We start from the raw sequence: 41,008 nt of genomic DNA, 5'->3' as shown, positions 1-41,008 counted from the left end.
CGGACCATGCGTGGGCCACCCGTGGCAAGATGCGCCAGACCACGGCCGGAAAGAGACCGATGACCATGCACCCGGCGGCTAGCAGGAGCATGCCCGCGCGCATGGTCCGGGCACATTCGTGAACCGTTGTGGCGCGGTTCGATCTGGGTGCGCCCAAAAAGATCACGCCACAGACTTTGATGAAGCAAGCCAGGGCCAGGGCCCCGGTCACGGCCAGGAGCACGACGGCTGGAATAGCGGCCACGGCCGTGTCGTTTTTGGCGATGCCCGCCTGAAAGAGGCCGGAATAGATCAGCCATTCGCTGACAAAACCGTTCAGGGGCGGCAGGCCGCAAATGGCCACGGAACCCAGGGTGAAGAGGGTCGCGGTCCAGGGCATGGCGCGCCATAGTCCTCCCAGGCGGCTCATTTCGCGCGTGCCCGTGGCGTGCAGGACCGAGCCCGCGCCCAGAAAGAGAAGGGATTTGAACAGCCCGTGGTTCCAGATATGCAGCAGCCCTCCGGCCAGGGCCAGGGCGCCCCAGGCGGGCATGCTTCGTTCGCGGGCCAGGAGCGCGAAGCCCAGACCCATGAGGATGATGCCGATGTTTTCCACGCTGTGGTAGGCGAGAAGACGTTTCAGGTCATGCTGGCCCAGGGCGAAGGCCACGCCAAGCACGGCGCTGGCGCAGCCAAGGCCGGCGATGAGCCAGTCCGCGCCCGGAGGCAGGGGCATCCAGCCGCTGAAGCGGACGAGGCCGTACACGCCAATCTTGATGGCCATGCCGGACATGAGGGCCGAGACATGGCTGGGGGCATTGGCGTGGGCCGAGGGCAGCCAGATGTGCAGGGGGAAGACGCCGGCCTTGATGCCGAATCCGACGAGGGCCAACCAGAACAGGGGGGCAAGATCCGGCCGGTGGGACAGGGAGCCCAGCTCCCAGGAGCCGGTTTGCGCGGCCAGGGCCGAGAAAAAGGCGAACAGGGCCAGGGTGCCGACGTGGGAGGCGGCCAGATAGAGCCAGCCAGCGCTCCGTGCTGTATTGTTGTTTCGCTCCAGGCTGACCAGGAAATAGGCGCTGACGGCGAAAAGCTCCCAGGCCAGGAGAAAATGCAGTCCATTTCCCGCCAGCAGAACGCCGCCCATGCCCAGGAGCATGGCGTTCCACCAGCAACGTCCGCGAGGCGCGCTTTGGGGGTGGGCTGATTGGTGCCAATAACCAAGGGAGTAAACGGACGCGGCCGAGGCCACGACGGACAAAAGAATGAGAAAAAAGGCACCCAGCGCGTCAAGATTCAGGGATATCGTCTGTCCTCCCAGGGCCACGCCGTTGGTCCAGGACCAGGAGGGTTGCCCAAGGAGTATCGAAATGCCAGCGAGCAAGGCGCACAACGCACCAGTCAGCGTGCATGCGATCCAGACTCGTGCTTTGGACGTAAACATCATGCCAGTGAGCATTCCAAGCAGGGTGCAGAGAAGCAAAAAAGAAATATTCATGGCAATGATCCGCGAAATATAACGTCTTATGAATGCGTTTTGAAAAAAAAATGTTTCTGCTGTGAACGCAGACGCTGTTTAGCAAGGCGAAAACTTGTGATCCTGTGTTCGCGTTATGCGTGTCCGAGCTCGGTATTTGTCTTTTTTGTTGTTAAAATTTAACGAATTACATTAAAAGTAAAGTCGATTTTCGTAGGTTATCGAATCCAGTCCAGTGGATATTCCTCTCGAAATAGAGTGTCAAGAATTTGAGAGAGCAAGTCGGTGCGAAGTGCCACGTCGTGGTTTTGGTCGGTTCCTGACGGATGTTGTGAAATTGTATCTGCCTGAATTATCGGTTTTTCACGCTTGGTTTTGTCGGTGGCCGGCGACGCCGGCTTGACGGGCGCGCGGCGCGGTGGGTATGGGGTGGTAAAAAGTGGTAAATAGTGGGAAAAACGTGAGGGAATATGTTTAGAGGGCATGCGCAACGAACCCAGGATCCCAAGGGACGGCTGATGCTGCCCCCGGAATTCCGTGACGAGGTTTTGGCGCAGTCCCCGGACGGCTCGCTCATGTTGACCAATTTTGACGATTGTATCGCCGCGTATCCCATGCCGGAGTGGCTGGTCATCGAGCAGAGCTTTTCCAAGCTGAACATGGCCAATCGTCGTTTCCGTGATTTTCATCGCTTTTTTATCGCCGGAGCCGTGGAGGTGATCCTGGACAAGCAGGGGCGGGTGCTCATCCCACCTCATTTGCGCAAGTACGCGGGGTTGCAAAAAGATATCATCCTGGCGGGGGTGGGGCGCAAATTCGAGATCTGGGACCGGGAGCGGTTCGAGGCCCAGCAGCAGGCCATGCAGGACAATTTTGACGAGGTCATGGACGACCTGGCCGCCAACGGTTTTGAATTGCGATTCTGATCTGGAGCCGTATGAATGAGATAGTGCAGCATGTCCCGGTCATGCGCGACGAAGTCATGGACTGGATCGCGCCCAAGCCGGGAGGACGATATCTGGACGCCACCCTGGGGTTGGGCGGCCATACCGCCCGGATCATGGAATTGACCGGCGGGCGGGCCCGCGTGCTTGGCCTGGATCGCGACGAACATGCCCTGGCTCGGGCCAAGGCCCGGTTGGCGCCATTTGGAGATGCCGTGACCTGCGTGCATTCCGCGTTTCGGTATTTCGAGGACGCCTTGGAGGAGGTGGGCTGGTCACGGGTGGATGGCGTCATCGCCGACCTGGGCGTGTCCTCCGTGCAATTGGACAGCCCGGAGCGTGGATTTTCCTTTCTTCACGACGGCCCTCTTGACATGCGCATGGATCCTGGTTCAGGCGGTGCTCCCGCCGCGAACATCGTCAACAGCGCCTCGTACGACCGGCTTCGGAAAATCATCTGGGAATATGGCGAGGAACCCATGGCTGGGCGCATCGCGCGGGCCATTGTCGCCGCCAGGGAAGAGAGTCCCATCCGGACCACCCTGGAACTGGCCCGAATCGTGGCCGCCGCCTATCCCGCCAAGCGTCGGGCCCTGGCCCGGAACCATCCGGCGACCAAGACGTTTCAAGCCCTGCGGATCGAGGTCAACGGCGAGCTGGAGGAAATCGGGCTTTTTTTGGACCGCGTCATCGACGTGCTCGCTCCGGGTGCCCGCATCGCGGTCATCTCATTTCATTCCCTGGAAGACCGCATCGTCAAGCATGCGTTTCGCCGTGAAAGCTCGGGTTGCCTGTGTCCGCCGGAATACCCCGTCTGCCAGTGCGGCCATGAAAAAAAGGTGCGTCTGCCGTTTCGCAAGCCACTGCTGCCCACCGCCGAGGAAATGCGCGTCAACAGCCGGAGTCGGAGCGCCAAGTTGCGCGTGGCCGAACGGCTTGGAGACGAGGCGTGAGCGCTGGTCGTGTCGGTTTCGTGGGCCTTGGCGCCATGTTTCTGGTGACCATCGTGCTTGGTTTGACGCTGGTGTGGGTCAATATCGAGCGGGTGGATCACGCCTACAAGCTGAAGGCCCTGGAGCGTGAGTATCAGGAGATGCTGGAACAGCATTCCAAGCTTCAGGTGGAGTTGCACTATTTGCTCGCGCCGCCAACCCTGCGCGACAGGGCGGAAAAGGCCGGACTGCGGCCTCCGGCGCGAGATCAGATCCGCATGGTGGAATAAAAAGGCATGGCCAAAAAAGAAAGCAACCTCGCCAGGGAGCGCAAGCCGCCCAAGGATCGCAGCCGGGGCAAGATTATTTTTGCCGGCGTGATTTTTGGCGTGGTGCTGATGGGGTTGTGGGCGCGTGCCTATTATGTGCAGGTGGTCAAGGGACCGGAATACGCCAAGATGGCGAACCGGCAGTACTGGGCCTCCGAGACCGTTTCCGGGAAGCGCGGCGAGATCGTGGACCGAAACGGTTTGCTTTTGGCCAAGACCATCATCACCCAGTCCGTGTACGCCCGGCCCAAGGAAATCGTCGACCGCTGGCTCACGTCCCGGGCTCTTGGAAAAATCCTTGGGACCAGCTCCAAGGATATCGGAACGGTTCTCGATCCCAAGAAGCGCTTTGTCTGGGTCGCCCGCAAGATCAGCGACGCCCAGGCCCAGGCCATCCGCGAAGAGCGCCTGCCCGGTGTTTATCTGGATGCCGAAAACTCGCGCCAGTATCCACAAGGCTACATGGCCGGCCAGCTGCTTGGTTTTGTCAATGTGGACGGTCGTGGCATCGAGGGCGTGGAACGCAGCTTCAATGATCTGCTGGCGCCTTCGTCGGCCAAGTACACGGTCCAGAAAGATGCCGCCGGGAAACGGCTTTTCAACCTCGATCGTGACGACCGCGCCTCGTTCAACGGCGAGACCCTGCGTTTGACCATCGATTCCCAGGTTCAGCTGGCCACGGAAGAGGCGCTGGAGCGTTCGGTGCTGCGCGCCCGGGGGAAATACGGCATGGCCCTGGTGGTGGAAGTGGCCACTGGCGAGATTCTGTCCTGGGCGAACTATCCGCTTTTCAATCCCAACGTGGTCAAAAAAACCGACGGGGAATGGAAAAACCGTCTGGCCGTGGACATCTTCGAGCCCGGTTCGACCATGAAGCCCATCGTGGTCGCGGCCGCGCTTCAGGAAAAGATCTGTTCGCCGGACACGAAGTACGATTGTGAACAGGGAAAATGGAAGGTTGGCGGCCGACGGATCAAGGACACGCACAAGTACGAAAAACTGACCGTCAGCGAGATCGTCCGGTATTCGAGCAATATCGGCATGGCCAAGATCGGCCTGGAATTGGGCGCGGCCAAGTATGACCGTTATCTGCAGCGGCTTGGCTTTGCCCGGCCCATGGGTTTGCCCCTGCCGGGCGAGTCCGCCGGCCTGATCCGACCCTTCGCCCAGTGGACCCAGGTGGATCTGGCCAACATGGCCTTCGGACAAGGGCTGGGCGTGACCATGCTCCAAATGGCCGAGGCGTATTTATGCCTAGCCAACGAGGGGATGCGTTTGCCGCTGCGCTTGGTGCACGAGCCTCATCCGACGCCGGAGAGCGTGCGGGTGTTCGATCCCGCCGTGGCCAGGGCCGTCATGACCATGCTGGAAGAGGTGGTGCAGATGGACGGCACCGGCACCAGGGCCCGCATTGACGGCGTGCGCGTGGCCGGCAAGACTGGCACGGCCCAAAAGGCCAGCCCCACGGGCGGGTACGGGAGCGAGTACGTGGCGTCGTTCTTCGCCATCTTTCCGGCGGACAAACCGAAATATCTGGTGTGCATGCTGGTCGACGAGCCCCAGGCCGGTCATTACGGCGGGGTTCTGGTGGCGCCCGAGGTCCGGAATGTCGGCGTGCAGCTTTTGACCTCCTCGGGCATGCTGACCGAACCCATGGAGCGGACGATGGCGCGGCCCCTGGCTCCGAATCGTTTCATGGCGTCCGTGTCGCGGGAGTGCGAGATCAAGGTCGACAACGCGACCATGCCGGACCTGAAGGGCGCCACTGTGCGTCAGGCCCTGGAGATTCTCGTTGGACGGAATATCGTGCCCGTGGTTTCCGGCCAGGGTGTTTTGGTGGAACGGCAAAAACCCGCTCCGGGCGAGAAGTGGCCGGCGGATAAAAAATGCCGGCTGTGGTTGACCCAGGAACCCAGTTAACAAGGCGTGACGATGCAACTCGATCAAATTGTGGACATGCTGGAACATGGCGCCGGGCTGTACTCCCATTCCGGGAAAGTGCGGCCTGGTGGCGTGTTCGTGGCCATGCCCGGCTCGCGGGTGGATGGCGCGCGGTTCATCGACGAGGCCGTGGCCAGGGGGGCGCGGGTCGTGGTGCACGCCCAGGGCGCTCCGGCAAGACCCGTGGAAGGGGTCTGCTTCGTCGCGGTGCCCAATCCGGCACGGACCTTGGGGGTTCTGGCCCGGACCGCCCTTGGCACCAAGGATCGCATGCCCCGGGTCGTTGGGGTGACCGGGACCAACGGCAAGACCACCATCGCCTACCTCCTGGAATATCTTTTGGCCCGCAACGGCGTGCGCGCCGGTCTCATGGGGACGATCGGATGCTCCTGGAACGGACATTTCGAGCCGGCGAGCATGACCACTCCGGATTGCCTGAGCCTGCACGGGACAATCCGGCGCATGGTTGATGACCAGGTGGAATGCGTGGTCATGGAAGTTTCTTCCCACGCCCTGGATCAGGATCGCATTGCCGGGGTTCCGGTGGATGTCGGGGTTTTTTCCAACCTGACCCAGGACCATCTCGATTACCATCGGACGATGGACGCGTATTTCGCGGCCAAGGCGCGGCTTTTTTGGGATTTAGAGCGGCGTTGCGCCAAGGGCGCGGTCAACGTGGACGATCCCCGTGGGCGCGAACTTCTGGCGGGTCGCGACGATCTTCTTGGCTATGGTTTGGACGTGCCGGCCGAGCTGCATGGGACAGTGCTCGATTCGGGCCCCCGGGGCATGCGACTGGCCATGCGGTATGCCGGACAATCCTGGGAGCTGCGGACCGGACTGGTGGGCAGGCACAACGCCTCCAACCTGTTGGCCTGCCAGGGAGCCGGTTTGCTGTTGGGGTTGACGCCCGAACAGATGCTGGTCCTGGCCGATGCGCCCGGAGCGCCAGGACGGCTGGAACGGGTTCCGAATTCCAGGCAGCTTGATATTTTCATCGACTACGCGCACACGCCCGATGCCCTGGAAAAGGTTGCGGCGGCCTTGAAAGCCATGGGCTTTGCGCGCCTGATCACGGTTTTTGGTTGTGGCGGGGATCGCGATGCGACCAAACGTCCGCTCATGGGGCAGGCCGTGGCCCGGCATGCGGACATCGCGATCTTGACCTCGGACAATCCCCGCACCGAGGACCCGGAATCGATTCTGGATCAGGTCGCTCCAGGTTTGACCGAGGCGCCCCAGGTCCTGCGCGAGGTGGACCGGCGGAAGGCCATCGGTCTGGCCATCGAGCGCATGCATCCTGGAGATGCCTTGCTCATCGCGGGCAAGGGTCACGAGGATTATCAGATCATCGGCACGACCAAGACGCATTTTTCCGACTTCGAAGTCGTGCGGGAGTATCTGGCGTGAACATGACCTTGGCCGAAATCGCCCTTGCCCTAGGTTGCTACCTCGATGCGGGTTCGTCGTCCGTCGTGACGCGGGTGCGCACGGACAGTCGCACAGTGGGCGAGGGGGATCTTTTTTTCTGTATTGTCGGCCAGAACATGGACGGTCATCAATTCGCGGCCCAGGCCGTGGCCGCCGGGGCGCGGGCCGTGGTCGCCAGCGCGCCGTTGACCGTGGACGCACCCGTGTTTCTGGTCGAGGACACCACCGTGGCCCTGGGTCGCCTGGCCCGGGCTTGGCGGGAGCGATCCACGGCCAGGGTCATCGGCGTCACCGGCTCGGCCGGCAAGACCACGGTCAAGGAGATGCTGGCCCAGGTTCTGGGCGCCGTTGGCCCGACGGCCAAGAATTTTCGCAATTTGAACAATCAGATCGGCCTGCCCTTGTCGATGCTGGAGATGACCGGGACGGAAGATTTCTGGGTTTTGGAATTGGGCATCAGCCGTCCGGGAGACATGGACGATTTGGGGCGCATCCTGGCCCCGGACGCGGCCATGGTGGTCAATATCGGTCCCTGCCATCTGGAGGGACTGGGCGATCTGGCCGGGGTGGCCCGTGAAAAATCCAGCCTGTTCGATTTTGTCCGTCCTGGGGGCTTTTGTTGCGTGAACGCCGACTATCCGCTGTTGGTTACGGAAAGCGACGGCCGCTGCCCGCGCCGGGTCCTTTTTTCCGGTGGCGGTCGGGACGTGGCCTATTCCTGTCGTCAACGCGCGGTGCATGGCGATCGGGCCGAATTTGGTCTTTGTGCCCGGGGGCGCGTCGTGAACCTGACGGTTTCGGCCAATGTCCACGTCGAGGAGAACATGGCCGCGGTGGTCGCCATGGCCATGGAACTGGGGCTGTCGCCCGAAACCATCGCCCAGGCGTTGGGTACCTACGCGCCGGTGCCCCAGCGTTTCGCCATTGCCCAGGCGGGAGCCTGGACCCTGATCGACGATACCTACAACGCCAATCCCGTGTCCATGGCCCGTTCCATCCACGAGGCGGAGCGTCTGGCCCAGGGCCGGCGGCTGGTTTTGGTGTTGGCGGACATGCGCGAGCTGGGGCCGGAGAGCGCGGCCGCGCATCGTGATCTGGGGCGGCTCATCGGACGCACGGCCTGCTCGCATTGTTTTTTTCACGGCGCGCATGCCCGCGATGTTCAGGATGGATTGGGAACCTTTTCCGGGCTGTTTCGACGGGTGGAGGATCCATCCGATGTCACGGGGGCCCTGGCCGACGTGCGCGACGCTGGCGGGGTGATGCTTTTCAAGGGGTCGCGGAGCTGCGCGATGGAACATTTTTATCAGGCCGTCGAGAGGAACTGGGCGTGATTTATCATCTGTTGTACCCCATGAGTGAGCAATTGGGGCTCTTGAACGTCTTCCGGTATATCACCTTCCGGTCGATCTATGCCATGCTCACCGCCCTGATCCTGGCCATCATCATTGGTCCGACCTTCATTGGCTGGTTGCGCAAGTTGAAATGCGGTCAGTACATCAAGGAGTGTGGCCCGGATCATCAGGGCAAGAGCGGCACCCCGACCATGGGTGGCCTGCTCTTTGGGTTTTGCATGCTGGCCAGCGTCTTTTTGTGGGGCGATTTAACAAACAAATACGTCTGGCTGACCATCATGGTTTTTGTCGGTTTCGGCGCCGTGGGCTTTGCCGATGACTATATCAAGGTGGTCCGGCGTCATAACGATGGACTGTCTCCCCGCGCCAAGCTGGCCGGGCAGTTGATCATCGCTGTCGGCGCGGCCTCGTTGCTGGTTTATTTTCCGGAGTACTCGACCCAGCTCATGGCGCCTTTTTTCAAAAATTTTCGGCCTGATTTGTCCTGGATGTATGTGCCTTTCGCCGTGTTCGTCATGATCGGCGCGTCCAACGGCGTCAATCTGACCGACGGACTGGACGGGTTGGCCATCGGACCGGCCGTGGTTTCGGCCGGTTGCTTTGCCCTGTTCATTTATGTGGCCGGCCACGTGAATCTGGCCAACTATCTGCAAGTGGCCTACGTCCCCGGGGTGGGGGAGGTGACGGTTATCTGTGGCGCCATGATCGGCGCGGGCCTTGGTTTTTTGTGGTTCAATGCGTATCCGGCCCAGGTTTTCATGGGCGATGTCGGCAGCCTGAGTATTGGCGGCACGTTGGGATTCATTGCCATCCTTTGCAAACAGGAACTCCTGTTGGTGGTCGTGGGCGGGTTGTTCGTGGTCGAGACGCTTTCGGTCATCCTGCAGGTTGGATATTTCAAGGTCAGTGGCGGCAAGCGGATTTTCCGCATGGCTCCCCTGCATCATCATTTCGAAAAGAAAGGTGTGCATGAGTCCAAGATCATTATCCGGTTCTGGATCCTGTCGCTGCTCTTGGCGGTCATGGCCCTTGGAACCTTGAAATTGCGGTAGGTTGCACATGCGCGAATTTATCCACGCGGATCAACTTCGAGGACATCGGGCCGTGGTTGTCGGCGCCGGTCGTTCGGGGCTGGCCGCCGGCCGCCTGTTGTCCCGGCTTGGCGCCTCGGTCCGCCTTTTGGAAAAAGACCCCGCCCGCGTCGCCGATCTGCCCGAGTCCGCGCAATGGGACGTGGTGACCGGCGAACATGACGCGGCGCATTTCGCGGACGCGCAGATCGTGGTCCTGAGTCCCGGCATTCCCCGGACGCGGATCGCGCCGTTGTTGTCCGCCGGCGTGCAGCTTGTCTCCGAATTGGAACTGGCCAGTTGGTTCGTGACCGAGCCCGTCGTGGCCATCACCGGCACCAACGGCAAGACCACGACCACGACGCTGATCAGCCGCATTCTGGAACGCAACGGCAAGACTGTGTTCACTGGCGGCAACATTGGCACGCCATTGTCCGAATACCTTCTGGACCACGATCAGGCCGATGTCGTGGTGCTGGAAGTGTCCAGTTTCCAGCTTCAAAATTCGCCTTCCTTTCGGCCACGGGTCGCCCTGCTGCTCAATTTTTCGTCCAATCATCTCGATTACCACGCGACCATGGACGAATATCTAGACGCCAAATTGAGCATGTTCGCCCACATGGGACCCGACGATCTGGCCATCGTGCCGCTGTCCATGAAGGAGGAATTGGAGGGCCGGGCCTTTACCCCGGCGCGGCGGGTCTATTTCGTGGCCAGCGAGCGTTTCGACTGCCCCGGCCTGCCTGGGGCGCACAACCGGGAAAACATGGAAGCGGCCTATCTGGCGTGCCGTTTTTTTGGCTTGTCCCAGGACGAGGTCCAGCACGGGATCGATGGTTTTTCTTCCCTGCCGCATCGTCTGGAAGCCGTGGCCGAGCACGCCGGAATCGTGTTTGTCGATGATTCCAAGTCCACGACCATCGATTCCCTGGGCGCGGCCCTGCGCAGTCAGGACCGCCCGGTGCGGCTGCTGGCGGGAGGCGTGTTCAAGGGGGGGGATTTGGGCGCGATTTTGCCGTTGGTCCGGGAACGGGTGCGGGGGGTGTATCTCTTTGGCCGGTCCAGGGAGGTTTTCGAGGCCGCCTGGGCCGGGGCCGGCGTGGACATGACCTGGGACGCGACCCTGGAAGACGCCGTGTTTCGGGCCGCCGACGAGGCCAAGGCCGGAGAATGCCTGCTGTTGTCCCCGGCCACGGCCAGCTTTGATTTGTTCGCCAACTACAAGGAGCGGGGCAAGGCGTTTCAACGCGCCGTGCGCGAATGGGTGGATGGACAGGCATGAAGATCACGCAGCGTGAAACCGCGCTTCCTCCCATGCACTTTGATTATGTGCTGCTGGGGGCGATAGTCGCCTTTTCGGCCTTGGGGCTGATCATGGTCATGAGCGCCAGCGGAATCATGGCCGAGAAGGTGTATGGCGACAAATACGCGCTGTTTTGGAAACAGGCGGCGTACATGCTGGTTGGATTTTTGGTGCTGATCGGGGCCATGCGGATGTCCATGAACTTTTTTTACCGCCGCCCCTATTTTTGGATCATTCTCGCCGCGGTGCTGCTTGTCCTGACCCTTGTTTCGCCCTTGGCCACCACGGCCGGCGGCGCCAGCCGGTGGCTGCGCCTCGGCCCCCTGTCCATCCAGCCCCTGGAAGTGGCCAAGGTCGCCCTGGTATTCTATTTGTCCTATTTTTTCGCCAACAAGCAGGACATGGTGCAGACCTTCAGCGTGGGATTTTTGCCCCCTATTCTGATGACGGGCGCGTTGTGTCTGCTTTTGCTCTTGCAGCCGGATTTCGGCGGTGCCATGGTCATGGCTGGGCTTTTGTTCTTGATGTGCCTGGCGGGTGGAACACGGATTATTTTTTTGGGATCGGCCGGAATGCTGGCCGCGGTCTCGGCGGTGCTCCTGGTGGTCAATTCTCCGTATCGTTTCCGGCGGTTTTTTGCATTTCTCGATCCCTTCAAGGATGCCCAGAATTCCGGCTATCAGCTTGTCCAGTCCCTCTATGGGCTGGGTTCGGGCGGCTGGCTGGGACTGGGGCTGGGGGAAGGGCGGCAGAAGCTTTTTTTCCTGCCGGAAGCCCACAATGACTTTATCGTTTCCGTATTGGGCGAGGAAATGGGTTTTGTCGGTCTGTCGCTGATTTTTGTGTTGCTTGGCGTCGTGCTGTGGCGGGCGGTGCTCATCAGTATCCGCCAGCAGGATATCCGCGACCGGATCACGGCTTTTGGCATGGGCGCGATCATCCTCATGGGCGGAGTGCTGAACGCGGGCGTGGTGCTGGGCGCCTTGCCGCCAAAGGGCGTGCCCATGCCGTTCTTGAGTTATGGTGGCAGTCATTTGCTGGCGGAATATTTTTGTGTTGGAATGTTGTTGAACCTCTCCCGGAAGGCTCGACCATGAAGCGTCTTGTTGTGACCACTGGCGGCACCGGAGGCCATATTTTCCCGGCTTTGGCCGTGGCCGAGGCCGTGCGTCAGGCCGAGCCCCAGTGCGAGATTCTGTTTGTCGGTGGCGAGCATGGGCCCGAGGGGCGGTGGGCCGCGCGGAGCGGTCTGGAGTTTGTCGCGTTGCCGGCCAGGGGTGTCTTGGGGCGGGGGTTCAGAAGCGTGGGCAGTGTCGTCTGGCTTGGCCGGAGTCTGTTCAAGGCCTGGCGGCTGATGCGGCGCTTTCGGCCGGACGTGGTCCTGGGCCTGGGCGGCTACGCGGGTTTTTCCTGCGTGCTGGCCGCGAGTTTCATGGGCATCCCCACGGCCATCCACGAACAAAACAGCGTGCCGGGCGTGACCAACCGGGTTCTGGCCCGCCGGGTTGATCGGGTCCTGGTCAGCTTCGAGGGGATGGACGCGCCGGCCTTTACCGGTCGCAATGTGGTCGTCACCGGTAATCCCATCCGGGGCAATATCCGCGTCTTGCGCGACCGCGAGCCAACCCATGGCCGTAACGTGCTCGTGGTCGGCGGCAGCCAGGGCGCGGCGGCCCTGAACCGGATCATGCTGCGCGAAATGGACAGCTTTCGCGGCCAGGGCATCCAGATTTGGCATCAGACCGGTCGCGACGATTACGAAATGGTTCGCGCCGCATACGCCGAGCACTATCCCGAAGCCCGCGTCGATGCCTTCATCGACACCATGGAAGAGGCCTACGCCTTTGCCGATCTGGTGATTTGCCGGGCCGGCGCCACGACCATCGCCGAGCTGACGGCGGCCGGAAAGCCGAGCATCCTGGTGCCTTTCCCCTATGCCACGCACGACCATCAACTTAAGAACGCCCGGTTTTTGGAAGCCGAGGGCGCGGCCATGGTGATCCAGCAAAGCTATCTGGAAGACAAGAGCCTGGCTGCGGCGGTGGGCGATTTGTTTGGCATGCCTGATCGGCTGGCCAAGATGAGTCGCGCCGCCCGGGACATGGGCAGGCCCGATGCCGGCGAGCGGGTCGTGGCGGAACTACAGTCTTTGGCCGGAACCAGAAACCGGTAATCACGAGATATATTCATGGGCATGAAATCAAAGATCAAACGCATTCATATGGTGGGCATTGGCGGCGCCGGCATGAGCGGGATCGCCGAGGTGCTTCTCAATCTTGGCTACGAGGTTTCGGGATCGGACCTGGTGACTAGCCCTGTGTCCCAACGCCTGGAGACGCTGGGCGCGAAGGTTTTTGTCGGTCACGACGCGGGAAATGTGCGTGACGCGCAGGTTTTGGTGCGGTCCTCGGCCGTGCGCGATTCCAACCCCGAATTGGCGGCGGCTCGCAAAAAGTCCATTCCCATCATTCCCCGGGCCGAGATGCTGGCCGAGCTGATGCGCCTCAAGACGGGCGTGGCCGTGGCCGGGACCCACGGCAAGACCACGACGACATCGCTTTTGGCCACGATATTCAAGGAGGCCGACCTAGACCCGACGGTCATTATCGGTGGTCGTTTGAACGCCTATGGCACCAACGCCATGCTCGGCCAGGGGAAATATCTCATCGCCGAGGCCGATGAGTCCGACGGTTCCTTTTTGTGCCTGCTGCCGCGTGTGACCATCGTGACCAACATCGACGCCGATCATCTCGATTTTTACAAGGATTTGGGTGAGATCCGGGATAGTTTTGTTGAGTTCATGAACAGCGTCCCCTTCTACGGCCTCAACGTCGTTTGCGGGGATGACCCCGGGGTGCGTTCGGTACTGGCGCGGGTGCGCCGCCCGGTGTTGACCTATGGTTTCGACGAGGGCAACGCCTTGCGCGCCGAAATAGTCAGCAGCGAGGCCGGGTCGCGTTTTCGGGTTTTCCGGGACGGCGAATTTTGGGGTGATGTGTCCCTGACCCACCCTGGCCGGCACAATGTGCTCAACGCCTTGGGAGCCATTGGCGTGGCCATCGAGGCGGGTGTGCCCAAGAAGGATATCATCGGCGGTTTGGGCGCCTTTGGCGGCGTGGGACGGCGTTTCGAGCGCAAGGGCGAGAGAGACGGCGTGTTGGTGGTCGATGATTATGGCCATCATCCCACGGAAATAGCGGCCACGTTGCAGACCGCCCGGGCCTGTTACCCGGACAGACGCTTGGTCGTGGCGTTTCAGCCCCACCGGTTCACCCGGACCCAGGCCCTGTTCGGAGAATTTTCGCGGGTTTTTGGTCCGGTGGACCAGCTGCTGTTGACGGAGATCTACCCGGCCAGCGAATCGCCCATCCCCGGGGTCAGCGGGCAGAGTCTGGCCCAGGCCGTGCGGCAGATTTCGGATACGCCGGTACGGTTTTTCGAGACCTTTGACGCCATGCGGGATGCCTTGAAAGAAATCCTGCGGCCCGGGGATTTGTTCGTGACCCTTGGGGCTGGAAGTATTTGGACAGTGGGGCAGAAGTATCTGGATGGCGAGAAATAGGACAAGCGGCGTGAACACAGCGGTCATGGGCAAGAGAATTCGCAGGAACGTTTCCCGAAGAACGGATTTGCGTCGGCCCGTGGCCAAGACCGAAGTTGTCGGAGGGCTGCTCGCCGGGGTTGGCCGGGCAGTGGGCGCGGTTTGTCGCTGGATGCTGGCCGTGATCTTCCTGATCGGGGTCAGTTCCGCGATCCTGCTGACGTACCGCTGGATCACGGAGCATGAATTTTTTTCTCTGGACAAGCTGGAAGTCAGGGGCGCCCAGCGGCTGAGTTCGGACGAAATCGCCGCCATGGGTGGTGTCGCGCCGGGCTGCAATATCCTTGGCTTGAACATCGTCGATATCCAACGACGGGTCGCGGCCTCGGAATGGATCGAAACCGTGTCCGTGACCCGCACCTTGCCGGACCAGCTGATTATCGAAGTCAAGGAAAGGACGCCTTTTTTTCTGGTCCGGCGCGATGATCGTCTTTTTTACGCGGATATCACCGGCCAGCCCATTGTCGGCGTGGGGGTGGACAAGTTCATTTCCCTGCCGCTTTTGGACAAGGAGGAGGGGGTGCCGCTTGGACCGGGATTCATGGCCCTGTTGGGGGAAATCGGCCGCAACGCCCTGCCTTTTGGCATGAGCCAGATCGCCTGGATGCGTCAGGACAGCGCCGAGCAATACAGTCTTTTTCTGGAGAGACCACGGGTTCTCGTTCAATTGGATGGCAAGGATCTGCACGCGGCCGTGACATGCTTGACCAAGCTGTGGGCCGACCTGGAACATCGGGGCGAACTGGAAATGGTCACATCCATGTTTGTCATGCCGGGTCGGGCCTGGGTCCGGCACAAGGCCGCACCGGCAGTCGAAAAAACACTCTAGAATGCGTGCCGGCCGTTTGCCGGTTGATGAGGGGAAAGATGGCCAAATCGGATTTGATCGTTGGTCTGGATATCGGGACCACCAAAATTTGTACCGTCGTGGGTGAAGTCAGCACGGACGGAGTCGATATCGTGGGCATCGGCACCAGCCCCTCCACGGGCCTGCGCAAGGGCGTGGTGGTCAACATCGAGCAGACCGTGCAGTCCATCAAGAAGGCCTTGGAGGAAGCGGAACTCATGGCCGGATGTGAAATCCGGGCGGTATACGCCGGGATCGCCGGCAGCCATATCAAGGGCTTCAACAGCCACGGCGTCATCGCGGTCAAGGGCGGCGAGGTCACGTCCCGCGATATCGAACGGGTTATCGACGCGGCCAAGGCCGTGGCCATTCCCCTGGACCGGGAGGTTATCCATATCCTGCCCCAGGAATACATTGTCGACGACCAGGCCGGCATCGCCGATCCTCTGGGCATGGCCGGGGTGCGCCTGGAAGTGAAGGTGCATATTGTCACCGGAGCGGTGACCAGCGCCCAGAATATCGTCAAATCCTGTCATAAGTCCGGCCTGGACGTCGAGGACATCGTCCTCGAGGCTTTTGCCTCGTCCAAGGCCGTGTTGACGGACGAGGAACGGGAGATTGGGGTCGCCTTGGTCGATATCGGCGGAGGCACTTCGGATTTGGCCATTTTTCATGGCAACTCCATCAAGCATACCGGGGTCATCGCCCTGGGCGGGACCAACCTGACCAACGATATCGCCTTCGGGCTGCGGACACCGACGCAGGCCGCGGAAAAAATCAAGATCAAATATGGTTGCGCCCTGGCCGAACTCGTCAACCCGGACGAGATCATCGAAGTCCCCAGCGTGGGAGGGCGCGAGCCCCGCAAATTGACTCGTCAGGTACTGGCCGAGATTTGCGAGCCGCGCATGGAAGAAATTTTGGCACTGGTGGACCAGGAATTGATCCGCTCCGGCTACAAGAAGCTGATCGGCGCGGGCGTGGTGCTCACGGGCGGCGCGTCGCGCATCGACGGCATTCAGGAACTGGCCGAGCAGGTTTTCAACCTGCCGACCAGAACGGCCTCGCCGACCGGGATTGGCGGGCTCAAGGACGTGGTGGACAGTCCCATGTACGCGACAGCGGTGGGGCTGCTTCTGTATGGCGCGGAAAAGCAGGGGCGCGACAACAAAATCCGTATTCGCGACACCAACGTCTTCCACTCCATACTGGCCCGGATGAAAAAATGGTTCGTGGACATTAGCTGAACAAAGACAGTTGGGGCGGCGAGGCCGGTTTCGATAGTTAGGGAGCAACGCATAAGCGTAGGGGGAACAGTATGGATTTCTTGGAAATCGAACGCGAAGACAACGCATTGATCAAGGTGATCGGATGCGGTGGCGGCGGCGGTAACGCTGTCAACAACATGATCAAGTCCGCCATGCAAGGCGTGACATTCATCACCGCCAACACGGACATGCAGGCCTTGAAGCATTCCAAGGCCGAGTTCAAGATCCAGCTTGGCGACAAGCTGACCAAGGGGCTGGGCGCCGGCGCCAATCCCGACGTCGGCCGTGACGCGGCCCTGGAAAGCCAGGCCCAGATCCGCGACGTGCTGGGGGATTGCGACATGGTGTTTGTCACCGCTGGCATGGGCGGCGGCACGGGTACCGGCGCGGCTCCGGTTATCGCCCAGGTGGCCAAGGACATGGGCGCCTTGACCGTGGCCGTGGTCACCAAGCCGTTCTTTTTCGAGGGCAAGCGTCGGCAGCAGCAGGCCGAGCGCGGCATCAAGGAATTGCGCGAGATCGTGGACAGCATCATCACCATCCCCAATGATCGGCTGTTGACGCTGGCGTCCAAGAAAGCCTCGTTCGTGGATATGTTGGCCAAGGCCGACGAGGTTCTTTTTCACGCCGTGAAGGGTATTTCCGACTTGATCATGGTGCCGGGCCTGATCAATCTGGACTTTGCCGATGTCAAGGCCGTCATGCAGGAGATGGGCCTGGCCATGATGGGCACGGGGATCGCGTCCGGCGACGGTCGCGCCCGCGAGGCCGCCATGAAGGCCATCACCAGCCCGTTGCTGGAAGACGTGACTATCGATGGCGCGCGGGGCGTGCTCATGAACATCACCTGTGGACCGGATTTGACCATCGAGGAAGTCAGCGAGGCGGCCGCCATCGTGCACGACGCCGCGCACGAGGACGCCAAGATTTATTTCGGCACGGTGTTCGACATGGAATGCACCGACGAAATGCGCATCACCGTGATCGCCACGGGTATTCAGGATGGTAACGCGCCAGCCGAAAAAAGCGCCAAGGTGACCACGCTCACCCCGGCCACGCCGGGTGCCAGAGGCATCGAGGATCCAGGTCGCGCGATCATCAACCGGCCGCGGCGGCCCAAGATCAACGTCAGCGAGGCCTCTGATCTGAGCGTGCCGACCTATTTGCGCAATCCGAAGAATTCCATCCAGGAGGATCGCCGTCAGGAACCGCGTCGGCCCGCGACGAGTCCCGATGACGCCGAGTTTCTGTTCGACGAGGAGGAATTCGAAATTCCCTCGTTCATCAGAATGCAGGCAGACTGATTTCGGAGCGGTCCGTCATCGTTTCCACCGTGCCTGCCTCCGACCAAATTCCCGCGTTGTTCCATGGTAGCGGCCCCCCACCCTTGAAGGAGTGGGGAGGCCGTTTGCCCGTGGCCTTGATTTTTCCCGAACGCGCCGAGCACGCCTTGTCGACCCTGGGTTGGCAGGTCGTCTACCGTTTGCTTGCAGGCCGGGACGATTTGGCCGTGGAGCGCTTTTTCTGGGACCCCTCTTCGCAGCGGCCCAAATCCGTCGATTCCGGGCGTGATCTGAGCCTTTATCCCGTTATTCTCTTCAGCCTCAATTTCGAGGGCGATTTTCCGATTGTCCTGAGCATGCTCGATGCGGCCGGGATTCCGGTGCGCGCGACAAATCGTTCCGTCTGGCCGTTGGTATTGGCCGGTGGTCCCGTGGCCTTTCTCAACCCGTTTCCGCTCTTGCCCGCCTTGGACGGAATTTTTTGCGGCGAGGCCGAGGCCGGTTTGGTCGAGGTGCTGACGCGCCTGGCCGGGGCATGGATCCATGGCCGGGACAAGGCCGAGGCCCAGGCCGCCATCGCGGCCATGGATGGCATGCTTATCCCGGGGCAAAGTCCGGAGCCGGTCCGACGTCGGATCGCTCCGGGGGCGCCGGGGGAGCTGCGTGGTCCGGCATATTCTTGCTTTGTCAGTCCAGAATCCCAGTTCCGGGACATGCTCTTGCTGGAAGTCAATCGGGGCTGTCCGTATGGATGCCGTTTTTGCGCGGCCGGAAGCATTTACAAGCCGCCGCGTCAGGCGGCCATGTCCGAGTTGCGGAATATCGTGCGTCAATGCGGACCACGCAAGGTTGGCTTGGTCGGCACGGCCTTGACGGACTGGCCGGACCTGCTCCCGTTTTTGCGCTGGCTTCAGGATGAAGGCGTGAAGTTTTCCCTGTCGTCACTGCGCGCCGATGGCCTGACCGACGAGTTTTTGGAATTTTTGCGCAAGACGGGAACCCGGTCCGTGACCTTGGCGCTGGAAGGCGCCAGCCGTCGCTTGCGCGCCGCCATGAACAAGCATTTTTCCGAGGATGCCTTTCTGGACGCGGTGGCCCGGATCAGTCGATTGCAGTTCAACACCCTCAAGCTTTACATGATCACGGGTTGGCCCGACGAGGACGAGGCGGATTGGGCCGAATTCGAAGAATTTCTGGCCCGGGTCGACGCGGCCCGCAAACAGGGGCAGGGGGGGCGCAAGCACGGCGTGGAGCTGATTTCCCTGTCCGTGAGCTGCCTGATTCCCAAGGCCTGGACTGCCTTGCAGTGGGCCGCCTTTCCCGACGAGGCGTGGTTCAGGGGGGCCATGAAGCGTTTCAAGACCGCCGTTGGACGCTTCAAGGGTATGCGCTTTTCCGGGGAAAACCCAGGGCAGGCCCGGGTGCAGGCTTTTTTGGCCAAGGGCGGCGAAGAGATTTTTCCTTTTTTGGAATTGGCCGCCGATAAGGGCTTTCCAGCGGCAATGCGGGCCCACGCGTCCTTGGTGGACGCGGTGTTGGGGCATCGGCCGGGGCGGGACGAGGTCTTTCCGTGGGAGCGGCTTGATGTGGGTGTCTCCCGCCGTTTTTTATACGGGGAATGGATCAAGTATCGCCACGCGGCCATGACCGCGCCATGTCCTCGCGCCGGATGCGACAGCTGCCGTCTATGCGGGATCGATCGCTTTCTCGCACAGCGGCAGCAGGGCTAGGTTTGCACCCAGTTCCTTGTAGAAAAAGCGGTTCCGACCATCCCGCTTGGCTTGGTAGAGGGCTTGATCCGCAGAGAAAAGCCCGGATTCGATGTGCATGTCCGATTCCGGTCTGAAGGATGAAATGCCCAGGCTGATCGTGATTCGATCGGAAATAGGCGATCCGGGGTAGGCGATATTGGCCTCGGCCATGGCGGTTTGAATTTTTTTGGCGACGCGTTCGGCTCCTTCCCGGCCCGTGTTGGGCAAAATGATCACGAATTCCTCTCCACCGTATCTGGCGACAAAATCTTCCGGCCGGCGCAGGGTGTCGCGCAGGGTGCGGGCAATGGCGCACAATGCCTGGTCTCCGGCCTGATGCCCGAAGCGGTCGTTGAATCCCTTGAAATAATCCACGTCGATCATGATCAGGGCCATGGTGCAGCGGGTGCGTTTGCACCGGCTCTTTTCCATTTCCAGAACTTCGTTGAATTTGCGCCGGTTGGGGATGCCGGTCAGGGGGTCCTGCATGACCAGGGTTTCCAGCATTTCCCGTCGGATGTGTCCGGCCTGGAGCCGGGTCGTGAGCACGAAGGCCGCGCCGATGCTCATCAGGGTCACGACGGCATAGCCAGTTTTGGCCCAAGGTGTCAGCCACCAGGGCGGCGCGATGGTGAAGGGCAGGGCCGCCGGCGGATGCGCTCCGGAAATCTCCCGCACCAGGAACGTGTAGCTCCCCGGATCGAGATGGGCGTAGGTGGCGTAGTCGCGGGACTCGCTCTGGGTCCAATCCGCGTCCACGCCTTCGAGTTTATAGACATAGCGCGGTCGGCGCAGGTGATTGAATCCGGGAGTGCCGAAGCCGAAGGTCAGATAGTTCTGGCGGTAATCAAGGTCCAGCCGCGAGGGGAGGAGGCCCCGGTTGGAGGCTGCCACGGGCTGGTCGAAGATGCGCAGATCGGAAATAATTGTTTGTGGCGTTGACGTGGCCGTCAATTTGGCCGGGTCGACCAGAAGAAGTCCCGAAGTGTGCCCGAAGACAAGGGTGCCGCCGGGAAGGATTGCCATTGGCGAGCTGGTGATGGCCTGGGCCGGGCCTTGGTTTTCGGCGACCATTTCCGTGGCGGTATCGCTGCCGGCGCGGACCACGTAAACCGCGTCCAGATTTTGGAACCAGATGTCGCCGTCGGGGCTTTCCCAAAAGGATTGCACGGAGCATATGGGCGTGTCGGATCCAAGCGTGACCGTGGCCGGCGTCAGCGTGCGGCAATCCAGGCGCAGAAGGCCTTCGACGGTTCCAACCCAAAGGTGGCCCTTCGTGTCCTTGAAAATCGATGTTGTCGGGGCCGTGCCCAAGACCCGGTCCAGGCGTGTCGCGTTGTTTCCGAGGCGGAAGATGCCCTGGGTGGATGTGATCCACGCCGTGCCATCCACGGCCGTGACCCCGGTAAAGGTTTGGCTTTTGGCGTGCAGTGTCACCGCCTCTTCCCCGGGAATCCAGGAGCAAACATGCACCTGCGCGGCCATCCAAAATCGTCCATTCGGAGCCTGGCTGACGCAGCGGAAGGTTGCTGGCAGGTTCCGTGTGTATATGGGTGGGGTTTCCACGCGGGTGATTTCTCCCGTGGGGGCGATATACAGAAAGTATTCCGACATCGAGGCAATCATGCCCTGTTGTGAATCCACGAAAAGGGCCGAGATTCTGGGGGTACGTAGGTATTGGGTCACCTCGATGCGCTCCGCGTATTCCAGGTGGATGTCACGCACCGGTTGGGATCGGTAGAGGCCGCCGGACACCGGGGCGACGTAGATGCGTCCATCCCGAGGATTGTAGGCGCAACGATTGCGTTGCAGCTTTATTCGCAGCCCGTTGTCCTGGGTGACAACGTCCAGAAAGCGCGCTCCGGGACGCAGCGCTCCAAGATAGACTCCGCTGTCCCAGACCCCGATCGCGAAAACACCTGCCTTGAGCTCGCTGATGGACGCGACGTTGGCGGGCATGTCCTGGATCTGGTCGGTCGCCGTTATGTTGTGGCGGATCAGCGTTTGATCCTCGGTGACATGGTAGAGACCGTTCTTGGTCCCGATCCAGATGTCTCCGCGACTATCTCCCAATATATCCCAAACCTGGGTCGCTGAAAATTCCGGGATTATTTTCAGGAAGGTTTCGTTGCCCGTTGTCTCCACCTTGCACAGCCCGCGGCCAAGCGGGTTGGCCCAAATTCCGCCTTTTCCGTCCATGGCCAGTTTGCGCACCGGGAGACGGTCTCCGGATTCCGAGTGGATGATCGTGGCTGCTCCGCGATCCGGCCCCAGGCGCAAAAGGCCGTGGTTGGTGCTCAACCACATGTTGCCGCGTGCGTCCTCGAGGATGTCGAAAACGGATTTGGTCTTGGTTTGATCGTCAACGGCCGGGGGAATCACGTCCAGCAGGGAAAAGGTGTCGAGAATTTCGTTGTACCGATGGAGTCCTCCATCGGCCGTGCCGACCCAGATGGTGCCCATCCTGTCCTCGGTGACGCAAAAAATCATGTCCGAGGACAGTCCCTGCCCGCCTGGACCGGCGCGATGCCATGCGGCCTTGTCCGTGAGCAGGGAATAGCTCAACAGACCGGTCGTGGTCGCGACCCAGAGCGTGTCCCGCCGATCGATGTGGATGTCGCAAATGGTCGCGTTGGCCAGATGCTCGGCCAGGGCCGGGCGGAGCTGCTGCCCATCGTGGATGTAGAGGCCGTGAATGGCGGCCATCCAGATGAAGCCATCCCGGTCCTGGATCGCTTTTATGATGCTGTTTTGGCCTTTTCTGGATTCGGAGACGGTCAGGTGTTGGACATCGAGGCTGACTTCCATGGTGGCTTCAAGCCTTGCTGGAACAAGCAGGAAAAAAACGCATAGCGCCAACACGTGGTGGACTGCTTTTAGGGCTTGAAGCTTGTGAAACATTAGGCCAATCTGCCTTGGGTTTGCCTTGGTTGCAAGACCTGGATGGAGATTTGGAATTTATTTCTTGGTTTTTTGATTATGATGCAACATATTTGAATCATGGAGGGTTCGGTATGACGTGGAGGACTTGCCTGGTGTGGGCCCAGTGCCTGCTTGTGGTGTCTGGCGCGGGCCGCGTCCTGGCCGATAATTCCACCGGCGTGTTCGCGCTGCATCCGGTCGTGGTCACGGACTCAAGCCCGCCGCCCTCGGAAGGGCGGACCGTCATCGATCGCCAGGCCTTGGAGCACCGCCCCGGCTTGCAAGGCGATGCCAACGAAGCCGTGCGGACCGCGCCGGGTGTTCAGTTCAGCGATGTGTACCGGAGCAGTGACCAAGGTGGAGAAATCGCGCCCGCCCGCATGTCCATATCCGGAGGCAGGACCTATGAAAATGTTTTTTTGATAGACGGCATGTCCGCCACGTCGCTTCTGGATCCGGATTCGGAAGCTTCGCCCACCGATACAACCAGATTGTCCGATCATCCACAGCTTTTTTATCTTTCTCCGGAATTGTTGGCCGAAGCGGCCGTGTACAGCTCGAATATTCCGGCCCGCCTGGGCGGCTTCACCGGCGGGGTGATGCAGGGCACTCTCCGGTTCCCGGATTCCTTTCTCTGGGGCACGGCGAAATACTGGACCACCAGGTCGGCCTGGACCTCCTTGCATTCCGATGACGAGGAATTCGATTCCTCGACTTCGCCACGCCTTCAACCCGAATTCGTGCGCCAGAACGGCGACTTCATGATCAACGTCCCCGTGACGGATACTGCCGCCGTGTTGGGAGCCGTGTCCGTGCGCCATTCCTCCATTCCCTTGGAGCGTGAAGCCTGTCCGGACGAGGAAAGCCGACTCGGTCTGAACACCCTGCTCAAATATGGCGCGCTGCTTCCCGACGGGGGGCGGTTCCATTTCGATTTTTTGTACGCCCCCTATCGGAGCGTGCACTACATGAACCAGCAGCGGGACAGCGAGGTCGAACTGACTCGGGATTCGTGGCGCCTGCAGGCCGGGCGCGATTGGACGCTGGGGTTTGGCGATCTGGATTTGCGTCTTGGCTACCAGGACTTCACGTCCTCGCGCGATGCCGGCAACGAGCTCAAAAGCTGGCTGAACACCGCGAGCAAAAGTTGGGGCGACGTGGATGACAAATACAGCATCGAGGGCAGTTACGGCGATTTGGAAATGACCCAGCGGACACTGTCCACGAGTCTGGATGCCCGTTTCCGGGCCATGGAATGGGCCGGCTTTCGCCATGCCCTGGCTGGTGGGCTGGATTTGGAGCATGTCAGGGGAACTTTTGAGCGATCGGAAACAGCGTATGTGTATTATTCGCCCAAGGCGTCCTCTTCGGTTTGGGACCCGACGGGTTCCCAGACGGACAGTGTCGACAAGGAGCAGTATTTTTCCAAGCGCTCCGTCTATGACGCGGACTCCGTGAGCGCGGACATGAATATCCTGGCCGTGTATGTCGAGGACGAGATCGGCATCGACCGTCTCATGCTGCGCCCTGGCGTGCGCCTGTCCTATGATGATTTTTTGGAAAACGTGAATCTATCGCCCCGTCTGGCCGCGGAATACGATCTGTTCGCCGACAAAAGCACGATTTTGATTGGCGGCCTGAATCGCTATCACGGACAAGGCCTGATGACCTATAAACTGCGCGAGGCCAGGAAGGAGTTACGGCGGGAGGAACGGAGCCCCGGGGCCGGCAACGCCGTGTATCCCGAACGTGGAGACGAGGACGGATATTGGCGGGCCAGCGACGCCTCGACGTCCAAATACCGGTTTTCGTCCCTGGACACGCCCTATTCCGACGAGGCGGTTTTGGGGTTTGATCAGAGTCTGGCTTTTGGCGCCAACGATTGGGGCCGGTTGTCCGTGCGCTGGATAAACCGATGGTACGAGGACGAGTTCGCCCGCGAACGGATCGAGGACGCGGATGGCGAATTCCGCTATATTCTGAATAATAACGGGTCATCCCGGTATCAGGGTTTGACCGGCACGTGGTCCAAGGAATGGCGGCGGCATGCCTTGGAATTGAATCTGACCGTGCAGGAAACCATCACCTCGCACGAAAGCTATGATTCCACCCTGGACGACGAGGCCCTGGATGAAAAGGTCTGGTATGATGGAGATCTGGTGGACAAAATTGATTTGCCGCGCACGAACTTCAATCGCCCCTGGGTGGCCAGCCTTGTGTACACGGCCAAGCTGCCCCTGGGTTTTTCGTTTTCCAACGTGACCTGGGCCCGGGCCGGTTATCGGGCCGTCGTCCGTGCTGACGACGACGTCACCGTCGATGGCGAGGACTACGATGTGTACGAGCGGGTCAACCGCGAACCCGTGTATACATTTGATTGGAAATTGACCTGGGACGCGCCGGTCACGGATTCACAGATTCTGACCCTGGGGCTTGAGGTCCTCAATGTGTTCGACGCGCGCATTCCCGTGGCTGATTCCGAGGACAGCTATGAATTGGGGCGGCAGTTCTGGTTGGGGATGGAGTACCGGTTTTAGCGAGCCGTCTTCAGATTGTGTAGGCCCGGCGCAGGCGCTGTTCCAGGCGGGTTGCGGCCAGGGAACAGGAAAAGGTCAGCAGAAAATAGAGCAGGGCCACGCAGGACCAGATTTCAAAGGTGTGGTAGGTGGTGGCCATGATTTGCGTTCCTTGGAAGGTCAGTTCCTGGATGGAGATCGCCGAAACGATGGCCGAGTCCTTGATGGTCGAGATGAGCTGGCCGGCCAGGGGGGGGACCGTGTTTCGCGCGGCCTGGGGCAGGATCACGAGACGGAGGAGCGTGGACTTTGGAAAGCCGAGGGCCCGGCCGGCTTCCCATTGGCCGGCGGGCACGGCCAGGATGCCGCCGCGCACGATTTCGGCGACATAGGCGCCTTCGTACAGGCCCAATGTCAGGGCGGCGCTTAGGAAGGCGTCCATCTGCCCCAGGGGACCCAGAATTGCCTCCAGCGAGGCTTGAAGCCAGGCCGGGGCATGTCGGGCTAAATTTTGGAGCCCGGCGCCGGGGATGAGTTGATCCGCCAGGAAATAGTAACACAAAAAAATCAGGACCAGCGGCGGCGTGTTGCGGCAGAGCTCAACGAAGGTCGCGCTCATGAGCCGGGGGTACGGATTGGTGCTGGTCCGCGCCAAGCCCGCCGCGATGCCGATAATCAGGGCGCATCCCGCCGACCAACAGGTCAGGCGGATGGTGGTGAGGAGTCCTTGAAGAAGCAGCCCTGGCCGTCCGTCTTCGCGGAGCAGGTACGGGCCTAGAATTTCCCAGTTCCAGCCTTGGGCCGGCCCGCGGCCATGGATGATCAGATATCCGGCCACCGCGCCGCCAAGGCAAAGCAAGACCAGGTCAAGTCTGTTCAGCCCACGGCCCGGTCGTCCCGGTCGGGCCGTCCGGGCCATGGGCATGGATGCCGGTTTGGATCTCACTTGATCTTGGTTTCCCAGTCCATGGTTCGGAACCAATAGGCGTGCCGTTCGGCCAGCCATCCCTCGGATTCCGTCACGGCTATCCAATTATCCAGGAAGTTGAGGAAATCGACATCGCCCTTGCGAATGGCGAAGCCGATGGGTTCCTTGGTGAAGGTTTCGCCGTTCAAGGGCAGATACAGGGCGTCGCGATGCCGGATGGCCTGTTGCTCGGGAAAGGGCGCCGAGGCCACCATGGCGTGGGCGCGGCCGTTCAGAACTTCCTGCAAGGCCTGGGCTTCGTCGTCGAACATGCGCAGCGTGGCGCGGGGCATGTGTTTTTTGGCCGCGGCCACCGATGTCGCGCCGGTTTTCACGGCCAGGGTTACTTCTGGCTTGTCGAAGTCGGCCAGCGTGCTCATATCGGGCGCCAGTTTGCGGCTGGCGACCATGGACATGCCAGAATACTCGTAGGGCCGGGAGAAGTTCACTTTCAGATTCCGGCTGGGGAGAATTCCCATGCCGCCAATGATGATGTCGAATTTTCCGGTCAAAAGCGCCGGGATGATGCCGGACCACTTGGTGGGCACGAATTCGACCTGAACGCCCATGTCCTGGGCCAAGCGGCGGGCCACATCGGTCTCGAAACCAATGTATTCGCCATTTTTGTCTTTCATGGCCCAGGGGACAAAGGTGTCGAAGCCCACGCGCAGCACGCCGCGTTGTTGGATGCCGTCCAGAATCCCTGGTCCGGGTTCCGCCATGGCCGTCGCGGGCATGACCATGGATACCAGAAGCAGGGCGAGGAGAAAGCGGAACATGATACCTCCCAGATTGTTGTGGTTAGGCTCGGCGCGCGGTTTCCAGACGCTTGGCCAATCCGGAGAGACTCCAGGTGGCCACCAGGTACATGCCCGCCACGGTGAACCAGATTTCAAAGCTCAGGAATGTTTCAGCCACGATGGCCTGTCCTTGCATGGTCAGATCGAAAATGGCGATGGTTGAAACCAGCGCCGAATCCTTGATGAGCGACACGCCCTGGCTGGTCAGGGGCGGCAGGCCGTGGCGCAGGGCCTGGGGCAGGATGATCCGACCATACACTGTTCCGGGGCTCATGCCCAGGCTCCAGGCTCCTTCCCATTGCCCCTTGGGCACGGCCAGGATGCCGGCGCGGATGATTTCCGAGGCATAGGCCCCCTCGAAGAGGGACAAGGCCAGAACGGCCGCGGCCAGGCGGTCGATGTCGATGATCGGCGCGACCACGAAGTAGATGAAAAAGATTTGCACCAGCAGCGGGGTGTTCCGGATCGATTCCAGATAAACACGGGCCATGGCCCGTCCCACGATGGAGTCCGACAGGCGCAGCAGGGCCGTGATCATCGCCAGTACTCCTGCCCCCACGAAGCCAAGGCTCGAGACCAGCAACGTGATCCCCGCGCCGTGGAGCAGCGGGCCGGGCGAACCGTCGGGGCGGATCAAAAAACGGGGCACCCGGTACCATTGCCAGTGATACCCGGACGCTTCGGCGCCATGGAGCACGGTCCAGACGATGGCGGTCATGGTCAGGACATATGCGAAGATCGCGCACATCGAGGAACATCGGACTCGGAAGGGGAATCGTGGGAATGTCATCGGTCATGCGTGGGCGCGGTCCGCTGGCGACGGACCGCGCCGGGTGGCTACACGGGCCGGATGGTCATGACGGGAATGGGCGAGGTCTTGACCACTTTTTCGGCCACCGAGCCGAAGAGGAGCCTGTTTAGGCCCTGGCGACCGTGGGTGGCCATGATGATGATGTCCGCCTTTTCGGACTGGGCTAGGTTGACGATGGATTCGGCCGCGTCGCCGCTGACCACCTTGCCGCTGGCGTGGATACCGCTGAAATGCGTGGAAATGAATTCGGCCATGGTTTTTTCCGCTCCGCTGACGATATCCCCGACCAATTGCGGCAGGGAAGCCGCGGGCAGGTCGAATATTTCGTATTGGATCATGGATGGCGCGACATAGACGACGAGTACTTCGGCGTCGAATTTCCGGGCGAATTCCAGCGCTGTTTTGGCGATGGCCGGACTTGCGTCCGAAAAATCAACCGGACAAAGAATTTTGGAAAACATGGTCATGGCTGCGTCTCCTTGGCAAGCATGTTTGGTGCGACAAAGATCATGACTGGTTATGTACCAGACTCGGGCGGCTTTGCAAGCAAAGGAAGACATCTGGGTGTCCGCGCCGTCGTCCAAGGGGGGCGTGGATGAACTGGCCGCGAAAAAAAATCGCGTGGCCGAGGAAAGACTATCGTATTTCTTCTGGCGGGATCGGGAAAATGTATTATCAGTGGAACTGTTCCAGATGGTTGGGACGACGGTGCCTTTTTCTTCATCACAAGGAGGATGACATGAAAAAGTTAGGCATTTCGGGATTGATTTTGCTGGTGCTTGGGCTTGCGATGGCTGGCGGTTGCGCCAAAAAGGTCAGTTCGACTCCGGCGGTTTCGCCACCCGTGGCCACCAGTCAGGATTTCGGCGGCGGTATGTCGGCCGAGGAGCTTGAAGCGCGGCGTCAAGCGGAAGCGCAGCTTCGGGCCATCGACACCATTGGCGCGGAACGGATCTATTTTGCCTTCGACAAAAGCGATCTGACGCCCGAGTCCCGGCAGGTTTTGACGGAAAAGGCCGCGCTGATGAAGGAATTTCCCGCGTTGGAGGCCCTGATCGAGGGCCATTGCGACGAGCGGGGGACCAACGAGTACAACATGGCTCTCGGTGCCCGGCGGGCGCAGGCCGCGCATGACTATCTTGTTCAGCTTGGCGTCGCGCCGGCACGGTTGAGCTTGATCAGTTATGGCGAGGAGCGCCCGGCCGTGCCGGAGTCCAACGAAGAGGCCTGGGCCAAGAATCGGCGGGATGAATTCAAGGCCAGCGCCGTCAAATAGCTTCGGCGGGGCCCTGGGTTGGATTTCCTGGATGTTTTGCCGCTGGTGCGCGGAAATGAAAAAGCCGGTCCTAGGACCGGCTTTGTTGTCTGGAGCCCACAAGCAGGATTGAACTGCTGACCTCGTCCTTACCAAGGACGCACTCTACCGACTGAGCTATGTGGGCTTTCGTTGTGGTCGGGATGAGAGGATTTGAACCTCCGGCCCCTTGAACCCCATTCAAGTGCGCTACCAGACTGCGCTACATCCCGACAACGAGAAGTCGCTTTTATGGACGGCCCCCTGCTTTGTCAAACACTTTTTCAATTTATTTCCGAGTCTCGTTTCGTAATCCGGGGGCGGTCAGATTTTGAAGCGCGACACGAGCTCCGCCAGGCGCTCGGCCAGGGTGGACAGCTCCGTGGCGCTTTGCTGCACGGTCTGGCTGCTCATGGTCATCTCCTCGGAAGCGAGGCGGACTTTTTCGATGTCCTGGCTGATGGATCGGGTCATGGACGAACTGGTGGCCACATTGCCATTGATTTCGGAGATGCCCATGGACGCTTGGCCGACGTTTTCGGCGATGTCCCGCGTGGTCACGGATTGTTCCTCCACGGCGGCGGCGATGGTGCCAACGATGTCGTTGACCTCGCTGATGACGTCCGTGATTTCGCTGATTTCATGCACGGTCTGGCCGGTCACGGACTGGATGCCGTTGATTTTTTCCCGGATGTCCTCGGTGGCCTTGGCGGTTTGCAGGGCCAGCTCCTTGATTTCGTTGGCGACAACGGCAAACCCCCGGCCGGCTTCCCCGGCCCGCGCCGCTTCGATGGTCGCGTTCAGGGCCAAGAGATTCGTTTGGGAGGAGATGGCCGTGATGGTGGTCGTGACCGCGTTGATTTCCTTGGCCGCCGAGCCCAGCTCGTGAACGCGTTCCGACGTGGTTCTGGATTTGTCCACCGCGCTGGCGGTGGTGTTTCTGGCCCGCTCGGAATTTTGGGCGATTTCCTGGATCGTGGCCGACATTTCCTCGGCCGCCGTGGCCACGGTGTTCATGTTGATGGCGGCTTCTTCCATGGCCGCGGACACCGAGTTCATGTTGCCGCTGACGTCTTCGGCCGAGCTGTTGACGGTGCCGGCCAGATGGGCGGTCTGGGTCGAATTGCCGGTCATCTGGGTGGAGATGGCCGAGAGCTCCGAGGACGAGGCCGCCAGGGCCTGGGTCGCGGCGGTGATTTCGCCGAGCATTTCCTTGGTCCTTTCGACCATGGTGGTCATGGATTCGGCCAGGTTGCCGATGGCGTCCTTGGCGGGATAGGAGAAGTTCACGGTGTAGTCGCCTTCGGCCATTTTTAGGCTTTGGGCCGCCAGCTGGGCCAGGGGGCGGGAAATGGCCCGGATCAGCAAGATCGAGACCACGATGCCGAGGACGATGGCGATGCCGCCGACGAGAACGCTTTCGAGGATGATTTTTTGGTCCAGGCCGCGCAACATCTGGGTGGTGCTCAGGCCAACGCCCAGATGCCAATCCCAGGGTTCAAAGTACTGGGTGTGGGAGATTGTGGTGTCGCCGTCCCATTCATAGTCGATGAAGCCGCCTTTGTGAGTCCGGTAGAGTTCACCGACTCCGGGCAGTTCAAAGATATTTTGACCTTCAAGCTTGGAGTGGACGAGCAGGGTGCCTTCGGAGTTGTAGACAAAAAAGTCGCCAACGCCGGCTGCCTTGGTGGCGGTCAGGATTTCCCGCAACTGCGGCGTCAGGATGCTGCGTCCAACGAACATGGCGCCAATGATTTTCCCCGTGACATCCTTGAGGGGTTTGTAGGCGGTCAAATACCAATCGTTCACGACAAAGGCGCGTCCCGTGTATGTGTCGCCACGCATGATGGTTTTGTAGACCGGGCTGTCGGAGGGGATGTACGTGCCCACGGCTCGTTTTCCGACCGCGTCCACGACATTGGTGGTGATGCGCAGCAGCTTGCCGTCCACCACTTGGAAAATGGTGGCCACGCCGCCGACCATGCGTTGGAGCGAGTCCACGATCTGGTCGTTGCCGTTGAGGATGACGCCATTGGCGTTTAGCGTCGGAAAGGTGGCCTGTTCCTGGGCCTTGGTCACCTGGTTGGTGATGGTCTGGGAGCGCATGTTCATGGTGTCGAGGGAGATCGCGCCCAGGTCGCTGAGTTCATTTTCCAGGATCAGCATGTCGCCGCTTAGTTTTTCCTGCAGGATGGAATGCTGGGCGACCAGGGAATTGAAAACCGAGTCACTGATGCTTTTCAAGTCCTCGCGGCCGAGCTTGAAGAGATCGGAGCGGACCTGGATGGTGGTGACCGTGTTCACGGTGAAGATGGAAAGGACGAGGATGGTCAGAATGCCGATAAAAAGTTTGGTTGTGAACTTGATGGACCGAAGATTGAACATTGAGCCCTCCCGATGGTGGATATGCGATAGGATACTATTACGGTCTCGGGGGAAATAGATCAATCATAAAAGGCAGGAAGGAGAATGACGACAGCTTTAGAACCGGAGCGTGGCCTTGAGGCGGGCCGGATGCAGGAGCAGGTCCAGGGCGGATTCGATGCCGGGCACGGCGAGCATGGCCGAGGACAGGGCTTTCCAGGCCGTGCCTTCGGGTTGCAGCACGGCCATGGACAGGGCCGCCTCGGACAGCATGGCCGCGTCGTTGTTGCCGTTGCCCAGGCAGGCGCAGGTGCTGGGGCCCAGGGCGCGGACATAGTCCCGCTTGGCGTTGTTCTCATTGCCTTGGGGCAGGATATGGATCGTGAAAGGCGTGCTGGCAAACGTGGTTTTGACTGTGCCGAAGGTGTCCGCGGTCAGGATGTGAATGGACAAGAATGCCTTGAGTTGGCTCAAGCGGGAAAAGACTCCGGGCTGGACGTGTCCGTCCAGGGCCAGGGTTCCGTTGAAATCGAGCACGAGATGTTCCAGTCGCAGGTGGCCGAAGCCGGGAATGTCAAGGTCGAGCATGGTGGTTATGGCGTCCTGGGTGGTTGGGGTTTGGAGGATTTGGCCGCGTACATGAGCCGGTCGGCCTCGCGCAGCAGTTCGTCCAGGGTTTGGCCGGCCTGATGGCGGGCCACGCCCACGGACGCGGAGACCCGCAGCGGCGTGTCGTGGCCGCAAACAGTCTGGACATCGATGTGGTCCAGGGCATTTTCCAGGCGGTCACGGAAGGATTTAGCCTTGGCTTCGTCGGTGTCGGGCAGGAGAACCACGAATTCATCGCCGCCGAGACGGACAAAGATGTCGTAATTGCGGACCATGACCTGGATGGTTTGGGCCACGCTGATCAGGATCTGGTCTCCGGCGTCGTGCCCCAGGGTGTCGTTGACGGCCTTGAACCCGTTCAGGTCGATGAAACACAGATGGACGGGAAAATCCCGGCGCGTGGCGAATTCCAGAATGCGCGGGGCGTGGCGTTCCAGGTAGGCCCGGTTGTTGACCCCGGTCAGGGAGTCACGCACGCTTAATTCCTCGAGCTGGGCGTGTTCCAGGGCGTTGACCAGGGTGCTGGCCAGGATATCGCAGAAATGGCCGAGAAAATCCGTGGCCTTGTCCGGTCCGTATCGGTCCGGGGACGGATCGCAGGCCGCGAAAAAGCCGATGATCGCGCCGGACTGGTATTTATGGCGCAGCGCGAAAATGACGCAGGAGCCGTTGTCGGGCATTTGTCCGGATTCGAGGAAAAAGGCAGGATTCTCGACGCCGTTGATGTCTCCAAGGTAGAGCATGGGCCAGTGGAGAGCCGGGGTGAATTGGATCATGTGCTCGCGCAACTGGTGGGAGGGCGCCCAGCCAAAGCAGTCGGGTCTGTCCGGGCCGAAAAAATTCTGATCCAGAACCATGTGCAGGGCATGCATGCCCCGCAGTTGGCGGACGTGCTCGATGGCCTGGGGCAATTCGTCCAATCGCTTGGCTTGTTGGATGATATCGATGCTGGAACGGAAAATTTCGAAGGTCTCCAAAAGATCCTTGTAGGCGCCGACCGTGGTTTCGAAGGCGGTTTTGGAGGCGTGCAGTTTTTGACGCAGTTCTTCCAGTTCCGTGCGCGGCGCGCCGGGGGCGGACGCTAAAACGTCATGCCCCCAGGCGCGGACGCTGTCCAAAAGCCGCCGACAGCGGACCGAGTCCTTTTTGCGCGCGCATGCGGCCACCTCGTCCAGCAGGGCGCCGAGAACCTGGTGTTGATCGTGGTTCATGGTGCTTTTTAGCGCAGTTGCCGCAGGGTGTTCAGAACCTCGGCCGCGTGGCCGGCCGCCTTCACCTTGGGCCAGACGTGACGGACAATGCCTTGGGGATCGATGAGCACGGTGGATCGGACCACGCCCATGTATTCCTTGCCGTAATTTTTTTTGAGCCGCCAGGCGCCGAATTGTTCCAGTATCGCGTGATCGGGGTCGCTCAGCAGTTCGATACGCAGGTCTTGTTTGGCGATGAAGTTGTGGTGGGTCTTCATGGAATCCGGGCTCACGCCCAGGATGACGCAGCCCAGGGCCGAGAATTCCGGCATCAGGGCCGAGAATTCCCGGGCTTCGGTGGTGCAGCCGGGGGTGTTGTCCTTGGGATAGAAGTACAGCACCACCCATTGGCCCCGAAAATCTTCCAGACGGAGGTCCGCCTCCGAGGTGCCACGGAGACAGAATCCCGGGGCCGGTTCGCCGGGGGCGGGAAGCGCGTGTTCGGTCATGAAATCCTCCTTGCCGGATACGAATTTTCTTTTTTCCTAGCCCATGGTGTCCGGGCGCGCAAGGTCAGGCCCGACGCGCGGCGGAAAGTCCGGCCAGGTACCCGGTGGACAACGCCGCCTGGAGATTGAATCCGCCCGTGTCGGCGTCCATGTCCAGGACTTCGCCGGCCAGAAAGAGTCCGGGCTGGATGCGGGATTCCATGGTTTTGGGGTTGACCTCGGCCAGGGGCACGCCGCCAGCGGTGACAATGGCCTCGCGCAGCGGCCGATGTCCGATGACAGGCAGGGTCAGCGCCTTGAGCCATTGCCGCAGCGTCTTGCGTTCGGCCGCCGAAATCTGGTGCGCGGCCTTGTCCGGAACAAGACCGGTCTGATCCAGGCACACCGGGATGAGCTTGGGTGGCATCAGTCCGCGCAGCAGGTTTTCGACGTGCATCTTGCCGTGTTCGTTCAGATCCCGCAGCAGACGGGCGTCGAGTTTGGCCGGGTCCAGGGCGGGTTTCAGGTCCAGGACCATGGCCACGCCTTGGCCGGCGTTCAGGCCCCGCACGGCGGCCTTGCTCAAGGTCAGGATGATGGGCCCGGACAGGCCGAAATGCGTGAAGAGCATCTCCCCCATTCCCTCGGCCGCTTTTTTGCCGTCCAGGCGCAATTCGGCCCGGACATTTTTGAGGGACAAGCCCTGGAGCCGGGCGGCCGTGTCCCCGGCCGTGACCAGGGGAACAAGGGCCGGAGCGATGGGAACGATGGCGTGCCCCAGACTTTTGGCCAGTTCGTACCCGTCGCCGGTGGAGCCCGTGGCTGGGTAGGAGGCGCCACCAGTAGCCAGGACAACCCGCGCGGCGCGGAAGCCCTGGGCGCCGGCGCGGACCTCGAATTCCGCCTCGACGCGGCGGATGTCGCGGATGCGGGCCCCGGTCTGGATGGTCGCGCCCTGGGTCCTGGCGTGGCGGACATAGGCGTCCACCAGATCCTGGGCGCTGTCGCTTTCCGGGAAAATGCGACCGCCGCGTTCGATTTTGGTCGGCACGCCCAGATGGGTCAAAAGGTCGATGCTGTCCTGGGTGAAGAAGTGGCCACAGGCCGGACGCAGGAAACGGAAGTTCTTGCCGAAATGGCTTAGAAATTCTTCCAGGGGCGCGGTGTTGCCGATGTTGCCCCGGCCCTTGCCGCAGATGCGCAGCTTGCGCCCTGGTCGGTCCATGCGTTCCAAAAGCAGGGTGGACGCGCCGCGCCCGGCGGCCGTGGCCGCGGCCAGAAGACCGGCGGGACCGCCGCCGATGACGATGAGGTCGAAATGTTTCATGAGCATCCTTGGAAAAAGAATGCATTCTGAAGGGTGCCTGGCGGGATGTAAAGGTGTGTCGTCGACGTGTCGCCGGCCATCAGTCCGTCTTGACCCGTATGGAAACGATGCCCGCGCGGCCCGAAACGACGCGGTATCCGAGCTTGAGGCTTTCCACCTGCAGGGCCTGGCCCGGAATGTTGATGAGTCCCGAACCCTCGCCGCTTTTCAGGATGCCCGGCGTTTTGAGGGCGATGGCGGTTCCTTGGCTCGAAATCGCGGTGACCCCGAGGAATTCCACGGTCGCGCCGTCGAGCTGGAAGCGGATGTTGTCGATCTTGCCGAATGTTTCACCGAGTTCGATGCTGGCCGTGCCGCCCGGGGAGACCAGTTCAACCGGGTTCAGGGCGACCCACGGTCCGGCCCAGGCCGGAGTGGACAGCAACAGGCAGATCAGAATGACGCGGATCATGACGGCTCCTTTGTTACAGACGTTGGTACGTGGCCGGGGCCAGTTGCCTGAGGGGTAGCCCCGTGCCGGACAGGCTTTCGGAATGGCCAATGAAGAGGTGCCCTCCTGGTTTCAAATGATCGCAGAATTTTTGGACCAGTTCGTGTTGTGTTTTTTTATCGAAGTAAATCATGACGTTTCGGCAAAAAATAAGGTCCATGCACTCCCGGAACTGAAAATCGTCCATGAAGTTCAACCGCCTGAAGCCGACCGTGTTCCGGACTTCGGGGGCCACGCGGACCAGTCTTTTGTTTCGGTCCTTGCTGCGCAACAGGTATTTGAGTCTGAAATCCAGGGGAATGGTTCCGATTTTTTCTTCCTCGTACACGGCCCGGGCCGCCTTGTGCAGGATGTCCGTGGAGATGTCCGTGGCCAGGATGGAAAAACGCAACGGCCCAACCCGTTCGCCGTAGTCCAGAAGGACCATGGCCGTGGTGTAGGGCTCCTCGCCCGAGGAGCAGCCCGCGTTCCAGATGGAAAAGGCGCGGTCCGGATTGCGCTTGGTCCATTCGGGCAGAATCGTGGTGGTCAGAAATTCAAAATGCTTGGGCTCGCGGAAAAAGCTGGTCGTGTTGGTGGTCACGGCGTCGACCATCCGGGGCAGTTCCACTTCCAGCCCCTTGAGGGTCTGCAGGTATTCCAGATACTGCCCGTAGCTGCGCATGTTCAGGGTGCGCAGCCGGCGCTGGAGGCGGGCCTGAAGCATGGTTTTCTTGGTCTGGGTGATCTTGATGCCCAGTTCGGTGTAGATGAACTCGCTGAACTGCTTCAGCTCGCGGTCGGTCATGAGCGGGGCGTCCGCGTTGGGCGTGGTCATGGCCGGATCAGGCGATGAGGCTCGGGATGTCGAGGATCAGGGCCATGCTGCCGTCGCCCTTGATGGTCGCCCCGGAAATGCCGCGCACGTCCTGGTAGACCTTGCCCAGGCTTTTGATCACGGTCTGGTGCTCGCCGATGACGTGGTCCACGACGATGCCGACGCGCTGGCCCTGGGTGTTGGTGACCACGACCTGCTCGATGCCCGGTGCTTCTCCCGGAATATCGAAGCGTTGGCGCAGGCTGATGTAGGGCACGACCTGGCCACGCAGGTTGATGAAGGCCTTGCGGTCCTCGTCGTTGGCGCGGATCAGTTCGACGCATTCTTCCACGGCCGAGAGCGGCATGACGAAATAGCTGTCGCCGGCCTGGACCTGGAGACCATCGATAATGGCCAGGGTCAGCGGGATGCGCACCGTGACCGTGGTGCCGCGTCCGACCTCGCTTTCGATGCCGACCCGGCCGCGCAGGGCGTCGATATTGCGCTTGACCACGTCCATGCCCACGCCCCGGCCCGAGACATTGGTGACCTTTTCGGCGGTGGAAAAGCCCGGCGCGAAAATGAGCAGCAGGGCGTCCTTGTCCGGGATGATGGCGTCGGCGGCGATCAGCCCTTTTTCCACGGCCTTGGCCCGGACGCGGTCCGGGTCGATGCCCTGGCCGTCGTCGGTGATGCGGATCAGGACCTCGCCACCGGAATGCTCGGCCGAAAGCTCGATGCGTCCCTCGGGGTGCTTGCCTCTGGCCGTGCGGAGGTCCGGGAGTTCTATTCCATGATCGATGCTGTTGCGCAGCAAATGGACCAGGGGATCGCTCAGGCGTTCGATGACGGTTTTGTCCAACTCCGTTTCCGCCCCAAGGGTGTCGAGCACGATGTGCTTGCCCAGTTCCTGGGACAAATCGCGCACCAGACGTTTGAAACGGCTGAACGTGGTGCCGATGGGCAGCATGCGGATACCCAGGGTGCTGTCGCGCAATTCGTCGGACAGACGTTCGATTTCCTCGGAAATGGCCTGCAGGTGCGGGTTGGCGTGCTCGCCGGCGAATTGGGTCAATCTGGCCTGGGCCGTGACCAGCTCCCCGACCAGATCGACCAGATAGTCCAGTTTGTTCGCCGGTACCCGGATGCTGGAGGCCTGGGTTTCGGCCTGCTGGGGCTGGGCTTGCAAGCGGCGCACGGCCTGCTGTTCGGCCAGGGCGGCCTCGACCTGGCTCGGACTGACCAATCCGGCTTCGGACAGAAGCTGGCCGATGGGTTTGCGTTCAAGGAGGATGCGCTCCAGATCGTCCTTGGAAACGTCCTGTTTTTCCAGCAGGATTTGGCCGATGAGTTTGTAGGACTCCTCGTCGATGGTCTGGCAGGAGCCGACTTCCTGGATGGTCAGGTCGCTGTCCTCCTCCACGAAGATGAACACGTCGCGGATGGCGTCCTCGCCATGGACCGTGGTCAGGATCACGTCCCACCAGACGTGGCATTGTTCCGGGTCCAGATCATCCAGGGACGGAATGCTGTCGGTGTGCATGATGACGTGGTACTGACCCAGCTCGCACAGTTCTTCCAGCAGGGCGCCCGGATTGGTCCCGGTCAGGAAAAGATTGGCGGGCGGGATGAAGCGTACCCGCCATGTGCTCGGGCAGGGCGCGTCGGTGTCGGAAGGTTGTTCCCGGTCTTCGGAAGACCGCGCGGGCGCGGTTTCCTCCAGACGCGGGCACAGGATTTTAAGGCCCGTGATGACCCGCTCGGCCTGCTCGCCCAGATGCTCGTCCTGGCCTTCGAGCATGGCCAGGATGTGGTCCCGGGCCAGCAGGGTCAGGTCCAGCAGTTCCTTGGACACGGTCATTTGGCCGTTGCGGACCAGGTCGAACACGGTTTCCACCTCGTGGGTGAAGGTGGCGATGTCCTCGAAACCGAACATGGCCCCGGAGCCCTTGATGGTGTGCATGGCCCGGAAGACCCGGTTGATGATCTCGTCGTCGTGGGGATCGGTTTCCAGTTCCAGCAGGGAAGATTCCAGTTCTCCCAGGAGCTCCAGGGCTTCTTCCTTGAACGCCAGTCGGTTTTGTTCTTCGCGGGACATGGATGATCCTTGGGCTGGAGGTGTTAGCGCAGGAGTTTCTTGGCCACGGCCAGGAGTTGTTCCGGCTTGAAGGGTTTGACGATCCAGCCCGTGGCGCCAGCGGCCTTGCCTTCCTCTTTTTTGTTGGCCTGGGATTCGGTGGTCAGCATGATGATGGGCACGAATTTGTACGGGGCCATGCCCCGGACGGAACGGATCAGCTCGATGCCGTCCATGTTGGGCATGTTCAGGTCGGTCACGATCATATCCACGGGACCGGTCAGCTTGGCGAGGGCGTCCTTGCCGTCGCAGGCCTCGATGATCGTGTAGCCCGCGTCCTTCAGGGTCAGGCAGACCATCTGGCGGACGCTGGCGGAATCATCGACGGTCATGATTATCTTGCTCATTGGGGTTCCTCGATATGGGTGGAGATGTCCTTGATCAGGCCGGACGCCCCGACCGTCGCCGCCAGCGACACCAGATGGTCGGGCAGGGGGGCGATGAGGAGTAGCCGGGTCTGGGTGGCGCCGGCGTGCCGGATCAGGGCATGGAGAAGCTGGAGAAAGGACGCGTCCGATTTCTCCGAGGCCGAAAGGTCGAGACGGAGTTCCCGCGCGGGAAAAGCACGCTTAAGCTCCGCGTGGATTTCCCGGCAATGTTCCAGGGTCAGGTCATTGGCCAGGGTGATGATCGGTGCGGCTTCGGTGCCACCATGGGTGCAGGTGAACATGCGGATCTCCGAATAGGTCAGAATAGTTCCACGTTATCGCCCAGATCTTCCTCGACTTCAACCGCCGCGGTCTGGGCGGGAGTTTCGGTTACGGGCGGAGTTGGCGCTGTCGGCGGCGGGGTTTCGTCAAAAAGCTCCACGCCGTCGAAAAGTTCAATGTTGTCGTCGAAAAGTTCCACGTCGTCAAAGAGTTCCACGTCGTCGCCCTGGACAGCGTCTTCGGTCCCGGATTCATGCCCGATCACGGCCAGATGGACCAGCCGCTCGCTGTCCATGGTGTAGCGGCTTAATTGCTCCTTGAGCTTTTCGGGCTGGCTGGCCGCGTCCAGTTCGTCCTTGAAGGCGGTGAAGTGCTCGCCCATGGCCGCGATTTCGGCCTCCAGGGCATCCAGTTCCTCGCCAACCAGGGTATGCACATGGATGGAACCGGTCGCCTCGCGGATCTGGGTGGTCAGGCTTCCGGTCATTTCCGACAGGCGCAGGACGCCGTTTTTCATGTCCGAGTCCAGCCCGGCCAGGGCATCGAGCAGGCCGGAAAATTTGTCGTTGAGCTCGGCGACCAAATCCCCGACATCGGCCGATTGGGCCAGATCGTTCAAACGGGAGGCGGCGCGGGAAATGGCGGTCAGCTTTTCGGTGACGATGGCCGTGTGCTGACGGGCATCGACGGACAGACGCTGGATGGCCACGGCCAGGACACCCAGGGCCCGTCCCTGGTCGCCGGTGTGGGCCGCCTTGACGCTGGCGTTGATGGCGATGAGTTCGATTTCGGCGCCCACTTCCTCGATGTCGGCCACGAAGGCCGCCACCTGGGACACGGTCCCGGCCACCTCGGCCATGATGGCGCCCGTGCTCGAGGCTTGGTCGCCGGCCTGGCGCATGGCTTCGATGACCTGGGCGATGTTGGCCCGGATGGTGTCCAGAATGCTTTGTCCCTGGTCGTCGGCGCCATAGGCCAGGGCCGTGATCCGATCTTCCAGGGCTTCGATTTTTTGCCCGATGATGGACATGCTGGCCATGAGCCCGGTCACGGCGTTGTGGAACATGTCCCGCGCCTGACGCAGTTGCGGGGCCTGGAGGCGGAGCACGTCGCGGACCCAGGAGGCCAGCCCGCGCGGGTCGGTGGATTCGTCCAGATCCTGGATTTCGCGCACGGCCTGGGCCAGGATTTCCTCGACGTGCTCGACCTGCTGGCGGGTGATGTCGTGGAACTGCATCGAGGCAATGATCTGCCCCATGCTTTCGGCCACTAGGCGCGAGCCCTGGGCCAGTTCGTCCACGAGGTTCGCGGACCGGCCGCGCATGGCTTCGAGCTCGGAGATGCTGGCGAACAGGTTGTCGAACATGGTCCGCACGGTCTGGGCGTGGCCGCGCATGTGCGTCACGGTCTGGGCCTGGGCCGTGCCGACCTGGGTCAGGAGCAGGCGGGAATGGCCACGGATGGTTTCGGCGTAGTGCACGATTTTGGCGGCCAGGCTTTCGACGTCGTCGGCCAGGGTGGTGAATCCCTGACCGGCGGACCCCAGACGCGCGCTTTCGATGCGGGTTGTGATTCCAAGAACCTTGAGCGTTTTGACCAGACGATGGAATTCACCCATGGCCTGGTCCAGTTCCTTGATCAGCACCAGGGCCTGGTCCATGCCTTCCAGGTTTCCATCCATGGTCACCGAGGAAAAGATCTCCCGGGCCTGGGCGGACTCCGCGCCCAATTCGGTCAGTGCCCGCCCGACTCCGCCCGCGCCAACGGACGTGGCCAAGCCCGAGGCCTCGGTGGAAAAGCGTCCGATGGCCGCGTTGATCTGGAAAATACCGGCGCCCAGACCAAGGAAATCCTCTTCCCGGTCCTTGATGACCCTGGCCAGTCGCGGCAGGAGCGGGTCGAGCAGGCCGGCGCAGCGGTTCAGGGCCTGGCGTGGGTCGGAGGGCGTGTCGGTGGCGTGGGGCATGCGGTCGTGAATCCTTGGGCTGGTGGCGCCTTGACGGCGCCCTGAATCAATTGGGCTCGGCCATCTCGGGGTCGTGGATCAATGACAGTTCCTGGGCGGAAAAGACCTTGGCGATATCGAGGATCATGATGAATTCCTCGTTCTGCTTGCCCATGGCCTTGATGAAGTCC

36 protein-coding genes and 2 tRNA genes are annotated in these 41,008 nt (G+C 61.1%); 18 read left to right on the top strand and 20 right to left on the bottom strand.

Annotated elements, in window-relative coordinates; all coding sequences use genetic code 11:
- Positions 1 to 1,477, bottom strand: a 1,477-nt coding sequence (locus EOL86_01605; GenBank protein NCD24277.1) for an NADH-quinone oxidoreductase subunit H, incomplete at its 3' end; no start/stop codon positions are given.
- 449 nt (positions 1,478 to 1,926) lie between these two features.
- Here EOL86_01605 and mraZ point away from each other — a divergent pair.
- The 15 genes from mraZ to EOL86_01530 all read left to right on the top strand — a co-directional run bounded on the left by mraZ (position 1,927) and on the right by EOL86_01530 (position 19,490).
- Complete coding sequence (gene mraZ / locus EOL86_01600; GenBank protein NCD24276.1) at positions 1,927 to 2,382, top strand: division/cell wall cluster transcriptional repressor MraZ; 456 nt, start codon at positions 1,927 to 1,929, stop codon at positions 2,380 to 2,382.
- An 11-nt stretch (positions 2,383 to 2,393) separates the two neighbouring features.
- Positions 2,394 to 3,353: a 16S rRNA (cytosine(1402)-N(4))-methyltransferase RsmH gene (gene rsmH, locus EOL86_01595; protein ID NCD24275.1), complete on the top strand. Its 960-nt coding sequence runs from the start codon at positions 2,394 to 2,396 to the stop codon at positions 3,351 to 3,353.
- 35 nt (positions 3,354 to 3,388) lie between these two features.
- Positions 3,389 to 3,622, top strand: a complete 234-nt coding sequence (locus EOL86_01590) for a hypothetical protein (protein ID NCD24274.1) — start codon at positions 3,389 to 3,391, stop codon at positions 3,620 to 3,622.
- Between the two features lie 6 nt (positions 3,623 to 3,628).
- Positions 3,629 to 5,581, top strand: coding sequence for a PASTA domain-containing protein (locus EOL86_01585; protein NCD24273.1), 1,953 nt, complete (start codon positions 3,629 to 3,631; stop codon positions 5,579 to 5,581).
- Positions 5,582 to 5,593: 12 nt separating this feature from the next.
- Positions 5,594 to 7,012, top strand: coding sequence for a UDP-N-acetylmuramoyl-L-alanyl-D-glutamate--2,6-diaminopimelate ligase (locus EOL86_01580; GenBank protein NCD24272.1), 1,419 nt, complete (start codon positions 5,594 to 5,596; stop codon positions 7,010 to 7,012).
- Positions 7,009 to 8,367: a UDP-N-acetylmuramoyl-tripeptide--D-alanyl-D-alanine ligase gene (locus EOL86_01575; GenBank protein ID NCD24271.1), complete on the top strand. Its 1,359-nt coding sequence runs from the start codon at positions 7,009 to 7,011 to the stop codon at positions 8,365 to 8,367. Before EOL86_01580 ends, EOL86_01575 begins: the two co-directional genes overlap by 4 nt.
- Positions 8,364 to 9,440 (top strand): phospho-N-acetylmuramoyl-pentapeptide-transferase, encoded by a 1,077-nt coding sequence (locus EOL86_01570; GenBank protein ID NCD24270.1) that lies wholly within the window; start codon positions 8,364 to 8,366, stop codon positions 9,438 to 9,440. Before EOL86_01575 ends, EOL86_01570 begins: the two co-directional genes overlap by 4 nt.
- Before the next feature lie 7 nt (positions 9,441 to 9,447).
- On the top strand, positions 9,448 to 10,740 hold the full coding sequence (murD, locus tag EOL86_01565) for a UDP-N-acetylmuramoyl-L-alanine--D-glutamate ligase (GenBank protein ID NCD24269.1): 1,293 nt from the start codon (positions 9,448 to 9,450) through the stop codon (positions 10,738 to 10,740).
- Positions 10,737 to 11,858, top strand: a complete 1,122-nt coding sequence (ftsW, locus tag EOL86_01560; protein NCD24268.1) for a putative lipid II flippase FtsW — start codon at positions 10,737 to 10,739, stop codon at positions 11,856 to 11,858. The genes murD and ftsW overlap by 4 nt, the downstream gene beginning before the upstream one ends.
- Positions 11,855 to 12,934: an undecaprenyldiphospho-muramoylpentapeptide beta-N-acetylglucosaminyltransferase gene (gene murG / locus EOL86_01555; GenBank protein NCD24267.1), complete on the top strand. Its 1,080-nt coding sequence runs from the start codon at positions 11,855 to 11,857 to the stop codon at positions 12,932 to 12,934. The genes ftsW and murG overlap by 4 nt, the downstream gene beginning before the upstream one ends.
- Positions 12,935 to 12,955: 21 nt before the next feature.
- Positions 12,956 to 14,323 (top strand): UDP-N-acetylmuramate--L-alanine ligase, encoded by a 1,368-nt coding sequence (locus EOL86_01550; GenBank protein ID NCD24266.1) that lies wholly within the window; start codon positions 12,956 to 12,958, stop codon positions 14,321 to 14,323.
- Positions 14,310 to 15,191 carry an FtsQ-type POTRA domain-containing protein gene (locus EOL86_01545; protein NCD24265.1) on the top strand — a complete coding sequence of 294 codons (882 nt, stop codon included), beginning with the start codon at positions 14,310 to 14,312 and terminating at the stop codon, positions 15,189 to 15,191. Before EOL86_01550 ends, EOL86_01545 begins: the two co-directional genes overlap by 14 nt.
- Positions 15,192 to 15,229: 38 nt before the next feature.
- On the top strand, positions 15,230 to 16,456 hold the full coding sequence (ftsA, locus tag EOL86_01540; GenBank protein ID NCD24264.1) for a cell division protein FtsA: 1,227 nt from the start codon (positions 15,230 to 15,232) through the stop codon (positions 16,454 to 16,456).
- Positions 16,457 to 16,527: 71 nt separating this feature from the next.
- A complete protein-coding gene (ftsZ, locus tag EOL86_01535; GenBank protein NCD24263.1) occupies positions 16,528 to 17,781 on the top strand; it encodes a cell division protein FtsZ in 1,254 nt (417 codons plus the stop codon).
- 83 nt (positions 17,782 to 17,864) lie between these two features.
- The gene (locus tag EOL86_01530) at positions 17,865 to 19,490 is read left to right on the top strand and encodes a radical SAM protein (GenBank protein ID NCD24262.1); all 1,626 of its coding nucleotides are present in this window, start codon (positions 17,865 to 17,867) and stop codon (positions 19,488 to 19,490) included.
- Here EOL86_01530 and EOL86_01525 read toward each other — a convergent pair.
- Positions 19,446 to 22,412, bottom strand: coding sequence for a GGDEF domain-containing protein (locus tag EOL86_01525; GenBank protein ID NCD24261.1), 2,967 nt, complete (start codon positions 22,410 to 22,412; stop codon positions 19,446 to 19,448). The two genes, EOL86_01530 and EOL86_01525, sit on opposite strands and share 45 nt — an antisense overlap.
- Before the next feature lie 113 nt (positions 22,413 to 22,525).
- On the opposite strand from EOL86_01525, the gene EOL86_01520 reads away from it, so the two are divergent.
- Positions 22,526 to 24,970, top strand: coding sequence for a hypothetical protein (locus tag EOL86_01520; GenBank protein NCD24260.1), 2,445 nt, complete (start codon positions 22,526 to 22,528; stop codon positions 24,968 to 24,970).
- Positions 24,971 to 24,980: 10 nt separating this feature from the next.
- Here EOL86_01520 and EOL86_01515 read toward each other — a convergent pair whose 3' ends face one another.
- Genes EOL86_01515 through EOL86_01500 form a run of 4 tightly spaced genes read right to left on the bottom strand, consistent with a single transcriptional unit; the run spans position 24,981 to position 27,994 of the window.
- Positions 24,981 to 25,868: an amino acid ABC transporter permease gene (locus tag EOL86_01515; GenBank protein ID NCD24259.1), complete on the bottom strand. Its 888-nt coding sequence runs from the start codon at positions 25,866 to 25,868 to the stop codon at positions 24,981 to 24,983.
- 23 nt (positions 25,869 to 25,891) lie between these two features.
- Positions 25,892 to 26,695, bottom strand: a complete 804-nt coding sequence (locus EOL86_01510) for a transporter substrate-binding domain-containing protein (protein NCD24258.1) — start codon at positions 26,693 to 26,695, stop codon at positions 25,892 to 25,894.
- Positions 26,696 to 26,717: 22 nt separating this feature from the next.
- The gene (locus EOL86_01505) at positions 26,718 to 27,506 is read right to left on the bottom strand and encodes an amino acid ABC transporter permease (protein NCD24257.1); all 789 of its coding nucleotides are present in this window, start codon (positions 27,504 to 27,506) and stop codon (positions 26,718 to 26,720) included.
- 47 nt (positions 27,507 to 27,553) lie between these two features.
- A complete protein-coding gene (locus EOL86_01500; GenBank protein NCD24256.1) occupies positions 27,554 to 27,994 on the bottom strand; it encodes a universal stress protein in 441 nt (146 codons plus the stop codon).
- A 52-nt stretch (positions 27,995 to 28,046) separates the two neighbouring features.
- On the opposite strand from EOL86_01500, the gene EOL86_01495 reads away from it, so the two are divergent.
- Both EOL86_01495 and pal read left to right on the top strand, forming a co-directional pair.
- Complete coding sequence (locus EOL86_01495; GenBank protein NCD24255.1) at positions 28,047 to 28,265, top strand: hypothetical protein; 219 nt, start codon at positions 28,047 to 28,049, stop codon at positions 28,263 to 28,265.
- Position 28,266: 1 nt separating this feature from the next.
- Entirely contained in the window at positions 28,267 to 28,803 is a 537-nt protein-coding gene (gene pal / locus EOL86_01490) for a peptidoglycan-associated lipoprotein Pal (GenBank protein ID NCD24254.1), read from the top strand.
- Positions 28,804 to 28,893: 90 nt separating this feature from the next.
- Here pal and EOL86_01485 read toward each other — a convergent pair.
- From EOL86_01485 to EOL86_01420, 14 genes are all read right to left on the bottom strand, one after another.
- Positions 28,894 to 28,969: transfer RNA gene (locus EOL86_01485), tRNA-Thr, on the bottom strand.
- A gap of 8 nt (positions 28,970 to 28,977) precedes the next feature.
- Positions 28,978 to 29,054 (bottom strand) — tRNA-Pro (locus tag EOL86_01480).
- Between the two features lie 91 nt (positions 29,055 to 29,145).
- Positions 29,146 to 31,206 (bottom strand): methyl-accepting chemotaxis protein, encoded by a 2,061-nt coding sequence (locus tag EOL86_01475; GenBank protein NCD24253.1) that lies wholly within the window; start codon positions 31,204 to 31,206, stop codon positions 29,146 to 29,148.
- A 96-nt stretch (positions 31,207 to 31,302) separates the two neighbouring features.
- Entirely contained in the window at positions 31,303 to 31,773 is a 471-nt protein-coding gene (locus EOL86_01470; protein NCD24252.1) for an ATPase P, read from the bottom strand.
- Positions 31,774 to 31,778: 5 nt separating this feature from the next.
- Positions 31,779 to 33,005 (bottom strand): GGDEF domain-containing protein, encoded by a 1,227-nt coding sequence (locus EOL86_01465; GenBank protein NCD24251.1) that lies wholly within the window; start codon positions 33,003 to 33,005, stop codon positions 31,779 to 31,781.
- A gap of 8 nt (positions 33,006 to 33,013) precedes the next feature.
- Positions 33,014 to 33,493, bottom strand: coding sequence for a peroxiredoxin (locus tag EOL86_01460; protein ID NCD24250.1), 480 nt, complete (start codon positions 33,491 to 33,493; stop codon positions 33,014 to 33,016).
- A gap of 64 nt (positions 33,494 to 33,557) precedes the next feature.
- The gene (locus EOL86_01455; protein NCD24249.1) at positions 33,558 to 34,799 is read right to left on the bottom strand and encodes an NAD(P)/FAD-dependent oxidoreductase; all 1,242 of its coding nucleotides are present in this window, start codon (positions 34,797 to 34,799) and stop codon (positions 33,558 to 33,560) included.
- A 79-nt stretch (positions 34,800 to 34,878) separates the two neighbouring features.
- Complete coding sequence (locus EOL86_01450) at positions 34,879 to 35,250, bottom strand: hypothetical protein (GenBank protein ID NCD24248.1); 372 nt, start codon at positions 35,248 to 35,250, stop codon at positions 34,879 to 34,881.
- 13 nt (positions 35,251 to 35,263) lie between these two features.
- Positions 35,264 to 36,106, bottom strand: a complete 843-nt coding sequence (locus EOL86_01445; GenBank protein NCD24247.1) for a chemotaxis protein CheR — start codon at positions 36,104 to 36,106, stop codon at positions 35,264 to 35,266.
- A 7-nt stretch (positions 36,107 to 36,113) separates the two neighbouring features.
- A complete protein-coding gene (locus EOL86_01440) occupies positions 36,114 to 38,183 on the bottom strand; it encodes a chemotaxis protein CheA (protein NCD24246.1) in 2,070 nt (689 codons plus the stop codon).
- A gap of 23 nt (positions 38,184 to 38,206) precedes the next feature.
- On the bottom strand, positions 38,207 to 38,569 hold the full coding sequence (locus tag EOL86_01435) for a response regulator (protein NCD24245.1): 363 nt from the start codon (positions 38,567 to 38,569) through the stop codon (positions 38,207 to 38,209).
- Positions 38,566 to 38,892, bottom strand: a complete 327-nt coding sequence (locus tag EOL86_01430; protein ID NCD24244.1) for an STAS domain-containing protein — start codon at positions 38,890 to 38,892, stop codon at positions 38,566 to 38,568. Before EOL86_01430 ends, EOL86_01435 begins: the two co-directional genes overlap by 4 nt.
- Positions 38,893 to 38,909: 17 nt before the next feature.
- Positions 38,910 to 40,838: a methyl-accepting chemotaxis protein gene (locus EOL86_01425; protein ID NCD24243.1), complete on the bottom strand. Its 1,929-nt coding sequence runs from the start codon at positions 40,836 to 40,838 to the stop codon at positions 38,910 to 38,912.
- A gap of 46 nt (positions 40,839 to 40,884) precedes the next feature.
- Positions 40,885 to 41,008 (bottom strand): chemotaxis protein CheW (locus EOL86_01420; protein ID NCD24242.1); only part of this gene is annotated, 124 nt, incomplete at its 5' end.

This window comes from Deltaproteobacteria bacterium (assembly GCA_009930495.1).
Taxonomy (GTDB): domain Bacteria; phylum Desulfobacterota; class Desulfovibrionia; order Desulfovibrionales; family Desulfomicrobiaceae; genus Desulfomicrobium.
The sequence above is the reverse complement of the archived record's forward strand: the minus strand, read 5'-3'. Positions and strand labels throughout refer to the sequence as shown.

Excerpts from the sequence above, each read along its gene's own strand:
- mraZ (NCD24276.1), top strand. The coding sequence starts at position 1,927 with ATGTTTAGAGGGCATGCGCAACGAACCCAGGATCCCAAGGGACGGCTG.
- rsmH (NCD24275.1), top strand. The coding sequence starts at position 2,394 with ATGAATGAGATAGTGCAGCATGTCCCGGTCATGCGCGACGAAGTCATG.
- EOL86_01590 (NCD24274.1), top strand. The coding sequence starts at position 3,389 with ATGTTTCTGGTGACCATCGTGCTTGGTTTGACGCTGGTGTGGGTCAAT.
- EOL86_01585 (NCD24273.1), top strand. The coding sequence starts at position 3,629 with ATGGCCAAAAAAGAAAGCAACCTCGCCAGGGAGCGCAAGCCGCCCAAG.
- EOL86_01580 (NCD24272.1), top strand. The coding sequence starts at position 5,594 with ATGCAACTCGATCAAATTGTGGACATGCTGGAACATGGCGCCGGGCTG.
- murD (NCD24269.1), top strand. The coding sequence starts at position 9,448 with ATGCGCGAATTTATCCACGCGGATCAACTTCGAGGACATCGGGCCGTG.
- ftsW (NCD24268.1), top strand. The coding sequence starts at position 10,737 with ATGAAGATCACGCAGCGTGAAACCGCGCTTCCTCCCATGCACTTTGAT.
- murG (NCD24267.1), top strand. The coding sequence starts at position 11,855 with ATGAAGCGTCTTGTTGTGACCACTGGCGGCACCGGAGGCCATATTTTC.
- EOL86_01550 (NCD24266.1), top strand. The coding sequence starts at position 12,956 with ATGAAATCAAAGATCAAACGCATTCATATGGTGGGCATTGGCGGCGCC.
- EOL86_01545 (NCD24265.1), top strand. The coding sequence starts at position 14,310 with ATGGCGAGAAATAGGACAAGCGGCGTGAACACAGCGGTCATGGGCAAG.
- ftsA (NCD24264.1), top strand. The coding sequence starts at position 15,230 with ATGGCCAAATCGGATTTGATCGTTGGTCTGGATATCGGGACCACCAAA.
- ftsZ (NCD24263.1), top strand. The coding sequence starts at position 16,528 with ATGGATTTCTTGGAAATCGAACGCGAAGACAACGCATTGATCAAGGTG.
- EOL86_01525 (NCD24261.1), bottom strand. The coding sequence starts at position 22,412 with ATGTTTCACAAGCTTCAAGCCCTAAAAGCAGTCCACCACGTGTTGGCG.
- EOL86_01520 (NCD24260.1), top strand. The coding sequence starts at position 22,526 with ATGACGTGGAGGACTTGCCTGGTGTGGGCCCAGTGCCTGCTTGTGGTG.
- EOL86_01515 (NCD24259.1), bottom strand. The coding sequence starts at position 25,868 with ATGGCCCGGACGGCCCGACCGGGACGACCGGGCCGTGGGCTGAACAGA.
- EOL86_01510 (NCD24258.1), bottom strand. The coding sequence starts at position 26,695 with ATGTTCCGCTTTCTCCTCGCCCTGCTTCTGGTATCCATGGTCATGCCC.
- EOL86_01505 (NCD24257.1), bottom strand. The coding sequence starts at position 27,506 with ATGACATTCCCACGATTCCCCTTCCGAGTCCGATGTTCCTCGATGTGC.
- EOL86_01500 (NCD24256.1), bottom strand. The coding sequence starts at position 27,994 with ATGACCATGTTTTCCAAAATTCTTTGTCCGGTTGATTTTTCGGACGCA.
- EOL86_01495 (NCD24255.1), top strand. The coding sequence starts at position 28,047 with ATGTACCAGACTCGGGCGGCTTTGCAAGCAAAGGAAGACATCTGGGTG.
- pal (NCD24254.1), top strand. The coding sequence starts at position 28,267 with ATGAAAAAGTTAGGCATTTCGGGATTGATTTTGCTGGTGCTTGGGCTT.
- EOL86_01475 (NCD24253.1), bottom strand. The coding sequence starts at position 31,206 with ATGTTCAATCTTCGGTCCATCAAGTTCACAACCAAACTTTTTATCGGC.
- EOL86_01470 (NCD24252.1), bottom strand. The coding sequence starts at position 31,773 with ATGCTCGACCTTGACATTCCCGGCTTCGGCCACCTGCGACTGGAACAT.
- EOL86_01465 (NCD24251.1), bottom strand. The coding sequence starts at position 33,005 with ATGAACCACGATCAACACCAGGTTCTCGGCGCCCTGCTGGACGAGGTG.
- EOL86_01460 (NCD24250.1), bottom strand. The coding sequence starts at position 33,493 with ATGACCGAACACGCGCTTCCCGCCCCCGGCGAACCGGCCCCGGGATTC.
- EOL86_01455 (NCD24249.1), bottom strand. The coding sequence starts at position 34,799 with ATGAAACATTTCGACCTCATCGTCATCGGCGGCGGTCCCGCCGGTCTT.
- EOL86_01450 (NCD24248.1), bottom strand. The coding sequence starts at position 35,250 with ATGATCCGCGTCATTCTGATCTGCCTGTTGCTGTCCACTCCGGCCTGG.
- EOL86_01445 (NCD24247.1), bottom strand. The coding sequence starts at position 36,106 with ATGACCACGCCCAACGCGGACGCCCCGCTCATGACCGACCGCGAGCTG.
- EOL86_01440 (NCD24246.1), bottom strand. The coding sequence starts at position 38,183 with ATGTCCCGCGAAGAACAAAACCGACTGGCGTTCAAGGAAGAAGCCCTG.
- EOL86_01435 (NCD24245.1), bottom strand. The coding sequence starts at position 38,569 with ATGAGCAAGATAATCATGACCGTCGATGATTCCGCCAGCGTCCGCCAG.
- EOL86_01430 (NCD24244.1), bottom strand. The coding sequence starts at position 38,892 with ATGTTCACCTGCACCCATGGTGGCACCGAAGCCGCACCGATCATCACC.
- EOL86_01425 (NCD24243.1), bottom strand. The coding sequence starts at position 40,838 with ATGCCCCACGCCACCGACACGCCCTCCGACCCACGCCAGGCCCTGAAC.